This is a genomic window from Acetobacter fabarum (assembly GCF_011516925.1).
GTDB lineage: Bacteria > Pseudomonadota > Alphaproteobacteria > Acetobacterales > Acetobacteraceae > Acetobacter > Acetobacter fabarum.
The window spans coordinates 56,707-114,377 of sequence record NZ_WOTG01000003.1 but is presented as its reverse complement, the minus strand read 5'-3'; the positions used below and the strand labels follow the sequence as shown (position 1 = coordinate 114,377).

Annotated in this window: 50 protein-coding genes and 1 tRNA gene (1 of these 51 running past the window's edge); 32 read left to right on the top strand and 19 right to left on the bottom strand. The window is 58.8% G+C overall.

What is annotated here, in order from left to right; all coding sequences use genetic code 11:
* Nucleotides 1–113: 113 nt before the first annotated feature.
* Nucleotides 114–1,127: a cache domain-containing protein gene (locus GOB83_RS06155; protein WP_086646325.1), complete on the top strand. Its 1,014-nt coding sequence runs from the start codon at nt 114–116 to the stop codon at nt 1,125–1,127.
* Nucleotides 1,128–1,211: 84 nt separating this feature from the next.
* On the opposite strand, the gene GOB83_RS06150 is transcribed toward GOB83_RS06155, so the two are convergent.
* Nucleotides 1,212–2,108, bottom strand: coding sequence for a polyphosphate kinase 2 family protein (locus tag GOB83_RS06150; RefSeq protein WP_086646324.1), 897 nt, complete (start codon nt 2,106–2,108; stop codon nt 1,212–1,214).
* Between the two features lie 109 nt (nt 2,109–2,217).
* Between GOB83_RS06150 and GOB83_RS06145 the strand changes: the two genes are divergently transcribed.
* On the top strand, nt 2,218–2,826 hold the full coding sequence (locus GOB83_RS06145) for a YqgE/AlgH family protein (protein WP_086646323.1): 609 nt from the start codon (nt 2,218–2,220) through the stop codon (nt 2,824–2,826).
* A 54-nt stretch (nt 2,827–2,880) separates the two neighbouring features.
* On the opposite strand, the gene rapZ is transcribed toward GOB83_RS06145, so the two are convergent.
* Nucleotides 2,881–3,852, bottom strand: coding sequence for an RNase adapter RapZ (gene rapZ, locus GOB83_RS06140; RefSeq protein WP_086646322.1), 972 nt, complete (start codon nt 3,850–3,852; stop codon nt 2,881–2,883).
* Between the two features lie 243 nt (nt 3,853–4,095).
* Here rapZ and GOB83_RS06135 point away from each other — a divergent pair, with 243 nt between their 5' ends.
* Nucleotides 4,096–4,494 carry a RidA family protein gene (locus GOB83_RS06135; RefSeq protein WP_086646321.1) on the top strand — a complete coding sequence of 133 codons (399 nt, stop codon included), beginning with the start codon at nt 4,096–4,098 and terminating at the stop codon, nt 4,492–4,494.
* A gap of 28 nt (nt 4,495–4,522) precedes the next feature.
* On the opposite strand, the gene GOB83_RS06130 is transcribed toward GOB83_RS06135, so the two are convergent.
* Nucleotides 4,523–6,304: a stimulus-sensing domain-containing protein gene (locus GOB83_RS06130; protein ID WP_095349639.1), complete on the bottom strand. Its 1,782-nt coding sequence runs from the start codon at nt 6,302–6,304 to the stop codon at nt 4,523–4,525.
* A 9-nt stretch (nt 6,305–6,313) separates the two neighbouring features.
* Nucleotides 6,314–7,030: a response regulator transcription factor gene (locus GOB83_RS06125; RefSeq protein WP_086646319.1), complete on the bottom strand. Its 717-nt coding sequence runs from the start codon at nt 7,028–7,030 to the stop codon at nt 6,314–6,316.
* Nucleotides 7,031–7,223: 193 nt separating this feature from the next.
* Here GOB83_RS06125 and GOB83_RS06120 point away from each other — a divergent pair, with 193 nt between their 5' ends.
* From GOB83_RS06120 to GOB83_RS06080, 9 genes are all read left to right on the top strand, one after another.
* Nucleotides 7,224–7,805: a nucleotide exchange factor GrpE gene (locus tag GOB83_RS06120; protein ID WP_086646318.1), complete on the top strand. Its 582-nt coding sequence runs from the start codon at nt 7,224–7,226 to the stop codon at nt 7,803–7,805.
* Nucleotides 7,806–7,999: 194 nt separating this feature from the next.
* The gene (gene dnaK / locus GOB83_RS06115) at nt 8,000–9,907 is read left to right on the top strand and encodes a molecular chaperone DnaK (protein ID WP_165925545.1); all 1,908 of its coding nucleotides are present in this window, start codon (nt 8,000–8,002) and stop codon (nt 9,905–9,907) included.
* A 154-nt stretch (nt 9,908–10,061) separates the two neighbouring features.
* Nucleotides 10,062–11,198 carry a molecular chaperone DnaJ gene (gene dnaJ / locus GOB83_RS06110; protein WP_165925544.1) on the top strand — a complete coding sequence of 379 codons (1,137 nt, stop codon included), beginning with the start codon at nt 10,062–10,064 and terminating at the stop codon, nt 11,196–11,198.
* A gap of 5 nt (nt 11,199–11,203) precedes the next feature.
* Nucleotides 11,204–11,983 carry a 4-hydroxy-tetrahydrodipicolinate reductase gene (gene dapB, locus GOB83_RS06105; protein WP_165925543.1) on the top strand — a complete coding sequence of 260 codons (780 nt, stop codon included), beginning with the start codon at nt 11,204–11,206 and terminating at the stop codon, nt 11,981–11,983.
* 188 nt (nt 11,984–12,171) lie between these two features.
* The gene (gene metK / locus GOB83_RS06100; protein ID WP_086646314.1) at nt 12,172–13,359 is read left to right on the top strand and encodes a methionine adenosyltransferase; all 1,188 of its coding nucleotides are present in this window, start codon (nt 12,172–12,174) and stop codon (nt 13,357–13,359) included.
* Between the two features lie 18 nt (nt 13,360–13,377).
* Nucleotides 13,378–14,115 (top strand): tRNA (guanine(46)-N(7))-methyltransferase TrmB, encoded by a 738-nt coding sequence (gene trmB / locus GOB83_RS06095; RefSeq protein WP_095349635.1) that lies wholly within the window; start codon nt 13,378–13,380, stop codon nt 14,113–14,115.
* A gap of 95 nt (nt 14,116–14,210) precedes the next feature.
* Nucleotides 14,211–15,788: a bifunctional phosphoribosylaminoimidazolecarboxamide formyltransferase/IMP cyclohydrolase gene (gene purH / locus GOB83_RS06090; protein WP_165925542.1), complete on the top strand. Its 1,578-nt coding sequence runs from the start codon at nt 14,211–14,213 to the stop codon at nt 15,786–15,788.
* 136 nt (nt 15,789–15,924) lie between these two features.
* Nucleotides 15,925–16,665: an OB-fold nucleic acid binding domain-containing protein gene (locus tag GOB83_RS06085; protein WP_242005754.1), complete on the top strand. Its 741-nt coding sequence runs from the start codon at nt 15,925–15,927 to the stop codon at nt 16,663–16,665.
* 122 nt (nt 16,666–16,787) lie between these two features.
* Nucleotides 16,788–16,964, top strand: coding sequence for a DUF1328 domain-containing protein (locus GOB83_RS06080; protein ID WP_086646310.1), 177 nt, complete (start codon nt 16,788–16,790; stop codon nt 16,962–16,964).
* Nucleotides 16,965–17,066: 102 nt separating this feature from the next.
* On the opposite strand, the gene glyS is transcribed toward GOB83_RS06080, so the two are convergent.
* Nucleotides 17,067–19,127 carry a glycine--tRNA ligase subunit beta gene (gene glyS / locus GOB83_RS06075; RefSeq protein WP_165925541.1) on the bottom strand — a complete coding sequence of 687 codons (2,061 nt, stop codon included), beginning with the start codon at nt 19,125–19,127 and terminating at the stop codon, nt 17,067–17,069.
* A 4-nt stretch (nt 19,128–19,131) separates the two neighbouring features.
* Nucleotides 19,132–20,016 (bottom strand): glycine--tRNA ligase subunit alpha, encoded by an 885-nt coding sequence (locus GOB83_RS06070; protein WP_086646404.1) that lies wholly within the window; start codon nt 20,014–20,016, stop codon nt 19,132–19,134.
* A 233-nt stretch (nt 20,017–20,249) separates the two neighbouring features.
* Here GOB83_RS06070 and GOB83_RS06065 point away from each other — a divergent pair, with 233 nt between their 5' ends.
* Nucleotides 20,250–21,008 (top strand): DUF2076 domain-containing protein, encoded by a 759-nt coding sequence (locus tag GOB83_RS06065; RefSeq protein ID WP_086646308.1) that lies wholly within the window; start codon nt 20,250–20,252, stop codon nt 21,006–21,008.
* Between the two features lie 96 nt (nt 21,009–21,104).
* Here the strand turns inward: GOB83_RS06065 and GOB83_RS06060 are convergent, their stop codons facing one another.
* From GOB83_RS06060 to GOB83_RS06045, 4 genes are all read right to left on the bottom strand, one after another.
* The gene (locus GOB83_RS06060; RefSeq protein WP_165925540.1) at nt 21,105–21,617 is read right to left on the bottom strand and encodes a helix-turn-helix domain-containing protein; all 513 of its coding nucleotides are present in this window, start codon (nt 21,615–21,617) and stop codon (nt 21,105–21,107) included.
* 136 nt (nt 21,618–21,753) lie between these two features.
* A complete protein-coding gene (gene lnt, locus GOB83_RS06055) occupies nt 21,754–23,433 on the bottom strand; it encodes an apolipoprotein N-acyltransferase (RefSeq protein WP_242005753.1) in 1,680 nt (559 codons plus the stop codon).
* Between the two features lie 86 nt (nt 23,434–23,519).
* Nucleotides 23,520–24,365 (bottom strand): GNAT family N-acetyltransferase, encoded by an 846-nt coding sequence (locus GOB83_RS06050; RefSeq protein WP_086646305.1) that lies wholly within the window; start codon nt 24,363–24,365, stop codon nt 23,520–23,522.
* Nucleotides 24,362–24,856 carry a Fur family transcriptional regulator gene (locus GOB83_RS06045; RefSeq protein ID WP_086646304.1) on the bottom strand — a complete coding sequence of 165 codons (495 nt, stop codon included), beginning with the start codon at nt 24,854–24,856 and terminating at the stop codon, nt 24,362–24,364. The genes GOB83_RS06050 and GOB83_RS06045 overlap by 4 nt, the downstream gene beginning before the upstream one ends.
* A gap of 161 nt (nt 24,857–25,017) precedes the next feature.
* Here GOB83_RS06045 and GOB83_RS06040 point away from each other — a divergent pair, with 161 nt between their 5' ends.
* Nucleotides 25,018–25,302, top strand: a complete 285-nt coding sequence (locus GOB83_RS06040) for a sulfurtransferase TusA family protein (protein WP_165925538.1) — start codon at nt 25,018–25,020, stop codon at nt 25,300–25,302.
* A gap of 63 nt (nt 25,303–25,365) precedes the next feature.
* Here GOB83_RS06040 and rho read toward each other — a convergent pair whose 3' ends face one another.
* Together rho and GOB83_RS06030 are read right to left on the bottom strand one after the other, a co-directional pair.
* Nucleotides 25,366–26,667 carry a transcription termination factor Rho gene (gene rho, locus GOB83_RS06035; protein WP_086646302.1) on the bottom strand — a complete coding sequence of 434 codons (1,302 nt, stop codon included), beginning with the start codon at nt 26,665–26,667 and terminating at the stop codon, nt 25,366–25,368.
* A 248-nt stretch (nt 26,668–26,915) separates the two neighbouring features.
* Nucleotides 26,916–28,064 (bottom strand): magnesium transporter CorA family protein, encoded by a 1,149-nt coding sequence (locus tag GOB83_RS06030; RefSeq protein ID WP_086646403.1) that lies wholly within the window; start codon nt 28,062–28,064, stop codon nt 26,916–26,918.
* Between the two features lie 267 nt (nt 28,065–28,331).
* Here GOB83_RS06030 and trpB point away from each other — a divergent pair, with 267 nt between their 5' ends.
* From trpB to GOB83_RS05980, 10 genes are all read left to right on the top strand, one after another.
* Nucleotides 28,332–29,576: a tryptophan synthase subunit beta gene (gene trpB, locus GOB83_RS14915; protein WP_095349628.1), complete on the top strand. Its 1,245-nt coding sequence runs from the start codon at nt 28,332–28,334 to the stop codon at nt 29,574–29,576.
* Nucleotides 29,573–30,406 carry a tryptophan synthase subunit alpha gene (gene trpA / locus GOB83_RS06020; protein ID WP_165925537.1) on the top strand — a complete coding sequence of 278 codons (834 nt, stop codon included), beginning with the start codon at nt 29,573–29,575 and terminating at the stop codon, nt 30,404–30,406. The genes trpB and trpA overlap by 4 nt, the downstream gene beginning before the upstream one ends.
* Before the next feature lie 13 nt (nt 30,407–30,419).
* A complete protein-coding gene (locus GOB83_RS06015) occupies nt 30,420–31,685 on the top strand; it encodes a TIGR03862 family flavoprotein (RefSeq protein ID WP_373321581.1) in 1,266 nt (421 codons plus the stop codon).
* The gene (locus GOB83_RS06010; RefSeq protein ID WP_086646298.1) at nt 31,682–33,163 is read left to right on the top strand and encodes an ATP-binding protein; all 1,482 of its coding nucleotides are present in this window, start codon (nt 31,682–31,684) and stop codon (nt 33,161–33,163) included. The genes GOB83_RS06015 and GOB83_RS06010 overlap by 4 nt, the downstream gene beginning before the upstream one ends.
* Nucleotides 33,164–33,214: 51 nt before the next feature.
* Nucleotides 33,215–34,399: an ATP phosphoribosyltransferase regulatory subunit gene (locus GOB83_RS06005; RefSeq protein ID WP_086646297.1), complete on the top strand. Its 1,185-nt coding sequence runs from the start codon at nt 33,215–33,217 to the stop codon at nt 34,397–34,399.
* Between the two features lie 69 nt (nt 34,400–34,468).
* Complete coding sequence (locus GOB83_RS06000) at nt 34,469–35,758, top strand: adenylosuccinate synthase (protein ID WP_165925535.1); 1,290 nt, start codon at nt 34,469–34,471, stop codon at nt 35,756–35,758.
* Between the two features lie 251 nt (nt 35,759–36,009).
* The gene (gene phoB, locus GOB83_RS05995) at nt 36,010–36,705 is read left to right on the top strand and encodes a phosphate regulon transcriptional regulator PhoB (protein WP_086646402.1); all 696 of its coding nucleotides are present in this window, start codon (nt 36,010–36,012) and stop codon (nt 36,703–36,705) included.
* Between the two features lie 30 nt (nt 36,706–36,735).
* Nucleotides 36,736–37,995: a sensor histidine kinase gene (locus tag GOB83_RS05990; protein WP_165925534.1), complete on the top strand. Its 1,260-nt coding sequence runs from the start codon at nt 36,736–36,738 to the stop codon at nt 37,993–37,995.
* A gap of 138 nt (nt 37,996–38,133) precedes the next feature.
* The gene (pstS, locus tag GOB83_RS05985) at nt 38,134–39,159 is read left to right on the top strand and encodes a phosphate ABC transporter substrate-binding protein PstS (RefSeq protein ID WP_086646294.1); all 1,026 of its coding nucleotides are present in this window, start codon (nt 38,134–38,136) and stop codon (nt 39,157–39,159) included.
* 158 nt (nt 39,160–39,317) lie between these two features.
* A complete protein-coding gene (locus GOB83_RS05980; protein ID WP_165925533.1) occupies nt 39,318–41,057 on the top strand; it encodes an OprO/OprP family phosphate-selective porin in 1,740 nt (579 codons plus the stop codon).
* A 202-nt stretch (nt 41,058–41,259) separates the two neighbouring features.
* Here GOB83_RS05980 and GOB83_RS05975 read toward each other — a convergent pair whose 3' ends face one another.
* Nucleotides 41,260–41,703 carry a glycine zipper family protein gene (locus GOB83_RS05975; RefSeq protein ID WP_086646292.1) on the bottom strand — a complete coding sequence of 148 codons (444 nt, stop codon included), beginning with the start codon at nt 41,701–41,703 and terminating at the stop codon, nt 41,260–41,262.
* Between the two features lie 141 nt (nt 41,704–41,844).
* The gene (locus GOB83_RS05970) at nt 41,845–43,167 is read right to left on the bottom strand and encodes a hemolysin family protein (protein ID WP_086646291.1); all 1,323 of its coding nucleotides are present in this window, start codon (nt 43,165–43,167) and stop codon (nt 41,845–41,847) included.
* A 201-nt stretch (nt 43,168–43,368) separates the two neighbouring features.
* Here GOB83_RS05970 and acuI point away from each other — a divergent pair, with 201 nt between their 5' ends.
* From acuI to GOB83_RS05940, 6 genes are all read left to right on the top strand, one after another.
* A complete protein-coding gene (acuI, locus tag GOB83_RS05965) occupies nt 43,369–44,343 on the top strand; it encodes an acrylyl-CoA reductase (NADPH) (protein WP_165925532.1) in 975 nt (324 codons plus the stop codon).
* Between the two features lie 411 nt (nt 44,344–44,754).
* The gene (gene cydD, locus GOB83_RS05960; RefSeq protein ID WP_242005752.1) at nt 44,755–46,452 is read left to right on the top strand and encodes a thiol reductant ABC exporter subunit CydD; all 1,698 of its coding nucleotides are present in this window, start codon (nt 44,755–44,757) and stop codon (nt 46,450–46,452) included.
* Complete coding sequence (cydC, locus tag GOB83_RS05955; protein ID WP_306309877.1) at nt 46,449–48,170, top strand: thiol reductant ABC exporter subunit CydC; 1,722 nt, start codon at nt 46,449–46,451, stop codon at nt 48,168–48,170. Before cydD ends, cydC begins: the two co-directional genes overlap by 4 nt.
* Nucleotides 48,171–48,209: 39 nt before the next feature.
* Nucleotides 48,210–49,802 (top strand): cytochrome ubiquinol oxidase subunit I, encoded by a 1,593-nt coding sequence (locus GOB83_RS05950; protein WP_165925531.1) that lies wholly within the window; start codon nt 48,210–48,212, stop codon nt 49,800–49,802.
* A 15-nt stretch (nt 49,803–49,817) separates the two neighbouring features.
* Nucleotides 49,818–50,954 (top strand): cytochrome d ubiquinol oxidase subunit II, encoded by a 1,137-nt coding sequence (gene cydB, locus GOB83_RS05945; protein ID WP_086646288.1) that lies wholly within the window; start codon nt 49,818–49,820, stop codon nt 50,952–50,954.
* A 14-nt stretch (nt 50,955–50,968) separates the two neighbouring features.
* Nucleotides 50,969–51,166 carry a hypothetical protein gene (locus GOB83_RS05940; RefSeq protein WP_165925530.1) on the top strand — a complete coding sequence of 66 codons (198 nt, stop codon included), beginning with the start codon at nt 50,969–50,971 and terminating at the stop codon, nt 51,164–51,166.
* A gap of 272 nt (nt 51,167–51,438) precedes the next feature.
* On the opposite strand, the gene GOB83_RS05935 is transcribed toward GOB83_RS05940, so the two are convergent.
* Entirely contained in the window at nt 51,439–52,170 is a 732-nt protein-coding gene (locus GOB83_RS05935; protein ID WP_086646287.1) for an SDR family NAD(P)-dependent oxidoreductase, read from the bottom strand.
* Between the two features lie 34 nt (nt 52,171–52,204).
* Nucleotides 52,205–53,125, bottom strand: coding sequence for an N-acetyl-gamma-glutamyl-phosphate reductase (gene argC / locus GOB83_RS05930; protein ID WP_165925529.1), 921 nt, complete (start codon nt 53,123–53,125; stop codon nt 52,205–52,207).
* A 139-nt stretch (nt 53,126–53,264) separates the two neighbouring features.
* Here argC and mazG point away from each other — a divergent pair, with 139 nt between their 5' ends.
* A complete protein-coding gene (mazG, locus tag GOB83_RS05925; protein WP_242005751.1) occupies nt 53,265–54,176 on the top strand; it encodes a nucleoside triphosphate pyrophosphohydrolase in 912 nt (303 codons plus the stop codon).
* Between the two features lie 87 nt (nt 54,177–54,263).
* On the opposite strand, the gene htpG is transcribed toward mazG, so the two are convergent.
* Nucleotides 54,264–56,144, bottom strand: a complete 1,881-nt coding sequence (gene htpG / locus GOB83_RS05920; protein WP_095349621.1) for a molecular chaperone HtpG — start codon at nt 56,142–56,144, stop codon at nt 54,264–54,266.
* A 138-nt stretch (nt 56,145–56,282) separates the two neighbouring features.
* Nucleotides 56,283–57,227, bottom strand: coding sequence for an N-formylglutamate amidohydrolase (locus GOB83_RS05915; protein WP_086646283.1), 945 nt, complete (start codon nt 57,225–57,227; stop codon nt 56,283–56,285).
* Between the two features lie 66 nt (nt 57,228–57,293).
* Here GOB83_RS05915 and GOB83_RS05910 point away from each other — a divergent pair.
* Nucleotides 57,294–57,368 (top strand) — tRNA-Val (locus GOB83_RS05910).
* A 300-nt stretch (nt 57,369–57,668) separates the two neighbouring features.
* On the opposite strand, the gene GOB83_RS05905 is transcribed toward GOB83_RS05910, so the two are convergent.
* Nucleotides 57,669–57,671 carry the 3' portion of an MFS transporter gene (locus GOB83_RS05905; RefSeq protein ID WP_165925527.1) on the bottom strand. It continues 1,359 nt past the right edge of the window, so only the last 3 of its 1,362 coding nucleotides appear in the window; its start codon lies beyond the right edge, outside the window; it ends in the stop codon at nt 57,669–57,671.

Below are 57,671 nucleotides of genomic sequence, written 5' to 3'. Positions count from 1 at the left end.
ATAATTTCGGCAAAACAGGGGGATACAGTATATTCTGCTGTTGTTTTGGCGAAAATGGTTGTGTGTCCCATGCGCCACATTGTTTCGATACCGGATTGAAAGACATATCCCGCATGCAAGACGATATTCTAAAACTTGCTTACGAAGTCTCTCAGATGACGCGGGAAAAAATTCATCTGATTGCTTCAGTCATGAACGAAGCCAAGTTTCTTGCCATCAACACACGCATTGAAGCCGCGCGGGTAGGGCAGGCCGGTGCGGCCTTTGGCCTGCTGGCAGACGAAATGGGGCGTATTTCCACCCGTATTGTTGGCATTGCCTCCGAACTGCGCAGTGCAACGGACAGCAGCACCGAGCGTCTGCTACAGGCCGGGAACGATCTGCTTTTGCGCGGCAAGGGGGAACGTATGACCGACCTGGCCCTGAATGTTGTGGATCTGATTGACCGTAATCTGTACGAACGCTCGTGCGACGTAAGGTGGTGGGCAACCGATAGTGCCGTTGTGCAGGCGCTGGAAAGTGCAACCCCCCAAGCGTACCAGTATGCTGCAGAGCGTCTGGCAACAATTTTAAAATCCTATACTGTTTATCTTGACCTTTTTATTGTTGACCCCAGAGGTAAGGTGGTGGCCTGTGGCCGCCCGCAGACACACCGTTCTCTGGAAGGGAGCGATATGTCGGGCGAGGCATGGTTCGCAAAAGCCATGCGCACGCAAAGTGGAGAGGAATACGCGGTAGCAGACGTTAACCGTGTGCAGGCACTCAATAACGAACAGGCCGCCATTTACAGCACCGCCATCCGCGCGGGTGGGGATGCGCGCGGGCAGGTTCTGGGTGTGCTCGGCATTGCGTTTGACTGGGCACCGCAGGCCGAGGCCATTGTAAACGGTGTGCGCCTGTCTGATGTGGAACGGGGGCAGACGCGCGTTATGCTGGTAGATGCCCACAAGCGTATTATTGCATCGTCTAACGGTAGTGGTGTGTCGGGCGATTATTACAAGTTCACACCGCAGGCGGAGCGTGGCTACTACGTAAGCGGGGATAAGCTGATTGCTTATGCCCACACGCCGGGGTATGAAACCTATAAAGGCCTTGGCTGGTATGGGGTTTTGGAAACCAGCCTGTAAAACAAAAGCTATTTAAGCAGGGTTTGCCTGTTCTCCAGAGGGGCTTCCCCCCATTGCAGCGTGTGCCGCAATGGGGGAGGTGTTTCAGGGTTTTTCCTGCAACAGGCGTGTGCGGTAGTCATCAAGCTGGCGCATGACGTCGGGGTTGGGCTGTGGGGTAACCTGCCGCAGATTGTGCAAGGCCCGGATAATGGTGCCAATAACCACAAGACGTGCATACCATTTGTGGTTGGCAGGCACGATAATCCACGGGGCATGTGCGCGCGCGGTCTGGGCAATGGCATCCTGGTAAGCGGTTGCGTAATCATCCCAGTACTCGCGCTCATGCAGGTCCGAGGGAGAGAATTTCCAGCGTTTTTCAGGAATATCCAGCCGGGCCAGCAAGCGTTCGCGCTGTTCCTCGCGTGAGATGTTTAGGAAGAATTTGAGCACAATTGTGCCCTGCCTGCTCAGGTAGTGTTCAAGATGGCGGATGTCGCTGTAGCGGCCATCCCAGAATTCGGGGGTGTTGAGTGCCCCGGGAACATGCCCGTTTTTAAGCAGGTCAGGATGGACGCGGCTGACCAGAACATCCTCATACTGGCTGCGATTAAAAATAACGATGCGCCCTGCCTGCGGTGCAGCAGCATGGATACGCCACAAAAAACCATGCAGCAGATCGGTCGGGCCGGGCTGCTTGAAGGAGGTTACGGCAACGCCTTGCGGGTTCACGCCGGACATGACGTGCTTGATCGTGCCATCCTTGCCAGCGGCATCCATGCCTTGCAGAATGATCAGGAGCGAGTGGGTCTGGTTGGCGTACAGAAGTTCCTGAAGGTCCTGTAGCAGACCCTTGACCTGCCTGAGCAGCTTTTTGCCCGTGTCCTTGTCCAGTCCCAGATGCCCATCATCATCGGGGTTGTGGTCGCCCAGCCGGAACTGGCTGCCGTCCGTGACCTTGTAGCTGTCGAGTGCATTCAAAAAACGGGAGAGGGTGTTCATGGACAGGTGTCCTGAAAATTGAGCAATATGTGTCGGATGCATAGAATTACAGACAACAGTTGTGCTGGCAATCTTGCCAAAAAAGGAAGTGTTTCTCATATCTTGGGGGATGGTATTCGCAAACACGCCCCAACTCGCCCCTGCTGTTATGGATAACGGCCTTTCGCTGGCAGGTATGCTGCTGGTGGCAACGCCTATGCTTGGGGGGACCGCGTTCGGGCAATCCCTTATCTACATGTGCAGCCATACGCCAGATGGAGGGGCCATGGGGCTTGTTATCAACAAGCGCCTGCCCCGCCCCGATTTTGATGATCTGCTGGAGCAGTTGCACATTACCCCTGTTCCCCCGGTGCGCAGGATTGGCCTGTGCGCTGGCGGCCCGGTGGAAGAGGGGCATGGCCTTGTTCTGCATTCTGGGGAGTGGAGTGGTCAGGACAGCCTGCGTATTACCGAGAATGTGACACTCACCTCCAGCATGGATGTGCTGCAGGACATAGCTCAGGGGGGAGGCCCGCAGGATGCCCTGCTGGCCATGGGGCATGCGGGCTGGTCAGCAGGGCAGCTTGAGCAGGAGATTTTTCAGCACGATGCATGGATGGTGGTGCCCGCCACGCGTGAACTGATTTTTGGCATGGACCATACCGTTAAATGGCGGCGGGCTCTGGCGTCCATCAACATTGACCCAGCCCGTTTGAGCGGGCAGGCGGGCCATGCCTGAGCGCACGCGCTCAACACCCATATCCAGATTACGGTGTGGCGGTAGGCGGATTGCTCAGTAAGGATCGACCCGTGTGGTTTCAGTCGGTTTTCTGGCCCAGCGCCAGGCACTTATGCCTTGCCGGGCCAGTTCGCGGTGCATGATCATGATCGGCCATTGGCCAGACCCCTTGTAATGGCCCATGCCATCGGGGGCGGACAGGCGTTTGGCCAGTGCTTCCACCAGTGTAACCGAGCGGTGCCGGCCGCCTGAGCAGCCAATGGCGATGGTGGCGTATTTTTTGCCTTCCTGCACAAAGCGCGGCAGCACAAGCTGGAGCATGGCGTGGATCTGGTTCAGAAAAGGCAGGTAGTCCGGGTCGTGGGTTACGTAGGCTGCAACATCCCCATCCAGTCCGGTTTTGGGGGCCAGTTCGGCTACGTAATGCGGGTTCCGCAGAAAGCGGGCATCAAACACAATATCCGCCTCCCGTGGCAGGCCCGCAGGGTAGGCGAAGGACATCAGGGTAACAGTCAGCCCCTCGCTTGCACCACCAACCCACGGGCTAAACCGGCTTTCCACAAACTGCCGCAGGTCTGGTGGGGGCATATCGGTGGTGTCGATCACCAGATCGGCTGCGGCGCGCAGGGGAGCGGTCAGGGCGACTTCGGCCTCTATACCTTCCTTTATGCTGCTATGGGGGGCTAGCGGGTGCCGCCGCCGGGTGGCGGTATAGCGGCGGAGGAGCACACTTTCGTCCGCTGTAGCGTAAATCAGCTCCACGCGCAGGTGGGGGTTAACCCGCAGGCGGGCCAGAGCCGCCAGCACGGCGGACGCATCAAACCCTCTTGTGCGGGAATCGACCCCTATGGCCACAGGCCGTTCTGCGCGGGCTACAATATCGTCCAGCATGCCAAGTGGCGGGTTGTCGATCACCTCGTGGTCGAGGTCTTCCAGAATCCGCAGGATGGAAGACTTGCCCGCCCCGGACAGACCAGACACCAGCAGAATGCGGCGCGGAACCGACGTATCATCCGCCATGTGCATGGCCGGCTCTTCCTTTTTATTGTCCGAACAGAGGCATGCTCCCACCGGGCCGTTGGTGGCCTCTGGCGCGCAATTCGGATGCGGCGCGAGTTTAAAGCAGTTTTATGCGGAAAGAGAAGGCATTCTGCTCAGACCAGCTATACCGGATGTTAAGGAATGAGGCCAACCGACCCAAGGTGGTGCATTTGTTACGAAAGGGAAAATTGCGGTTCCCGCGCGGCTGCCTTACATCATCATTCCGTGATGAAAGATAAAACCCTGACACGGACCCCACGTTCCGTCGCCAGTCGTCCGCGTGTCGTGCAAACGGCGGGTGGCTTTGAGCTTGCCGGGCTGCATGCCCCCCAGTTCCGGGGGGTGGACCTTGCCGACCAGTGCCGGGCAGCCTTTGAAGAAGCCGTAACCTTGCTGGAGCCGCATGATCTGACATTGCGCGACGTTAGCCGCATTGTCTGCCATATTGCGGATGCGGATGAGTTTCCTGCCAGTTTTCCGGTTTTTCGCCAGTTTTTTCCTACCACATCACCGGGCATGACCATGATGTGGCTTAAGGATGCTCCCTCTTCGGTGCCAAAAATCACGGTTGATCTGATCATCAACGTGCCGGAAGAGGAAGATATGGACGTGGCAGCAGGGTTCTGACGCCCCACAACGCCATACCTCGCCACGTCTAGCGTGGCGGCAGGCTCAGCACGCGGGGCAGTTCGATAATGAACTGGGCTCCGCTTATGCCCCCCTTGTGGTCATGCAGGTTTTCCACAGCAATGCTGCCGTGTAGGGCCTCTATGATCTGGCGGCTGATGGACAGGCCAAGGCCGGAATGCTGGCCAAAGTTCTCGCTTTTGGGGCGTTCTGAATAAAAGCGGTCAAAAATGGAATCCAGCTTGGCCTGGGGAATCCCCGGCCCCTGATCCGAGACGGAAATCCGGACCATTTTACCATTGGCTGCGGCATGCAGGGTAATCTGCCCATTGGGCGGAGAAAACGATATGGCATTGCCGATCAGGTTGCGCAGCACCTGCACCAGACGGTCTTCTACGGCCAGAGCAGTCAGCGGGTGCTCGGGGGTGTCATCCTGCACATCGGTCACCATAACCGGCTGCCCGTCCTGACGTGTGGCCTGATGAATTTCCGTTAGAACAGCCAGCAGCGGGCCAACCGCTACGGGGCGGGCCTTGGCGCGCGACATTTCCGCATCCAGTCGGCTGGCGTCGGAAATGTCGGTAATCAGCCGGTCCAGCCTGCGCACGTCATCATTGATAATGGTCAGCAGGCGGCGCTGCTGGTTGAGGTCCTCTATGCGCAGCAGGGTTTCGATCGCGGAGCGGATGGAGGTCAGCGGGTTTTTGATCTCGTGGCTGACATCGGCAGCAAAGCGTTCAATGGCGTCCATGCGCTTCCACAACGCCTGTGCGCTGGCCTGCAGGGCGCGGGCGACATCACCAATTTCGTCCCGTCGGGCCAGCAGGCGTGCGGGCACCGTGCCTGTGCGCCCCGTGGTGTCCCGCATGACCTGTGCCGAGGCCGCCAGCCGCAGCAAGGGCCGCGCAATGGTGAGCGAAAGATACCATGACAGCAGGACCGTCAGCACCAGTGCCAGAAAAAAGAGCGAGAGAATGGTCGAACGGATGGCAAACAGCGAGCGGTCAACCTGCGAGGCCACGCGGGTCAGCTGGATTACGCCCACCGTCCAGCCATCGCGCATAACGGGCTCGGCCACCGTAATAATCAGCCTGCCACGGGATGTGCGGCGAATATAGGGCGGGGCTTCTGGCGGTGGGTGGTCTGTACCGTCAAGGCGCTGTGGGCGGTCCGGGCGGTCGGGAATATCTTCCTCATCGGTATTGAGGGTGACAATGCCCGGATTATGGCCAGACCACAGCCACGTTAAAAACCGCTCGTAAATGCCCGGCTGGTACGCGGGGGGGAAGGGAATGGTATGGGAGCGGAAGTGGTGCGGCTCCGGTGGTGTGTCCAGCGTGTCGGCCACATCAATCAGGTTATCGGCGACCAGCCGGCCATCGGGGCCAAACAGGCGGGCATGGGCGTTGGGGCTGGGTTCGGTCAGGCGCTGGAGGAGAGGGCGGGCCAGTGCGGCTTCCAGCTCGTACCCACGGTCCTGTAGCTGGGCGGCGTGGGGGTGGGCGGCGCGTACGGCACTCTGCCCCAGTGCTCCGGCGTAAATGCGGGCCTGCTCGCGCAGGGCTGTTACCTCGGTTGCCAGCAGGCTGTTGCGGAACTGGTTAAGGAACAGCACCGTAAGCCCCAGCAAGGCTAGCGGCAGGATATTCACCAGCAGCACACGGCGCATGAGGGGGGAGATCAGCCGGGTGCGCGATGCCTGATAGGCTGCCGTGGCCTCCACCCCACCATTATGCGGGCGCTGGCCGGGTATGCGCAGGCTGCGCGCCTGTGCAAACAGGTGCGCCAGCAGGGGGGGGCGGTTGGTCATGCCCTTGGGTCAGTCTTCCTTGTAGCGGTAGCCAATGCCGTACAGGGTTTCGATCTGGTTGAAATCATCATCCACCTGCCGGAATTTTTTGCGGACCCGCTTGATGTGGCTGTCAATGGTGCGGTCGTCCACATACACGGTGTCTCCGTAGGCCGCATCAATCAGCTGATCGCGGGATTTGACCAGACCGGGGCGCTGCGCAAGGGTTTTGACCAGCAGGAACTCGGTTACGGTCAGGGGGACATCCTCCCCTTTCCATGTGCATTTGTGGCGTAGTTCATCAAGCGAGAGATTGCCGCGTGTGAGCGCACCCCCACCTGTAGGGGCGCCGTTGGCTTCCGCCCGGCTGACCTCGTTGCGGCGCAGCAGGGCGCGAATACGCTCCAGCAGCAGACGTTGGGAGAAGGGCTTGGTAATATAGTCATCCGCCCCCAGCCGCAGTCCCATAAGCTGGTCCACTTCCTCATTTTTGGAGGACAGGAAAATAACGGGCAGGTTGGAGCGCGTGCGCAGGCGCTGCAACAGTTCCATGCCATCCATACGGGGCATTTTAATGTCCAGAATAGCCAGATCGACCGGGTAGGCCGTCAGCCCCTGCAATGCCGATTCGCCATCCGTATAGGTCCGGACGTTAAAACCCTCTGCTTCCAGGGTCATCTGAACCGATGTCAGAATATTGCGATCATCATCAACCAGCGCAATTGTCTGCTTGGTGCGCTCTGTCATCGTTTGTGTGTTCCTTTATCCCTTGCCATCAGCGCAAGCTGTTTAGCTTAGGCGCCGCAGGCTTCCAATGCCAAGAGGGGGAATGGCGTGATGCACGCTTTTTTCCGGCCAATGGCTGCCGTGCATAAAATCCTGCATTGCAGGGGGTCAACGGGTCTTGTCGGCTGGGGCGGTGTTGCCTACTTCTTGCTACATGACCCAAGATACAGAACCCACACAGGTCGAGACCCCGGTAGATCCGGCTCCGGCCGAACAGGCAGCCCCCCAGCAGGCAGGTGCTGCCGAGAATGCCGCCGATGCACACGTGCAGGACCTTGAACGCTCGGTTACGGAGTTCAAGGAAAAATGGCTGCGTGCTGAAGCCGAAAACCAGAACCTGATGGCCCGCGCCAAGCGCGACGTGGAAGATGCCCGCCAGTACGCGGTGCAAAAATTCGCGCGTGATGTGGTGGAAGCCGCCGAAAACCTGCGCCGCGCGCTGGACAGCCTGCCTGCCCAGACCGAGGGTGAGGACACGGTTGTGACCAAAATGCGCGAGGGGATTGAAAGTACGGAACGTTCCTTCCTGTCCATTCTGGAACGGCACGGGATCAAGAGCGACAACCCCGCTGGCAAGGCGTTTGACGCCAATCTGCATCAGGCCATGGCTGAACAGCCCAGCGCCGAGCATACCCCCGGTACGGTCATGCAGGCATGGACACCAACATGGACGCTGCATGGTCGTCTGCTCAAGCCCGCCATGGTGGTTGTGGCCAAGGCTGGTGACGCCCAGTAACACTGCGTGGGAGGGAAGATAAAAAACCTTCCCGCAGAGTGGTTTTTCCTTCTTGAAAAAGGGAAAACCGCACCATACATCAGGTTGGTCATTCTGATTGCGCCCCGACTTTGGTCCGGGCTCAGTCGGTTACGATAAAAAAGGGCTTTGTCTGATGCTTCGGGTCGGATGAAGTCGCTAAAAGGAGCACGAAATTGAGCAAAGTCATTGGTATCGACCTCGGCACCACCAACTCCTGCGTGGCCGTGCGCGAAGGTAACGAAACAAAAGTCATCGAAAACAGCGAAGGCGCACGCACGACGCCGTCCATGGTCGCTTTCACCGAAGGTGGTGAAATGCTGGTCGGGCAGGCCGCCAAGCGTCAGGCTGTTACCAACCCCACCAACACCCTGTATGCCGTAAAGCGCCTGATCGGCCGCCGCTTTGATGATGCGACCGTCCAGAAGGACAAGGGCATGGTCCCTTACAGCATTGTCAAAGGTGACAATGGTGACGCATGGGTTGAAGCACGCGGCACAAACTACGCACCGTCCCAGATTTCTGCCTTCATTCTGGGCAAGATGAAGGAAACGGCGGAAGCATATCTGGGCGAAAAAGTGTCGCAGGCCGTTATTACGGTTCCCGCGTACTTTAACGATGCCCAGCGTCAGGCAACCAAGGACGCAGGCCGTATTGCCGGTCTGGAAGTGCTGCGCATCATCAACGAACCCACCGCAGCAGCTCTGGCTTACGGGCTGGAAAAGAAGAGCGGCGGCACCGTGGCTGTGTATGACCTTGGTGGCGGCACGTTCGACGTTTCCGTGCTGGAAATTTCTGATGGCGTGATCGAAGTGAAATCCACCAACGGGGACACGTTCCTGGGTGGGGAAGACTTTGATAACCGTATCATCGGGTTTCTGGCCGACGAGTTCAAGCGCGAACAGGGCATCGACCTGCGCTCCGACAAGCTGGCCCTGCAGCGCCTGAAGGAAGCAGCAGAAAAAGCCAAGATCGAGCTGTCCTCCTCCAAGGAAACCGAAATCAACCTGCCGTTCATCACGGCCGATGCATCTGGCCCCAAGCATCTTGTGGTCAAGCTGACCCGCGCCAAGCTGGAAAGCCTTGTGGATGACCTGATCAGCCGCACGCTTGAACCCTGCAAAGCCGCGCTGAAGGATGCCGGTCTGTCTGCTTCGGGGATTGATGAAGTCATTCTGGTCGGCGGTATGACCCGCATGCCCAAGGTGATCGAAACGGTTAAGGAATTCTTTGGTAAGGACCCTGCCCGCAACGTGAACCCCGATGAAGTGGTTGCCATTGGTGCCGCCATTCAGGGTGCAGTGCTCAAGGGTGACGTCAAGGACGTTCTGCTGCTCGACGTAACCCCGCTGTCTCTGGGGATTGAAACGCTGGGTGGTGTGTTCACCCGCCTGATCGACCGCAACACGACCATCCCGACCAAAAAGAGCCAGGTGTTCTCCACGGCGGAAGACAATCAGGGCGCTGTGACCATTAAGGTCTATCAGGGCGAACGTGAAATGGCGGCTGACAACAAGCTGCTTGGCAACTTCGACCTGACCGGTATTCCCGCAGCACCGCGTGGCGTGCCCCAGATTGAAGTGACCTTTGACATTGACGCCAACGGCATTGTGTCCGTTTCCGCCAAGGACAAGGCCACGGGTAAGGAACAGCAGATCAAGATCCAGGCATCTGGTGGTCTGTCTGACAATGACATCGAAAAGATGGTCAAGGACGCAGAAGCCAACGCAGCAGCCGACAAGGCCAAGCGCGAGCAGGTGGAAGCCCGCAACAGTGCGGAATCCCTTGTGCATCAGGTCGAAAAGTCCCTGTCTGAAGTGGGTGACAAGGTTCCTGCTGCGGACAAGACCGAAGCCGAAGGTGCCATTGCTGCCGTTAAGTCCGCTCTGGAAGGCACGGATGTTGAAGCCCTTAAGAGTGCAACGGAACGCCTGACACAGGCTGCCATGAAGGTGGGTGAAGCCGCCTACAAGGCAGGTCAGGAAGCCGAGGGCGCTGAAGCCGGTGCCGCTGGTGCCAAGGCAGACGAAAAAGACATCGTTGACGCCGACTTTGAAGACGTGAACGAAAACAAGAAGTCCTGATCGGACGCATGCAGCCCGTGAGGCCATGTGACAAGCATGGCCTCAATGCATTATCTTTCCGGCGTCCGTGCTTTTATAAGGCGGACGCCGTTTTACATTTTACATTCTGGACAGATGCTGTGCTCATGCAAGAGGCAGCCCCAAGAGGACTTTCATGGCTACTCAGCTTGATTACTACGAAATTCTTGAGGTAACCCGCACGGCCTCTGCCGAGGAAATTAAAAAATCCTACCGCAAGATGGCCATGAAGTTTCATCCCGACCGGAACCCGGGGGATGATGCAGCGGAAGCCAAGTTCAAGGAAATCAATCAGGCTTACGATGTGCTCAAGGACGAGCAGAAGCGCGCCGCCTACGACCGCTTCGGCCATGCAGCGTTTGAAGGGGGTGGGGCTGGCCCCGGCGGGTTCGACTTTAACGGATTTGGCGGCGGCGGTCTGGGCGATATTTTTGAGCAGATGTTCGGGGACATGATGGGCCGCCGTGGTGGGCAGGCCCGGAGTGGGAACGACATCCAGACCCATGTTGAAATCACGCTCGAAGAAGCATTTGCAGGCGTTGAAAAGGACGTGCGGGTTATTACCCGTGTTGCCTGTGATACCTGCCATGGCACGGGTTCCAACAGTGGTGCCTCCGGGGTGGAAACCTGTCCAAGCTGCCACGGGGCGGGTAAGGTGCGTGCCCAGCAGGGCTTTTTTGTGGTGGAACGGGCCTGCCCGACCTGCCATGGCGCGGGCCGCGTGGTCAAGGACCCCTGCAAAGCCTGCCGTGGGGAAGGAACTGTGGAGCAGGAACGCACCATCAAGGTGCAGATCCCCGCAGGTGTTGAGGACGGAACCCGCATCCGCCTGACAGGCGAGGGAGAAGCCGGTGGCAATGGCGTGCCGCCGGGTGACCTGTATGTGCATGTTTCCGTTTCCGAGCACTCCATCTTCCAGCGCGATGGTGCCAACGTGTATTGCCGCGTGCCCCTGCGTATGGCGCAGGCTGCTCTGGGGACCGAAATAGAAGTGCCGGTTATTGATGGTAGCCGCACCATTGTTAAAATCCCGGCAGGCACACAGACCGGCGCGCATTTCCGCCTGCGGGGCAAGGGCTTCTCGGTCCTGCGGTCCAGTGCGCGGGGGGATATGTATATTCAGGTCACGGTGGAAACACCGCAGGTGCTGACCAAGCGCCAGCGTGAACTGCTTGAAGAATTTGAGAAAGAAGCGGGCGAGGACATCAAACACAGCCCCGAGCACACAGGCTTCTTCCGCCGCGTGCGTGATTTTTTTGAAGGATCGGAATAACACACATGCGCATTGGTATTGCAGGGATTACAGGCCGCGTAGGGCGTTTGTTGGTTGAGGAAGTGCTGGCAGCCGGGGCGACCGTAGCCGGTGGCACCACCCGTTCGCCCGAGCAGGCCGCGGGCCTGCCTGCGGGTATTCCGCTGTTTACAACCATGTCCGCACTGGCAAAGGAATGCGAGGTTGTGATCGACTTCACGCATGCCGATACGGTTGCGTCGAGTGCGCAGGCGCTGGTTGGTACTGGGGTGGCGTGGGTGCTGGGCACAACGGGCCTTTCCGCACAGCAGAACCAGGCGCTGCGGGATGCCGCGGGTGACATCACCATTGTGCATGCTGCCAACTTTTCCCCCGGTGTCACGTTGGTGCGCCGCCTTGCCCAGATGATGGGGCAGGCCTTGCCAGCAGACTCCTACGATGCGGAAATTGTGGAAATGCATCACAGGCAGAAGGTGGATGCGCCTTCGGGCACAGCACTTGCCATTGGTCAGGCTGTGGCTCTTGGCCGTGGTGTGGCGCTGGAAGACGTGCGTGAAAGCGGGCGTGATGGCCTGACAGGCCCCCGCAAACCCGGTGCCATTGGCTTTGCCGCCCTGCGTGGTGGGCAGATTGTGGGGGAACATGACGTTCTTTTCACATCTGCGGATGAACAGATTACCCTGTCGCACCGGGCTTTTGACCGGCGTATTTTTGCCACGGGTGCAGTACGCGCCGCATTGTGGGCAAAAGGGCGGGAAGCAGGGCTTTACAGCATGGAAGACGTACTGGGCCTGCCCCCGTTGTAAGGGCCAAAGCAGGTGGTATGGGGCGTGCCCCGCGTCTGGCGCAGGGCTGAAAACAGGGGCTTGTCTTTTGCGCTGGTGGCGTATGGCTCTTGACCATTACTTTCTATGCCGCCATAGGATGCCGTCCCCTTTTTTGGGGATGGTTACCTGTTTTCTTTTTTCACTGGCGTGGGGCGAACGGCACCATCATGCGTAAAGACGGCGATTTTCTGTTTACTTCGGAATCAGTTTCCGAAGGTCATCCCGATAAAGTTGCTGACCGGATCAGCGATACCGTTCTGGACGCGTATCTGGCGGCAGACCCCGAAGCGCGCGTAGCGTGTGAAACGCTGGTAACGACCAACCGTATCGTTCTGGCTGGTGAAGTGCGTGGCCCCGAGTCCGTAACCTCCGAGCAGCTGATCCATCTGGCTCGTGAAGCTGTTAAGGATATTGGGTACGATCAGGCCGGCTTCTCCTGGCGTCATGCCGAAGCTTCCAACTACCTGCATGCTCAGTCCGCTGACATTGCCGTTGGTGTGGACAGCACATCGGACAAGGACGAAGGTGCAGGCGATCAGGGCATCATGTTCGGTTATGCCTCTAACGAGACAGACACCCTCATGCCTGCGCCGCTGTATTATGCGCACCGCATCCTGCACACCATCCGTGACCTGCGTCGCGCTGGTGATGAGCGCGTTGCAGGCCTCCAGCCCGATGCCAAAAGCCAGGTGACCCTGCGTTACGTCAATGGTCGTCCGGTTGGTGCCACTTCTGTTGTGATCTCCACACAGCATGATGAAGGTGCGGACCAGAAAATTCTGCGCGATCGTCTGCTGGACGTAACCCGCAGCGTGCTGCCCGAAGGCTGGATGCCGCCTGAAAGCGAATTCTACGCCAACCCGACCGGCGTGTTCGTTATCGGTGGCCCCGATGGGGACTGCGGCCTGACGGGTCGCAAGATCATTGTGGACACCTACGGCGGTGCAGCCCCCCATGGTGGTGGTGCATTCTCCGGTAAAGACCCGACCAAGGTTGACCGTTCCGCAGCTTATGCCTGCCGTTACCTTGCCAAGAACGTTGTGGCTGCTGGTCTGGCAGACCGCTGCACCATCCAGCTTTCCTACGCTATTGGCGTGTCTCATCCGCTGTCCGTTTACGTGGACCTGGATGAAAGCGGCAAGGATGTGGATGAAGCCCGTCTGGGTGAAATCCTGCGTGAAGTCATGGACCTGACGCCGCGCGGTATTCGCAAGCACCTGCGCCTGAACCGTCCGATCTATGCGACCACATCTGCTTATGGTCACTTTGGCCGTACGCCGGATGACAAGCTGGATACCTTTACATGGGAACGCACCGATCTGGTGGATGCCCTGCGCAGCGCCCTGAAGCGCTGATATAAAGGTAGCGAGTTTATGACGGAGGCAAAAGGTCAGGCCATTGCTGGCCAGCCCGAAGCAGTGGATGTAAAACCCCCGCCGGAAAGGCTGTATGGCCGCCAGCGTGGGCATCCGCTCCGCCCCCGTCAGGAACGCCTGCTGGACGAAACGCTGCCACGCCTGCGGTTTCCGCTGGATAAGGCAGCGAACCCAGCTTCTGTTTTTGGCCATGCGCCACAACAGATCTGGTTCGAGGTCGGCTTTGGTGGGGGCGAGCATGTGCTGGCCCAGACCAAAGCACACCCCGAAGTTGGCTATATAGCCTCCGAAGTTTTTCATAACGGTCTGTGTTCGCTGCTGAACAAGCTTGTGCCTGTTGAGCAGGAAGCCACCGCCCCGCTGCCGGATATGCTCCGCCTGTGGGATGATGATGCGCGTCTGGTGCTGCGGGCCCTGCCCGATGCCAGTCTGGACCGGCTGTTCCTGATGTTCCCTGACCCGTGGCCCAAGGCCCGGCATGCCAAACGCCGGTTTGTGCATCCGCAGAATGTGGAACTCTGTGCCCGTGTGCTCAAACCCGGTGCTGTCTGGCGCGTTGCCAGTGACGACCCGACCTACCAGGCCTGGGTGCAGGAGGTCATGTCCGCACAGCCGTATTTTGAGGCACCACCCCCGGCGACCATCCGCCCCGATGGCTGGTTCCCCACCCGGTATGAGGCCAAGGCCATAGCCGCAGGCCGTCAGCCACTTTACTGGACGTTTACCCGCCGTTAGGCGGTGTCCATCTTCTTTGTCCCGGCTGGTTGCCTCTGCGCGGCATGTTGGCTAATCAGCCGCATTACGTTTTTTGCCGTGCGAAAGGTCCACCCATGAGCCAGACGACGCTTCCTATCCGTCGCGCCCTTATTTCCGTATCCGACAAAGCCGGTCTGCTTGATCTGGCCCGGGCCCTTGTGGCGCAGGGGGCGGAAATCCTGTCCACGGGCGGTTCCGCCAAAGCCCTGCGTGATGCTGGCGTGCCTGTTACGGAAGTGTCGGATTATACGGGGTTTCCCGAAATTCTGGATGGCCGCGTTAAAACGCTGGTACCCAAAATTCATGGGGGTATCCTTGGCCGCCGTGACTTGCCCGCGCATGTCGAGCAGATGAAAGAACACGGCATTGGCTCGATTGATCTGGTTGCCGTGAACCTCTACCCGTTTGAAAAAACGGTTGCATCTGGCGCCGATGCCGAAACCTGCATTGAAAATATTGATATTGGTGGCCCGGCCCTTATCCGTGCAGCTGCCAAAAACCACGCGCATGTGGTGGTGCTGACCGATCCGGCCCAGTACGAAGGGCTGATTGATGCGCTGGGTGATGGTGGCACCACGCTGGACATGCGCCGCTTTTATGCTGGTGCAGCCTATGCCCGCACGGCTGCGTATGATGCGGCTATTGCGGCATGGTTTGCCGCGCAGGCGCAGGACGCGTTCCCCGAACGGTTTGCTCTGGCTGGCCAGCGGGCTGAAATCCTCCGTTATGGTGAAAACCCCCACCAGCAGGCAGCCTTTTACCGCGATGGCAGCACCCGCCCCGGTGTGGCCACGGCCGTACAGGTGCAGGGCAAGGCGCTGTCTTACAACAACATCAACGATACAGATGCCGCGTTTGAGGCTGTTGCCGAGTTTGATGCCCCGGCTGTGGTCATTGTCAAACACGCCAATCCCTGCGGTGTTGCCGTTGCAGACACGCTGACCTCGGCGTGGGATCAGGCCCTGCGGTGTGACCCGGTTTCTGCCTTTGGGGGTATTGTCGCCCTTAACCGTCCGCTGGATGCGGTCACGGCGGAAAAGATTTCCACCATCTTTACCGAAGTCATTGTGGCCCCCGATGCTGCGGACGATGCAAAGGCCCTGCTGGCACGCAAAAAGAACCTGCGTCTGCTGCTGACCGGTGGCCTGCCTGACCCCACGGCTGCTGGTACGGTTGTGCGCTCGGTTGCCGGGGGCTTTCTGGCCCAGACGCGCGATAACGGACGGATTGCTCCCGAAGCGCTGAAGGTTGTCACCAAGCGTGTTCCCACGGAACAGGAAATGCAGGACCTGATCTTTGCCTTCCGGGTGGCAAAGCATGTCAAGTCCAATGCCATTGTGTACGCCAAGGATTGCGCCACGGTGGGCATTGGTGCCGGGCAGATGAGCCGCGTGGACTCCGCTCGCATTGCTGCCAGCAAAAGTGGGGAAGCCGCCAAGGCTGCTGGCCAGTCCACCCCTCTGACGCAGGGTTCCGTTGCTGCCTCCGATGCGTTCTTCCCCTTTGCGGATGGGCTGGAAACCATTGTGGCTGCAGGGGCGACAGCCGTTATACAGCCCGGCGGGTCCATCCGTGATGATGAGGTGATTGCCGCCGCCGATGCCGCAGGCATTGCCATGGTGTTTACTGGTATGCGTCATTTCCGCCACTGACGCGCTATTCCCGCTCTTGCGGGAATGGGCCTTCATGGCAGAGTATGCATACGAGTCTCACGCATTGCCGCGTTCTGCCCCGGTGGGGCAGGGCGCGCCTGTCCTTAGTGGTTGTTTCATGCGCTCTTTGCTTAGTTTGTCTGGTTTGATTCTGGCGTCTTCTGTTGCGGTGGCAGCCCCTGCACATAAGGAGGCGTCCCCCCACGGCACCACCTTTGCCTCCAGGCAGACCGCAACGGAAAAGCAGGCCACAGGCGTATATGACCTGTCCGTGCTGCCGGTGTTTACGGGGAGCGTGGTGCAGTTTCTGCCAGCCCCCCACGGCGGCATTGTCGGTTTTGTGCTTGATGATGGCACGCAGGTTTTTGTCTCCCCCGAACAGGCCCATACCTTTGCAGGCCTGATCAAGGTTGGGGACAAGGTGGACATTCGCGGCATCAAGGGGCAGGTCCTGCCGATTATCCGTGCCTTTAGCGTGGCAAGCCCGCGTGGGCGCACGGTGCAGGACAGCTTTATTGAAATGCCGTTACACTCCCCCGAAATGATAGCCGGGCCAGACCTTGTTCTGCATGGTGAGGTCTGGATGCCGCTGTATGATGCAGGCGGCCATCTGACGGGTGCCGTGCTCAAGGATCATTCGGTTATCTATCTGTCTCCGCGTGAGGCCGCGCGGGTTTCTGGCCTGCTTAAGGCCGGGCAGACGCTCTATGCTGTGGGTGGTGGCAGTAGTGGTGATCTGGGCATTGCCATTGACGCGCGTGAAATTGGACCTGCAGCGGATAAGCTGATCGGCATTGCCGTGGGCAATGTACCCCCGCCCGGCCCTGCTCCGGGGTCTCCGGGTTATGATCTTATTCCCGGGGCGGATGAGCACTAAGCCCTCGAACACAAAGTGTCATGCCAGAATGGCGACCACAGAACCGTGGTCGCCATTTTGCGTTAAGCCCCTATGGAAGCATGGAACATGCATGGCATGGACATGGACGAAGGGAGGCCAGAATGGCGTTGATACGGTGGATTATTGTTTTTCTTATTTTTGCTCTGCTGGCATCCCTGTTCGGATTTAATGGTGCGGCCTCGGGGTTCTCGGAAATTGCCAAGGTTCTGTTGTTCGTCTTTGTGGTGCTGCTGATCATCAGCCTGTTTTTTGGTGGTCGTTCGCGCTCGGGGCCGTAAAAACAGACAGGGCCTGCGCGATCTGGTCGTGCAGGCCCTGCAAAAGGCGGAATACCTGTTTGTGTATGCCCCCACCTTCCGGCATGGAAGGTGGGGTGTTTTTTAGCCTTCGATCTGGCTGAAGTCGGCAATCAGGCGCATCATACGCACAAGGCGGGACAGGAGTTTAAGCCTGTTCAGGCGGAGTGCGGCATCTGGCGCGTTAACGGTGACATCTTCAAAAAAACGATCAAGGGGCTGGCGCAGGCTGGCTGCGGCCCGCATGGCATCGGCAAAGTGCTCGGCAGCAAAAGCCTGTTCCACGGCGGGTTCAACCGTTTGTAGCGTTGCATAAAGGGCGCGTTCCTCGTCCTGCTCAAACAGGGCGGGGTCGGGCATACCTTCATGCGGGCCGTCTTTTTTGTCCTCAATCCGCAGGATATTGGCGGCACGGCGGGTGGCGGCCAGCAGGTTCTGGCCGTCCTCGGTTTCCAGCATGGTCTGCAATGCCTGTGCGCGGGCGAGCAGACGCACGATGTCCGTGTCTTCATTATCGACCGAAATCGCGGCAAGGCAATCATGCCGTGCTCCTTCGGTGCGGACCTGTACGCGCAGGCGCTCGGCAATAAACTGGGGCAGCAGGGCCAGATCCGGTGCATTGCGCAGGGGTTCGGGCAGGGCTTCTGCCGCCAGCGTGAACAGCTTAACCAGATCCAGTCGCAACCCGTTTTCACGGATCAGGCGGATAATGCCAAGGGCTGCGCGGCGCAGGCCAAACGGATCACCCGAGCCGGATGGCTTTTCGCCAGCGGCAAAAAAGGCCGTCAGCATGTCAAACCGGTCCGCCAGACCCAGCACGACGGAAACCGGGGCTACCGGCACCTCGTCCCCCGGGCCACGCGGTGTGTAATGCTCGCTAATGGCCTGTGCCACTTCGGGCTGTTCGCCATCATGGCGGGCATAATAACCACCCATGACGCCCTGAAGCTCGGGGAACTCCCCAACCATGCCGGTTGTCAGATCGGTTTTGCTCAACTCGGCTGCGCGTTCACACAACGCGGCAGGGGCGCCAACCATGTCTGCCAGAATGGCCGCAAGGCGTACCATACGGCGGGTACGTTCCCCCTGCGAGCCCAGCTTGGCATGGAAGGTGATGGTGTTCAGCCCTTCCACGCGGGAGGCAAGGCTTTGCTTGCGGTCAAGGTTCCAGAAGTGCCGGGCATCGGCAAAGCGGGCGCGCAGCACGCGCTCATTCCCGCTGACAACCAGAGAGCCATCATCTGTGGGAATGATGTTGGCGACAAAGGCAAAGCGCGGTGCCGCCGAACCATCGCTGTTGCGTAGGGCAAAATAGCGCTGGTTGACGCGCATGGACACCTGCATGACCTCGGGCGGGAGGTCCATGAAGATCGGGTCGATCTGCCCTAGGAAGGGAACAGGCCATTCGACCAGCCCGGAGACTTCATCCACCAGCCCGGCATCGGGCACAATGCTCAGCCCTTCGGCCTGTGCCAGTGCATTCAGCCCCGTGGTAATGGCCTCACGGCGTTCGGCGGCATGCACCATCACATGGCGTTCATGCAGGCCCTGCTGCCATTGTGCGGCACTGGTCACGTCCATAACACCGGGGTTGAGGAAGCGATGCCCCTCGGTCTGGTTGGAAGCGCTCAGGTTGTGGCCGTTATCGTCTGCCGTAGCCATGGAAAATGGTACGATCTGGCCGTCCAGCAGGCAGACAATCCGCCGCAGGGGGCGGACCCATGTCATGGTGCTGCCAGCACCCCAGCGCATGGATTTGGGCCAGGGGAAGCGGCGCAGCAGGTCGGGCATAATGGCGGCAATATGCGCAGCGGCCCCAATAGGAGCTTCCTCACGCTCGAGCACCCAGAACCCGTTTTGTAGGGTCAGGGCGTCCTTGCTCACGCCATGTTTGCGGGTAAAGCCTTCCAGAGCCTTTTCTGGTGCGTTCTCACGCGGGCCACGTTCAGAAACGGTGCGGCCGGGCACCATGGCATCCAGGTTGAGGGAGGCGGCAATCCGGCGGGGGCCGGTATAGCTTCTGGCATCCACAGGGTTGAGCGGGGCCAGAGCCTCGCCCAGCAGGCGGAGCAGGTTCTCGCCGGCCTGCTGCTGCATGCGGGCGGGGATTTCTTCTGAAAAAAGTTCAATCAGCAATTCGGGCATGGTCTTATTTGTCCTCGCCTGCCAGCCAGGTTTCGCAACACAGTTTTGCCAGTGTGCGCACCCGGCCAATATAGGCCGCGCGTTCGCTTACGCTGATGACGCCGCGGGCATCAAGCAGGTTGAACAGATGGCTGGCCTTAAGGCACTGGTCATAAGCAGGCTGGGCAACGCCTGCCTCGGCCAGTGCAACACTTTCCTTTTCCGCATCGCTAAAGTGCTGGAAAAGACGCTCCGTGTTGGCCAGTTCAAAATTATGGCGTGAGTAATCCTGCTCGGCCCGCAGGAACACATCGCCGTAGGTCAGGCCTGCGCCGTTGTAGTCGAGGTCGTACACGTTTTCCACGCCCTGCACATACATGGCCAGACGTTCCAGCCCGTATGTCAGCTCCGTGGAGGGCAGGGTTACGGGAATACCGCCAACCTGCTGGAAATAGGTGAACTGCGTGACCTCCATGCCATCGCACCATACTTCCCAGCCTAGGCCCCATGCGCCAATGGTCGGGTTTTCCCAGTCATCTTCCACAAAGCGGATATCGTGCTTGTCGGGGTCAATCCCGATGGCACGGTAGCTGTCCAGCAGCAGTTTCTGGCTTTCTTCAGGAGTGGGTTTAAGCAGGACCTGATACTGGTAGTAATGCTGGAGGCGGTTGGGGTTTTCCCCGTACCGTCCATCGGACGGGCGGCGGCAGGGCTGCACGTAGGCGGCCTTCCAGGGCTTGCTCCCCAAAGCCCGCAGCGTTGTGTGGGGGGAGAGAGTGCCTGCACCTATTTCCTGATCATAGGGCTGGAGAATGGCGCACCCCTGTTTTGACCAGAACTGGTGCAGGGTCAGGATAAGGTCCTGAAAGGAGAGGGGCCGCTCTGTGGGGCGGGGAGACGCCGGGTCCATGGTATGGATGAAACTCCGCAATATGACGGTCAGGTTGAATGTGCGCAGGGCACGCGTGGCCACACCATACAGCCCCACGCGCCAGACCGGAAGAGAAGGCAGGCCTTATGGCAGGGTTTCCTTTGTGGGGGTCTCTCTTGTAACAGGCTTGTGGGCGCGCCACATCTTGGCCAGAGTGTTCTGGCACAAAGCTCTGGTGCTGTAATTGGCCCGGCAGGGCGGGAAGGTATGGAATGACAAACGAAGAACGCGACCTTATTGAAAAATTCATGGCCCGTGTTGGTGGAGCCGCCCAGAACGGTTTTGGCAGCGTACCCGCAAGCCAGCCCAACCTGCCCGCGATTGACCCACAGGCAGACCAGTTTATCGCGCAGGAATTCCAGAAATACCCAGAAGCCCGTTACCGCGTGACCCAGATGGCCGTGGTGCAGGAAGCCGCACTGGTGCAGGCACAGAATCGGATCCAGCAGCTTCAGTTCCAGCTTCAGCAGGCGCAGCAGGCCCTGCAGGCGGCACAGCAGCAGAGCAATGCCGGGCAGCAGAAGTCTGGCGGGTTTTTTGGTGGCCTGTTTGGTGGCGGGCAGTCTGCCCAGCCGCAGTCCGCACCGCCTCCGGGCTGGGGTGGGCGTCCGGCTATGCCGCCGCAGTATCAGCCCCAGCCTATGCCTTATGGCATGCAGCCTTCTGCGTTCTCGGGCGGGTCAGGCTTTTTGGGCAGCGCGCTGACAACAGCCACAGGTGTTGCCGGGGGCATGCTGGCAGCCAATGCACTGACCAGCCTGTTTAGCGGCCACCATGATGGCGGCATGGGCGATGGTGGCATGGGTGGCGCAACCACCAACGAAACCATTGTGAACAATTACGGCGATACAGGCGCAGACCCCTTTGCAGGCGCTGGCGTGCAGGCCGATCAGGGCTTTGATGCCGGTGGTGGCGATTGGGGCGGAGATGCTGGCGGGGACTGGGGCGGTGGTGACGATCAGAGCTTCTGATCCCCGGTTTTTCTAACCACACAAACCAGACAGGGGGCGGTGCGCAGGCATCGCCCCTTTTTTGTGTGCGTGCGGAGCTGCCGGTAAGCTCCGCGGTTAACCCGCAGTGCTGGGCCGGGCCATGGACTGGATGAGGTCCAGCATTTTCTGCCGCAAGGCTTTGTCGGGGATCTGGTAATAGGCCCGTACCAGATCGAGAGTTTCTTTTCTGGCCAGCAGGTCCTGCTCGTCCGCCATGGCCTGTGTTGTGGGGCCAGGCGGAACGGGGGCAGATGGGGGAGGGGGCGCACCAAAAGGCTTGCGTGTTTCGGCAAATCCTGTGGTGGTTATGCCGGTGGCCGGGTTGAGCATATCATCAAAAAAGAAGCTGATCGGCACGTCCAGCGCAGTTGCAATATCGTACAGCCGGGAAGCCCCAACCCTGTTGGTGCCCCGTTCGTATTTTTGGATCTGCTGGAAAGTAACCCCAAGTGCTTCGCCCAGCTTTTCCTGCGATAGCCCCAGTAATGTCCTGCGTAGCCGAATACGTTTGCCAACATGGGCATCTATTGTTTCGGCATGCGTGGATATCGTGGAGGCTGGATCCGTCAAAGGCTCGGTTTTGCTCACGACTGGATTTTTTCCCGCGGCTGTAAAGGCTGGAACAAGATGACGGATAACATGTAATCTTAACGTTTCATAAAGGAAAATTGGGAACGTTCGAGAAAAGCATGAAATACTGCCGCCATAACAATGCCTGCCTGTTTTAAAGCTGTGTTTTACTGTTGGGAGGACTGGTCGCGTGCTGGTGATCGCGGCGGGGCAGGCAGGCCAATACTAGCACCATAACACATAGGCCCAGCGGAATGGACTGTCCCATCCTGCCAAACAAGGTTGGCGGAAGTGAGGCAGGGAGTGCCACAGTCAGCACGCCCGCCTTGCCCCATTCCAGATGGTCCAGCATATGGCCCATACCGTCATAGGCGGTGGAAATACCGGTATTGGCAGCGCGGGCCACAGGAAGCCCTTCCTCCACAGCCCGTAAACGCACGGAGGACAGGTGCTGGCGTGGGCCTGCACTATTACCAAACCAGGCATCGTTCGTTACGTTTGCCAGCCACCGGGGGCGGTCATGCACATTGACCACATCGCCCGAAAAAATAACCTCGTAGCATACAAGGGGGCCAACTGCGGGAATATCGGGCAGGTGCCATGTCTGTGGGCCGGGGCCTGCGGCCATACCGCCCTGAGGCACAATCTGCAGGGGAATGAAGGGGGGCTGGTATTCACCAAACGGCACAAGCCGGGCTTTGTCATAAACGGCTTCTATGCTGCCATCTGGCGCGAGCGCCATAACCGAGTTGCGGTAATGCCCTGCATCATCCATGCGGAGCGCACCAATAATGCCCGCATCGGCACCGACCGCCCATTCCATAATGGCCTGCCGCGCACGGGGGCTGTCCTGTAGCAGGTCATAACCGGGGAAAGCGGTTTCGGGCCAGAGGAACACAATGGGGCGGAACCGCTCACCCGGTTTGCGCTGTGTTGTCTGCAAGGCTTGTGCAGCCTGCACGCCCTGTGCGGTCAGATGCAGGTAGCGGGTAAAAATATCACGCGGGCTCTGCCTGCCTATTTTTTCGGATTCAGGGACATTGCCCTGCACAATGACGGCAATGGGACCGGGCTCGCTGGTGGGGTGCACGGTATAAAGCCGTAGAGTACCCGCTATGCACCACAGCAGCATAGCAGCAATGGAGCCTGCAAAAACACGCCTGCGTATGGCAGACGGCAGGGGGGCAGGGGCATTATGGGTGCCAAGCAGCCGATCTGTCCAGCGGGCGAGCGGTGTCTGGTCCAGAAGGGCTGTCCCGCAGAGCAGGGCGAGCAGAACCAGCGCAAGGGTCAGGCCATCTTCCCCCATCCACGCGGCAGGCTGGATCAGCAGCGTGCCTACAGGGCCGGGTATGGCAAGGCAGCTCCCCAAAGCGTTCCATGTAAAACCACTGAAGATGAAGGTGCGCCCCATATCAAACAGGGTCCACAGGGCGGCAAAGGCGCTCAGGCGGCGCAGGCCGGGGGGTAGTCGCGTGCATAATGCAGCAGGGACCGCCACAGTAGGGGCCAGAATGAGCGCGCAGCCAAGGGAGGGGAACGGTACAAACCACCAGAACTCATCTGCCCTGATCAGCACCGCATTGACCAGCCAGTACAGACCGGCGGCATAAAAACCAAACCCGAACAGGGCACCTGTCCAGGCGGCATGCCGCCAGTTCCGGGTCGTGTTGAGCCTTTGCCCAAGCAGCCCAAAGCCAAGGAGGAGGATTGGCAGAATATGGAGCGGCGGCAGTGCCAGCGTGGATATGCCACCAAGCCCCAGCATAAAGACGACAAAATAAAGAGTTTCCCGTTTTGGACAAAAGCGGGACAACACGTTTTTTGAGGGCATGAGGGTGCTCATGGCACAGGCGGGCTGCCCGCCGGCCTGATGAATCCGTTAAAGATCAGGATGACGGGCAACTTGCCGTAAGTGGCTTAGTCCAGCGCATCGCGCAGGCGGCGTTCGTAATGACGGTAATATTTATCCGCCAGCAGTTCGCTCTTTACTAGAATGGCCACATCGGTGGTGTTGAACTGCGGGTCAATAACCGCGCCGTCCCCCACGTAGCCACCAAGGCGCAGATACCCTTTGATAAGGGGCGGAAGCCCCACAAGGCAGCGGCGTACATTCAGCGTATGCGGGTCCGTGCGCAGCATTTCCACGCGGCGGTTTTCCAGCGCACGCACGCGCAGGGCAGGGGGAGCCAGATGGTTGTGGTACAGATAGGTCAGCTCATCTGCAATCTGGTCCGGGTCCGTGCAGGGCAGGCTGGCGCAGCCAAACAGCAGGTCTATGCGGTGCAGGAAGATGTAGGAGGCAATACCCCGCCACAAAAGCTGCATGGCCGCCCGGCCACGGTAGTTCTTGTCCACGCATGAACGCCCGACTTCCAGCAGGCGACCGGGAAATTCCTTGAGCGGGGTAATGTCGTATTCGTTGGAGGAATAGAAGCGCCCGATCTTCTGGGCGGCATCCCCCTGAACAAGGCGGTAGGTCCCCACAACACCGCGTGCATCCGAGGCAATGGCATTGTCAATGACCAGAAGATGGTCGGCAACGCTGTCAAACTCGTCAATATCACGCTTCAGGCGCAGGGTTTCCGGGCTGGGGTGAGCGCCCATTTCCTCATAAAAAACGCGGTAGCGCAGGGCTTGTGCAGCATCGCGTTCATCATCGGTTTCAGCAATGCGGACACTCAGGCTGCCACCATGCAGTTCGGGAAAGCGTGAGCGATCCAGATCAAGCGTAGAAAGCCCGCCTGTGGTTTGTGTGGAACTCATGTCTGCTCTCCCTTGCGGCGTGAGCGGGGCGTTGTTTTGCCCGCGGAAGCACTGGCTGCGGACTGGCGTTTTTTACCAAACAGCTCCAGCCGCATGGAGACAAACTCGAATCCAAGCCGGTCTGCCACCTTCATCATGAAGGCCTCATGTTCGGGGTCTTCAAACTCGATCACTTTCCCGTTATCCACGTCGATCAGGTGATAATGGTGCCGACCATGTTCCGTTGCTTCGTACCGAGCACGTCCGCCGCCAAAGTCCCGGCGTTCCAGAATGCCTTTTTCCTCAAGCAGGCGCACCGTGCGATACACGGTTGCCACCGAAATGCGGGAGTCCAGCACAGCCGCGCGGCGGTACAGTTCTTCCACATCCGGGTGGTCGTCTGCTTCGGAAAGAACACGGGCGATAACGCGCCGTTGTCCGGTCATTTTCAGGCCGTGTTCGATACACAGCTGCTCAATCCGTGATTCTGCCGCTTGTACCTTCAAGGTCACAAACCCTGCCTAATGTTATCATCTCTGCGTTCGTCATTCAGGTAGCCGAAGTCAGAGGTGTTTGTCCAATTTTACACGATCATACAGTTTTTTTATGGTGTGTATGCCTGCCTGTATGATGCTGGCGTGTCATTTTTTCCCTCTGAAGGAGGAAAATCCGCATGAATGAGACCCTGATCCCGGGACAGGACGAGCCTGCCAACACGGCGGTTCTGGATATTACGGGGGAAAAATGCCCCATGACCTTCGTGCGCACCCGGCTGGCGCTGGATGTTCTGCCCCCCGGTGGTCTGCTGGCGGTGCGGCTGATGGGGGAGGAACCACACCGTAATGTCAGCCGCTCCGCGCGAGCACTCGGGCACGTTGTTCTGGCAGACGCCCCCCAGCCGGATGGGAGTGTGGTGCTGACAATCCGCAAAAAAGAAGCCGCATCCGCTTCAGTCTGAAAAAAACAGACACTCAGCAGATGCGGCCCGCCTGATACCGCTGGGCTTGGCCCTGTGGCTGGCCTAGTTGTTCATGGCTTCAAAGAAGTCATTGTTGGTTTTGCTGTATTTCAGCTTGTCGAGCAGGAAGTCCATGGCATCCATGGTGCCCATGGGCGCCAGAATCCGGCGCAGCACCCACATTTTGGACAGGGTTGCCCGGTCAACCAGCAGTTCTTCCTTACGTGTGCCGCTCTTGGTGATGTCAATGGCGGGGAAGGTGCGCTTGTCGGCCAGCTTGCGGTCAAGGACAAGTTCGGAGTTACCCGTGCCCTTGAACTCTTCAAAGATCACTTCGTCCATGCGGCTGCCGGTATCAATCAGGGCGGTGGCGATAATGGTCAGGGAGCCACCTTCCTCAATATTACGGGCCGCACCAAAGAAGCGCTTGGGCCGCTGCAGGGCGTTGGCGTCCACACCACCGGTCAGTACCTTGCCCGATGAGGGCACAACCGTGTTGTAGGCGCGGGCCAGACGGGTAATGGAATCGAGCAGGATCACCACATCGCGCTTGTGTTCCACAAGGCGTTTGGCTTTTTCCAGCACCATTTCGGTTACCTGCACATGGCGGTGGGCGGGTTCGTCAAAGGTAGAGGCAATGACTTCGCCGCGCACGGAGCGGGCCATGTCGGTCACTTCCTCGGGCCGTTCGTCAATGAGCAGCACAATCAGGAACACTTCGGGGTGGTTGGCCGAAATGGAAGAGGCAATGCTCTGGAGCATGACCGTTTTGCCCGAGCGTGGGGGCGCTACGATCAGGGCGCGCTGGCCCATGCCAATGGGGGATACCAGATCGATCACCCGCGGGGTGAAGTCCTTCTGGGAGCCCTTTTTGTTGTTTTTGTCGCCCTTGGGTTCAGGGGCAGTGGCCTGACTTTCCACTTCCATCTGCAGGCGGCGCTCGGGGTAGAGCGGGGTCAGGTTGTCAAAGTTGATCCGGTGGCGGACGGCATCGGGGGACTCAAAATTGATCGTGTTGATCTTGAGCATGGAGAAGTAGCGTTCGCCATCACGCGGGGCGCGAATCTGCCCTTCAACCGTGTCACCCGTGCGCAGGCCAAAACGGCGGACCTGTGTGGGGGAGATGTAAATATCATCCGGGCCGGGAAGGTAGTTGGATTCGGGCGCACGCAGGTATCCAAACCCGTCATGCATGATCTCAAGCGTGCCCTCGCCATAAATGGCCTGATCATTATCCGCCAGCGTTTTGAGGATGGCGAACATCATGTCCTGCTTGCGCAGGGAGGACGCGTTTTCGATATTCAGGTCTTCAGCGCAGGCCAGAAGGTCGGCTGGGGACTTGGCCTTGAGTTCCGCAAGATGCATCTAATAAATGCCCTGACTGGCAAGAGAAGTTCAAAAGGGGAAGGTCCGGATCGTTCCATGCTACGGCAGAGCCGGTCGGGGAGACCGGAAGCAGGCATGCCTGATAAGGCAAGGCCGAGCCAGAAGGAACCTGACGGGAAGGAATACCGCTGGGCAGGTGAAGTCAGCCAGCGTCTGGGGCCGGATACTACTCGGGGTGGAATTGCGCGTCAACACAGGAATGGGGCGGGCGCACCAGCGGCCAGAGGCTACTTGATGCCGCCCAGCCAGCCTTTTTTCCAGAACCACAGCAGCGGCAGCACAATGGTGGTTGCCATGAGCCCGAGCGAGTACCAGTAGCCAAAAGACCAGTTCAGTTCCGGTATGTCTTTGAAGTTCATACCGTAAATGCCAGCGATCAGGGTGGGGGCAACCCCAATGAAGCTGACAACGGTCAGTACCTTCATCACCCCGTTCTGTTCGATGTTGATGAACCCAAGGGTGGCATCAAGCAGGAATTCAACCTTGTCCTGTGACTGGGAGACATACGCATCGAGCGAGGAGAGGTCGTGGCTGACCGATGTAATGCGCGCGCGCAGAATGCCCGACAGCGCATAGGCGGCCGTTGTTTTGCCGTCCTCCTCCGGTGCTGCCGTGGCAAGGGGTGTCGGGGGGGCAGTGCGGGGGGTGCACAGGGCAAACCCTGTGACCGGAATGGCAGAAGCGGTTTTACGGCTTTCCCCAAGGAACAGGGCAATGCGCTCCATGCCCAGCAGTGTGTCCCGCATGCGTGAGCACAGGTTCCCTGCCTCGCCAACCCGCTGGAGCAGGTTGCGCTGCCACACGGCCACGTTGCGGATGGGGGTCTGCTGCGTGCGGGCGCGAAAAATATCGTGTGAGAGTGTGTCCAGCAGGTTGCCCATGCTTTCCAGAATATCGGCCAGCCGGTCCACAATGGCTTCAATCAGGGCGACCAGTATCTCGCCCGAATGGAGTAAGGTGTCGTGCTGGGGCGGGATCTCGGTTGGCGGGGGCTGTGCGCTCTGGCGCTCCGGTGCGGTGTGTGGTGGAGGCATGGCGGAGGTCACGCAGTCCGCCACAAGCTGGGCTACGGTCTCGAACGCCAGATAGAACTGGAAGCGGATGGTAAAAAGCCGCTTTTCGGTCAGGATAAAACCCACCGGCATGGTCTGGAAATCCGACCCGCTTTTGCGCAGCAGGGGGGAAGACAGAAAAGCAGCACCGTTGCGCACACTGATACGTGATGAACTTTCGATCGCGCTCAGGTCTTCCAGGGAGGGAATGGGCTGGCCGCAGAGTTTTTCCGCCAGAGCCAGTTCCTGGGGGGTAGGGTTGAGAAGATCCAGCCAGACAGCATTTTTGGCATCGTCTTCCGTTTCAACGGCGCGAGCAGGCATACCGGGCCTGTGGGCCAGAAACATGCGATTCTCCCAGTTTGTGCCCTGTGGGCCTGTACAGCTGTATTTTCCGGTTCTGGCGGCAGCCAGCCGGAGCCCATGTATGCCCCAAGTATGACGCCTTTGTTGGGTTTATGGCAAGATGACCACGCGGGACCGTGCAATGCGGCGGCGCATCTGGTAAGCCATTTTGCCAGTTGAAAAGAACAAAACATGTGGCACCCCAGCAGGGCGCGCCATGGGGTTAAAGGAGCGGCAGAACGACTAATGGCGAACCCGATCGAACACGGCGGCGCAGCGGCGCAGAGCAATTCCTTCAGGCAGCAGCCTGATGAGCACGGTCATTTTGGTGGCCGGTACGGTGGCCGCTTTGTGGCCGAAACGCTCATGCCGCTTATTCTGGAACTGAATGAGGCGTACGAGGCCGCAAAGGCCGACCCCGCTTTTCATAAGGAACTGGTATATTACCAGACCGATTATATCGGTCGGCCCAGCCCGCTATGGTTCGCCCGCCGCATGACCGAAGCGTTTGGGGGGGCAAAAATCTACCTCAAGCGTGAAGAGCTCAATCATACCGGTTCGCACAAGCTCAATAACGTCATGGGGCAGATCCTGCTTGCCCGCCGCATGGGCCGCACCCGCATTGTGGCAGAAACCGGGGCCGGCCAGCACGGTGTGGCCACCGCAACCGTATGCGCTCTGTTTGGCATGAAATGCGTGATCTACATGGGTGCTACCGATGTGGAGCGGCAGAAGCCAAACGTGTTCCGCATGCGCCTGCTTGGGGCGGAGGTTGTGCCCGTAACCGCTGGGGCCGGTACGCTCAAGGACGCCATGAACGAAGCCATGCGGGACTGGGTGGCCAATGTGGCCGACACCTACATGCTGATCGGCACCGTGGCTGGCCCGCACCCGTACCCCGCCATGGTGCGTGATTTCCAGAGCGTGATCGGGGAGGAAACCAAAGCGCAGATGCAGGCCGCCGAAGGCCGTCTGCCCGATGTGGTGGTGGCCGCCATTGGGGGTGGCTCCAACGCCATGGGGATTTTTTACCCGTTCCTTGATGATGTGTCCGTGCGCCTGATTGGCGTGGAAGCCGCAGGCCACGGGCTGGATAGTGGCAAAACCGCTGCCTCCATCGAGCGTGGCCGCCCCGGTGTGCTGCACGGCAACCGCACCTACCTGCTGCAAAACGCGGATGGCCAGATTGACGAGGCCCATTCCATCAGCGCCGGGCTGGACTACCCCGGTGTCGGTCCCGAACATTCCTGGCTGAACGATATAGGGCGCGCGGAATACGTGGGTGCGACCGATACCGAGGCGCTGGAAGCCTTCCAGCTCTGCACAAAGCTGGAAGGGATTATTCCCGCGCTCGAATCGGCGCACGCCATTGCCTATGCGGCCAAGATTGCCCCCACCTTGTCCAAGGACACACTGCTGGTGGTGAACCTGTCCGGCCGGGGGGACAAGGACATCTTTACTGTTGCCGAACATCTGGGAGTCTCGCTGTGAGCCGTATTGCCGCCCGTTTTAAAGCCCTTGCTGCCCAAGGCCGTGGTGCGCTCATCCCCTATCTGGAGGCGTATGACCCAGACCGGGAGACTTCTCTGGAGCTGTTCCGTGCCATGCCAGCGGCTGGTGCCGACCTGATCGAAGTTGGCATGCCTTTTTCCGACCCGTCGGCCGATGGTCCGGTTATTCAGGCTGCCGCCCTGCGCGGGCTCAAGGCCGGTGCCACGCTGGTTGGCGTGCTGGATATGGTGGCCGAATTCCGTAAAGGGGATGATGAAACCCCGGTGATTCTGATGGGGTATGTCAACCCGGTTGAATCCTACGGTTACGAGCGCTTCTGCAAGGATGCCGCCGCCGCAGGGGTGGATGGGCTTATTCTGGTTGACCTCCCCCCCGAGGAAGGCGCGGTTATCGCCGCTCCCGCACAGGCTGCGGGGCTGGATATTATTCGTCTGGTTGCCCCCACCACGCCGGATGCCCGTCTGGAGTATGTGCTGGGGCATGCGTCGGGCTTTGTGTATTATGTGAGCATTGTGGGCATTACGGGTACCCGCTCGGCCAGTGCGCATGACCTTGCTGGCGCTATTCCCCGCATACGTGCCGCCACAGACCTGCCTATAGCCATTGGTTTTGGCGTTCGCACGCCCGAGCAGGCCGCGCAGGCTGCCAGCATTGCCGATGGGGCCGTTGTGGCCTCGGCCCTGCTGGCGACACTGGCGCAAACGCTGGATGAACAGGGGCGAGCCACATCCCAGACCCTGCCGCGTGTGCTGGAGCAGATCCGTGGTCTGGCACAGGCAGTCCGTGCTGCGGGCCAGCAGCCGGAATGACATGTGGCCGTGACTGCCCATGACCAATAAGCAGCGTATTGTTGTTGTGGGCGGTGGCCCGGCCGGGCTTGCCGCAGCCGAATACCTGGCCGACTGTGGGTTTGGTGTGCAGGTTATGGAGCGCATGCCAAGCCTTGGCCGCAAGTTTCTGATGGCTGGGCGGGGTGGGCTGAACATTGCCCATTCCGAAGCGCATGGGACGGTGCTGGAGCGCTATGGCCCAGCCAGCTCCTGGCTGCGGCCCGCGCTGGACGCGTGGACCATGCAGAACATCCGGGACTGGATGGCAGGGCTGGGGCAGGAGAGTTTTATTGGCTCCTCTGGCAGGGTCTTTCCCGTGGGGATGAAGGCATCCCCCCTGCTGCGGGCATGGCTTGCCCGCCTGAATGCCGCTGGCGTGACCTTCCAGACCCGTGCGGACTGGCTGGGGTGGGGGGCGCATGAACAGCTCATGTTTAACCTGCAACAGGCAGGGGAGGGAGCATCCCACAAGGCTGAACTGGCGGCAGATGCCGTAGTGCTGGCCCTTGGTGGGGCAAGCTGGCCACGGCTGGGCAGTTCCGGTGGCTGGGTACCCCTGCTGCAACAGCGTGGGGTGGATGTGGCCCCATTAGAGCCTGCCAATTGCGGGTTCTGCACCCCATGGTCCACCTTTTTTGCTGAGCGTTTTGCCGGCACCCCCCTAAAACCTGTAGCCCTGACATTTGAAGGCAGGCGTGTGCGGGGTGAAATTGTGCTGACCCGCACAGGCATGGAAGGGGGCGCGCTCTATGCGCTCTCCCGCACCGTGCGGCAGGCCATCACCGCGCAGGGGCAGGCAACCGTGCTGTGCGACCTGCGCCCCGACCTGAGCGAACAGGACCTGCTGGACAGGCTGCGCGCCACCCGAATGCGGGAGAGCCTGAGCAACCGCTTGCGCAAGGCCATAAAGCTGGCCCCCGCAGCCGTAGCACTGCTGCGGGAGGCGCAGGACGTGCTGCCAGCAGACCCGCGTGCCTTGGCAGCCCTGATCAAGGCCGTACCCGTTACTTTTTACGCGCCAGAGCCGCTGGCCCGCGCCATTTCCACCGCCGGAGGGATCACGCAGGCAGCGTGTGACGAATCTTTTATGCTCAGGGCGCTCCCCGGTGTGTTTGTTGCGGGCGAGATGCTGGACTGGGAGGCCCCGACCGGGGGCTACCTGCTCCATGCCTGCCTTGCCACCGGCCGTGCGGCGGCAAAGGGGGCAGAGGCATGGTTGCGCAAGGGTGGGGCAAGGCGGTATCCCCTCCAACCATGAACAGCATGATTACAATGGGGGAGGTGCCGGGGGGCGGTCCGGCACAGATGGACCTTGGCGAACTTCTGGCTACGCGTCTGCTGGTTCAGGGGAACTCCGGGTCGGGCAAGTCGCATCTTCTGCGGCGGTTGCTGGAGCAGTCTGCCCGTATGGTGCAGCAGGCCATTATTGACCCCGAAGGCGATTTTGTCAGTCTGGCTGAAAAATTCGGCCATCTGGTCATAGATGGTGCCGATCATTCAGAAATGGCCCTGCACGCCGCAGGGGAGCGCATGCGCATGCACCGCGCGTCCGTTGTGCTGAACCTGGAAGGGCTGGATGCAGACCAGCAGATGCGCTGGGCGGCGGCTTTTCTGGGCGGTATGTTCGAGGTGCCGCGCCAGCACTGGTACCCTGTGCTGGTGGTGGTGGACGAGGCCCAGCTGTTTGCACCCGCCGCAGCGGGCGAAGTATCGGATGAGGCCCGCCGGGCTTCCCTTGGCGCCATGACCAACCTGATGTGCCGTGGGCGCAAACGTGGCCTTGCCGGTATTATTGCAACGCAGCGTCTGGCCAAGCTGGCCAAGAACGTGGCGGCGGAAGCCTCCAACTTTCTGATGGGCCGCACGTTTCTGGATATTGACATGGCGCGTGCTGCCGACCTGCTGGGCATGGAGCGCAGGCAGGCCGAAGCGTTCCGGGACCTCGCACGTGGCACGTTTGTCGCCCTTGGTCCGGCCCTGAGCCGCAGGCCGCTTTCGGTCCGTATTGGCGCGGTGGAAACCGAAAGCCGCTCGGCCGGGCCGGTGCTTGCCCCCTTTGAGCCGCCAACCGCGCCGGTGCACGAGCTTATTCTGGCTCCCGTGCCGGTGCATGACCTGCCCGCCCGCCAGCGCAAGGCCCCCGCTCCTTCCGCCCCCGACCTGCTGACGCAGCTTGCTGCCCACGGGGAGGCACAGGCCAGTGTGCAGGCCGAGCAGGAGCAGGAGGAAGATACGGCGGAAACCCAGGCCGAGCGCGAAGCCCGCATGACCGCCATCCTGCGTGACATGATGGAGGATGAGGATTCGTCCTTCAGGCCCGTGCCCGTTCTGTATCAGGACTTTCTGGTGCGTTGCCGTATTGCCGGGCTGGGGCGCAATGCGCTGGACCTGCGGCGCTTCAACCGCGCGCTGGCCACAGCACGCAGCGGAGTGAGCGAAGATACCTCCTCCTCCACGCAGTGGCAGGAGGCCGAAAGCCGCGCATCATCCCTGCCGGAAGATTTGCAGGCGGTCTTTCTGTTCCTGGCCCGCGCGGCCATTGAGCGTACGCCATGCCCGTCCGACGCCCAGATTGCCAAGGTATATGGCACGGTTTCCACCGGGCGTGCCCGCCGCCTGCTGGCATGGCTGGAGGACCAGAATCTGCTCGTATTGCGGGCCGATGGTATGGGGCGGCGGGTGCTGACCTTTATAGGAACAGGGTGGGAAACACTGCCCGGTATGGCCGATAGCTGACCAGTCCGCCCGTTTTGTGGGCAAAAGGCGCAAAAGAACACGCCCGCGGGCATGACGGGCGGAGCGGGGAGTGCTATAGCCCGAGGCATGACGGACGACCCGCCCTTTAGCCCGGCCCTGCTGCCTGCTGGCTTTGTAGATCTGCTCACCCCCGATGCCCGAACGGAAGCGCGGGGTGTGGCCACTCTTATGGATGTGTTTGCCTCCCACGGCTACGACAGCGTCCGCCCGCCTCTTATGGAGTTTGAGGAGACCTACCTTGCTGGTGCAGGGGTGGCTCTGGCGGAGCAGTGCTTCCGGGTCATGGACCCTGATACGCGGCGCATGATGGTCCTGCGCCCAGACATTACCCCCCAGATCGCCCGTATGGCCGCGACTCGCGTTGCCGGGTCGCCGCGCCCGCTCCGTGTCTCTTACGCCGGGCCGTGTGTTGTGGTGGCCCCTGTGGCAGCGGAGGAAAGCAGCCGCCAGATCATGCAGACCGGCATAGAGCTGATCGGCCCGGATTCCCCCGAAGCAGATGCCGAGGTCATGTCCATCGGGGCAGAAGCGCTTATGCGCCTGGGTGTGAAGGATGTCTCCTTTGACCTGACCATGCCGCCCTTTATTCCCGCCCTGCTGGAAGAGGCCGGTGTGCCCGCCGCCCAGCGCCCGGCGCTTATGCGCGCGCTTGACCGCAAGGATGCCGCAGCCGTGGCCCAGCATGGGGGTGCATTGGCCGCCACGCTTATTGCCCTGCTGGATGCCACCGGGGCTGCCGAACATACTGTGGCGCAACTGGCAGAACTGACCCTGCCCCCCAAGGCCCGCATTGTTCTGGACCGGCTGATTGATACGGTTGCAGCCGTGCGCGAAATCTGCCCGGACCTGCGTATGACCGTGGACCCGGTGGAGTTCCGGGGCTGGAAGTACCATACCGGCGTATGCGTAACCCTGTTTGCCGTCGGCCGCTCGGAAGAGCTGGGGCGTGGCGGGCGTTATCTTTGCAATGATAACGAACCGGCCTGTGGGTTAACCCTGCGCCCCGATGTGCTGTTCCGCATGATCCCCCCCACACCAGCCCGCGCACGCGTGTATCTGGCAGCAGATGCCAGCAGGCAGGAAGCAGCAGCTTTGCGTTCGCAGGGATACGCCACGGTGCGGGGCTTTGCAGCCGGAGCACAGGCCGAGGCCGAGGCGCGGCATTTGGGCTGTGGCATCATTCTTTCAGGCACTCAGCGGGTGGATCTGGCCTGAGGGCTTGCCCTTGGGTGCGATTTTTTTCTTTTTGACCAGCAGGCAGTTTTTTTCAGGAGCAGACCGTCTATGTCCAACGTAACCGTGATCGGCGCCCAGTGGGGCGATGAAGGCAAAGGCAAAATTGTTGACTGGCTCGCCAGCCGGGCCGACGTGGTGGTGCGTTTTCAGGGTGGTCACAATGCCGGCCATACGCTGGTGGTTGGCAATCAGGTTTACAAGCTGTCGCTCCTGCCTTCAGGCGTTGTGAGCGGTAAGCTGGGCATTATCGGCAATGGCGTTGTGGTGGACCCGCAGGCTCTGCTGGCTGAAATTGCCCGCATTGGCGAACAGGGGCTGAAGGTTACGCCCGAAACCCTGAAAATTGCTGAAAACGTGCCCCTGATCCTGCCCGTGCATGGTGCGCTTGACCGTGCGCGTGAGGCAGCCCGTGGCGACCGCAAGATCGGCACCACAGGCCGTGGCATTGGCCCTGCGTATGAAGACAAGGTGGCCCGCCGAGCCATCCGCCTGTGCGATCTGGCCGAGCCTGAAACGCTGGACTGGAAGCTGGACGAACTGCTCCTGCACCACAACACCCTGTTGGCAGGCCTTGGTGCGGAGACCTTTTCCAAGGAAGACCTGCTTGCCTTCCTGAACGATGTTGCCCCCAAGGTGCTGCCCTACATGGCTGCAACATGGGACATTCTGGACGATGCCCGCCGCAATGGTCGCCGTATCCTGTTTGAAGGTGCGCAGGCCGTTATGCTGGACGTGGACCACGGGACGTACCCGTTTGTGACCAGTTCCAACACTGTTGCCTCCAATGCGGGCACGGGGGCTGGCATGGGGCCGTCTGCTGCGGGGTTTGTGCTGGGTATTGCTAAGGCATACTGCACCCGCGTGGGTGAGGGGCCGTTCCCGACCGAACTGCATGACGGCATTGGCCGCCGCCTTGGTGAGCGCGGGCATGAATTTGGTACGGTTACGGGGCGTCCGCGCCGCTGTGGCTGGTTCGATGCGGTTCTGGTCCGTCACGCTGTGCGGGTGGGTGGCATTAACGGGCTGGCCCTGACCAAGCTGGACGTGCTGGATGGTCTGGACGAGATCAACATCTGCGTCGGTTACGAGCTGGATGGCCAGAAGATAGAGCGCTTCCCGTCCGGTTCAGCCGCACAGCAGCGTGTGCGCCCGGTGTATGAGACGATTGAAGGCTGGAAAGAAACCACACAGGGTGCCCGCCGCTGGGCAGACCTGCCCGCGCAGGCCATCAAGTATGTCCGCCGTGTGGAAGAACTGGTGGGGGCACCTGTAACCCTGCTGTCCACCAGCCCGGACCGGGATGACACCATTCTGGTGCGTGACCCGTTTGAAGACTGATTTATGACGGCTTTATGACAAGCTCTTTAAAGCCCCGGCCTATGCGCCGGGGCTTTTTTGTTGGGGGGCTGCTGTTTTTAAGGGTGGGTCATAAAACATTCATAAAGCGGTTTTTCCTGTGTGAATGGCGGCTTTTATGGGGGTGCGGCGAGGGATAATGCGGCCTGCGTGGGGTTTGGGGCAGACGGGCGGTTGTTTTTTGTCATCTGCGCGTCATATCCTAGGTGCAGGTTTTTAAAAGGCATTCTGGTATGCATAAGGCAGATCTTCTGGTTGTTGAGGATGACCCGGCACTCGCCCGGCTTGTTAGCTACAATCTGGAAAAACAGGGTTACATGGTTCGCCACGCGGCGGACGGAGAGGCAGCCCTGGAGTATGTCCGGCAACGTCGGCCGGACCTGATCCTGCTGGACTGGATGCTGCCGGGTATTTCCGGGCTGGAAGTTTGCCGCCGCTTGCGCGAGCAGGCCAGAACGGCAGCCTTGCCCATTATCATGTTCAGTGCCCGTGGCGAGGAAGCCGACGCCATTCGTGGGCTGGATACAGGGGCGGATGATTATCTGGTCAAGCCCTTTAGCATGGATGCCCTGTTTGCCCGGGTCAAAGCCATTTTGCGCCGGGCTCCCCCGGCCGATAAAACCCTGCGGTTTGATACGTTGGTCATGGACCGGGTGAGCCACAAGGTTGAGCGTGATGGCCGCCTGCTGTCTCTGGGGCCAACGGAATACCGGCTTTTAGAGTTCCTGATGCTGCACCCGGCACAGGTTTTCTCGCGCGAGGAGCTGCTTAAACACGCATGGGAGCGCAGTTCCTTTGTTGAGCTGCGCACAGTGGATGTGCATATCCGCCGCCTGCGGCAAACCCTGAACGAAGGGGGCGGGGTGGATTTGATCCGCACCGTGCGGGCCCGTGGCTATGCGCTGGATAAAGTGCAGGACCCGGACTAAGCAACACACCGCAAAAAGGGGCGGCTGATCATGCACGCTTGGCTGGCAGCACTCTGCGGTATGGCAGGGGGCGGCGCGTTGGCGGCTTTGCCGCTGTTTATCGCCCGCTCGGGCCATTTTGAACCTTTGCCGGATGATACGGAACGGCAGAAAACCCGGATTGGGCGTGACACTGCCTCCGCAGTAACACTGGACGAGGTTATGGCCTCCCTGCCAGCGGCAACGCTGGTGCTGAACGACACACGCCTGCCCTGTGTGATTTCTCCCGAGGCTAAGCGGCAGTTCACAAACAGCCTTGGCAGCATTATCCGCCATCCGGCTTTTCAAAGTTCGGTGGACAGACTTCTGGCGCAAAAAAAGGAAGACCAGCAACCGGCTGAAGCGCTGATTGTGCTGGATATTCCCCATTACCGCGTTGTGCGGGCATGGTTGCAGAAGAAAACCGTGCCCGATGCCTTTCTGCCCGAAGGGTACCGTAAGGGTGGGGGAGCGTTTTCGTCCCGGACAACGCTGGTCTTTGTTGCTTTGCATGATGAGACCGAGGCCGTTCTGGCTGAGCGGCAGCATACGGACTTTGTGGCCTTTGCCAGCCATGAGCTGCGCACGCCACTGGCCTCCCTGCTGGGGTTCATAGAAACCCTGCAAGGCCCTGCGGCGGATGATCCGGTTATTCAAAAAGAGTTTCTGGGTATTATGTCCGAGCAGGCCAAGCGCATGCAGCGTTTGCTTGACGGGCTGCTTTACCTGTCCAGAGTGCAGATGCAGGAGCACCACAGGCCCAAGGAAACAATAGGCATTGCCGAACTGCTCAAGCGTTTGTCGGATGAAGCCGCAGGGTTGATCGCGGGTAAGCCTGTTCGTTTTCAGGTGCAGGCGGATGATGCGCAGGAACTCTGCGTGCAGGGGGATGAGGCCCAGCTTTTGCAGGTGCTGATGAACCTTGTGGAAAATGCGCTCAAATACGGGCTGTTTGATCGGGGTAAACGTAATGGGGAGCCGCTGGGCATTACGGTTTCCTGTGCGCGGGCTGCCAAAAATGCCGGTTGGCCTGCCGAGCCGGGGCTGGTGCTGAGCGTTACGGATACGGGGCCGGGTATTCCCGCGCGGCACCTGAACCGTTTGACCGAACGGTTCTACCGCGTGGCCAAAACTGCTGCCAGTGTGCAGGGTAGCGGGCTGGGCCTGGCTATTGTGCAGCAGATTCTGGTCCGCCATGATGGGCGTTTTGTTGTGGAAAGCACGGTGGGCGAAGGTACCGCCTGCCGGATATGGCTGCCGCTGCTCAGCTAGGTCCGTAGTGTCATAAAACCGTCATTCAATTGTCCTGAAAGCATAACACCATTCTGTTCTGATTTACTTTAACCCGGAACAGCACGGCACGTTTTTGTGGCCGTAAGCTTTTGCAATTGGCTCAGGGAAAAAACCAACATGCGTTTTTCAGTCAGGTCTGGAATGTGTCTGGCCGTCATGACCACCTTCCTTACGGCACTTCCAGCAGCATCTCGGGCCGAGAGCGTGACCGGTGCAGGTTCCAGCTTTGCCGCTCCGATCTATGAGGCATGGGGCGCGGTTGCAAAGTCCGCTACGGGCGTGACCGTTAACTACCAGAGCGTTGGCTCCAGCGCAGGCCAGAACCAGATCGTGGCTGGCACGGTTGATTTTGGCGCATCCGATGCGCCGATGGATGCCCAGAAGCTTGAAACCAACCACCTCTTCCAGTTCCCCACGGTTATGGGTGGCATTGTTCCGGTTGTGAACATCCCCGGCGGGATCAAGCCCGACACGATCACGCTGAGCGGTGATGTGCTGGCCGAAATCTATGCAGGCACCATTACCTCCTGGAACGATCCCAAGATCGTTGCGCTGAACCCCGGTGTTAAGCTGCCAGACGTGGCCATTGCACCTGTTCATCGTGCAGATGGTTCGGGCACAACCTTTGTGTTCACGTCCTACCTTGCTGGTTCTTCTTCCTCCTGGAAGGAAAACTACGGTGCAAGCACATCCATCAGCTGGCCCGGTGGTCTGGGTGCACGTGGGAATGACGGCGTTGCCGCAACCGTGCAGAACACCGAAGGTGGCATTGGTTATGTGGAATATGCCTATGCAAGCCGCAACCACCTGACCACTGTTCGCCTGCGCAACCATGCAGGTGCCAGCGTTGCAGCAGGCATGAACAGCTTCTCCCACGCCGCGCAGGCAGCAGACTGGAGCCACGCTTCCCACTTTGCTGTGAACCTGCTGGACACGGATGGTCAGGAAGCCTGGCCGATCATGTCTGCAACCTACGTGCTGGTTCCCGTACCTGCCCGTAATGCTGACCGTGATCAGGCTGTGCAGAAGTTCTTTGGCTGGAGCTTCAATAACGGTGATAGCGTTGCCACCAAGCTGGATTACGTCCCGCTGCCCAAAACCGTTAAGGACAGCATTATGTCCGCATGGAAAAGCGGCAAATAATCAGCCGTTTATAATTTTCACTGCGTATTTGAGCTTATTGGAAAGCGGCCCCGAAACGGGCCGCTTTTTTTCATAATTCCGTAACGAAACCATCACCGAAGCATCACGCACAAAAAAGTTATGGCGGGTTATTCACTCCTCATCGTTCTTATCATGGAATGGCCACAATGCGCTGTAACTCGCTTTTTTCTTCTGTTGCTCTAACGTCTTTTATGTTGGCTGGAATCGCTCCTGTGGCCGAGGCGGCTTCCACTGAGGATTCCGAAATCCGTTTGCTGCGTGCGGAAATGTCCCAGATGCGTCGGGATATGCAGCAGCAGATCGTCACCCTCAAGCATCAGCTGGCTAAAAGCGATGCAACCACAACCAAAGGCCGCATGGGTCAGGCAGCTGGCCACGGCCGCCACACCACGCATGTTGCCGATGGGAACTACGACCCGAACGTGCAGTTCGGCGAGCAGGAACCCATGAAAAAGGTTGCACCCCTGTCTGGCGTGGGCACACCCCCGTCTGACCGTGGTGACACCATGTCCTGGAAAGATTTCAAGGCTGCCACGGCTTCTGATGAAGAAGTACGCGTTGGCGGCATGATTGTCGGCTTCCCCAAAGGTCGCTTTACGGTTTCATCTGAAGATGGTGCGTATGGCTTCTCGGTTGGCCTGGCATTCCATGAAGACTTTGGTGGCTTCCTCGGCGGTGGTCCGCGTCGTGGGGAAACAAATGGCGATTTCAACAGTTTTACCGAAAACGCCCGCCGTATCCGTATCCCCTTCACCTTCCGTTACAAAGACTGGGTTGCTAACGTAACGCCAGACTTTGGTGCCGGTGGTGCAGACGGTGCGAGCACTGACCAGACCCTGTATGAAGCAAACCTGAACTACACGGGGCTGCACAACACGATCCTGACAGTCGGTTACTTCCAGCCGCGCGTGACGGAAGAAGATTCCGAAAGCTCGAACGACTTCGAAATGATGGAACGTCCCGCCATTACCGATGCCGTGCGTAAGATTGCGGCAGGGGATGCGCGCTTCAGCTTTGGTGGTCTGCATTACGAAAAACGCTGGTGGATTGCTGCTTACTTTACGGGCCAGAGCTTTGGCCAACGTAGCGGCAATGCAAGTGCCAGCACCAATAATTATGGTTACAACGGGATTGTTAACAGCCAGACGGGCGGCACTTTCCGTGCGGCGGGCCGTCCCTACATGTCCAAAGATATTGATGTGCATGTTGGTATTTCCGCCATTAGCGCGTTCAAGGTGGCAGAAGTCTGCAAAGCGGGCTCTGCTTCGTGCAGCAAGTCTTATGGTCCCAGCCAGTCGCCTGAAGTTAACCTGACCAGCACCAACCTGATTGGCGCGACAATCAACAACGCATCATCTGTCTGGTCTGCCGGTCCGGAACTGGGCTTCCGCTGGAAGAAAATGGTGCTCAAGGGCGAATACTATAATATTGGCGTCAACCGCAGCAACCAGCCGATTACGGGTGTGACGGAAGCGATGTCGCAGAAAACCGTTCACCTTCAGGGTTATTATGGTTCTGCCAACTATACCCTGTTTGGCAAAGGTCGTGAATATAACATCAAGGAAGGTGCATTCGGCGCACCGGGTGTTGAACACGAATTCGATCCCTCACGCGGTTACTGGGGCGCGCTCGAAATTACGGGCCGTTACAGTGTCACCGACTTCAGCGATGTTTCGGCTGATATTCGTGGTGGCCGTCAAACCGTGTGGTCCGGTGGTATCAACTGGTATCCCAACCGCCACTTCCGCTTCATGCTCGACTTCAACCACTTCATTGTTTCCCGCACGGCTACGGGTGGTGGCATGAGCGCTTCTAGCTGGAACAATGCAGGCCGCGATGGCAACTCCTTCGCTGCACGTGTGCAGGCTGCGTTCTAAAGTTTCTGCCTCTGGCCTGTGTCAGATATTCAGTGTGGAAAAGGGCCATTCTTTCGAATGGCCCTTTTTTTATGCGCAGGTATGAAAGTATTTTTTAACCCGCCCGCAAGGGTGGGTCTTTCAGTAACACCGCGCGTATGGAGTAAGCGGTTTACCAACACACGGCTTCTGCCGGATGTATCCCCGGCAGAAGCCGTGTGTTTTAGCGAACGTAGCCGTAAGCGGGCTGGGGAGCGGGCAGGACATTTTTGTAGGCAATCATGCAGGCCACATACGCATTGTTATACTGCGTTTGAATGCCCCCCTGCTGGTTGTTGGAATAGAGGCTCCCGCCCAGACCGCCACCCATGGCCCCTGCGGCAGCCCCAATGCCTGCACCGGCCCCACCGCCAGCGGCAGCCCCAAGCCCGGCACCCAGAGCGGTTGCCGCCAGACCACCGTAAATGGCTTTATGGTTCTGGCGTTCGGCCTGCCCCTGTACAGCGGCGGCAGCCTGAGAGCGGCAGAAGTTCTGTTCCTGCAGGAATTGCCCGTATTCCTTGCCCGGACCGGGGAGGACCTGCGTGGTTGGGCCCATTGGGGTTTCCGCACAGCCAGCCAGTAAAAGAACAGGCAAAAAAGCAATGGGGAGTGCTGTAAACTTCATCTCACTTTACTCCAAGTTGTATTGGATGATGTTAACGTGAGAGAAGTATGTCATTTTTTTGGTAGTATAGGAATAATAGAAAAAGGGGGAACAAGACCGCCAGAACTGGCAGGCCTTGTTCCCCCTTTTCAGGCGCAGGTTTTAGAGTGCGGTATTAAGCCGCGTGACCAGGAGCTGGTTGATGCGGAAGCCTTCCACGTCAACCACTTCAAACCGGAAGCCCGCTGCATCCACCCTGTCGGTCTTGCGGGCCATACGGCGCAGGCGGTGCATGATAAAGCCGCTGATTGTATCAAACTGCTCATGGTCGGGCAGGTTTGCAATGTCGAGTTCACGCATGACTTCCCCAATGGGGGCAGCGCCGTCCACCAGCCAGGAGTTGGCATCGCGCTGGACAATGGCCTGTTCCTCAAACGGGCTGGCCAGTCCGTCCATAAGCACGCCCATGATGTCCTTGAAGGTGATCAGCCCTACAACCAGTCCGTATTCGTTGACCACCAGCGCAAAGCCTACGCCCGATGTGTCAAACTGGGCCAGTGTGTCCCACAGGTTCAGCGTTTCCGGCACGGAGGGTACGTCCCGTCGCATGCGGGCAATGGGGTTGGAGTGTGGGCGACCGGAGGGGGCAGTGGAGGGGTCCACGACCGAGGCCAGAACGTCTTCCGCACGGATGGAGCCAATAACCTTATCCAGCCCGCCATTGCACAGCGGGTAGCGCGAATAAGGCTCCATGCGCACTTTTTCATGGTTGTGTTCAGGCGTGTCCTGAATATCGAGAAAAATGATCTCGTCCCGTGGGGTCATGGCGGATGTAACGGAACGGTCCTGTAGACCCAGCACGTTCTCGATCATCTGGTGTTCCTGCTGGAGCAGGGCGCCGGAGGCCGTGCCCGCCGCCAGAATGGCGTGCAGGTCTTCAGGCGTTACGGGTTCGACTGCCGAGGCAGCCGGGATTTTGAGCGCTTTGAGCACCACATCGGAAATTTTGGAAAAAATCCAGACAACCGGGTAGAGAATCCGCAAGGCCAGCCGTGGGAACCAGCCTACGGCAAGGGCTACCTTGTCCGGGTTGTTCATGGCGACCCGTTTTGGCAGCAGGTCGGCAAACAGCACGAACATGCCGGTGACAAAAATAAAGCTGAGGGTGGAGGCCAGATTTTGCGCCCACCAATCGGAGAGATTCCACTGGGTGAAAAAATCAGCCAGTGGGGGGGACAGCATTTCCGAGCTGACAATACCGCCCATAATCCCCACGCCGTTCAGGCAGATCTGGATAACGGTTATGACCTGCCCGCTATTACGGCGGAGTGCCAGAAAAGCCTGGGCACGCGGATCTCCTGCTTCTGCGCGGCTGCGGAGCCTGACTTCCCGGGCGGCGGCAAAGGAGATTTCGGAAAGCGCGATCAGGATGCTGATCACGATAAGCAGAACAAGGGTCAGCAGACCCATTATGAACAGGAGCAAGAGAACGTCCGCTATACTGTTAGGATGCCACAGTATGAACAAAAAGTGAGTCGCTGACCAGCGTGATTCCAATTGTATTTTTTATGTCACGTATGATGTGCGCGGAACTTCAAAACTCTGTCAGTGCGGGACCGAAGGGCTTTGCGGGCGTTGGTTAAAGGCTAGTGTGCCGTGTTGTTCTCTTTGGCCGGATAAAAACAGATGTTTGATGCGCTCTACCTTGAAGAAGCAGGCCAGCCGGCTGCTCTGCGGAAACTGCCCGAAAATGCCTTGCCGGACGAGGAGGTGACAGTCCGTGTTCACTGGTCGGGCCTGAATTACAAGGACGCGCTGGCCATTACCGGGCGTGGTCCTGTGGTGCGGGCATGGCCAATGGTGCCGGGGATTGATTTTGCAGGCGTGGTCGAGCGCTCCTCCAGCCCCGATTTTACAGTCGGGCAGCAGGTTATGCTGAATGGCTGGGGTGTGGGCGAAAAGCACTGGGGTGGCCTTGCGCAAAAAGCCAGTGTTCGCGCCGCGTGGTTGCTGCCTTTGCCGCAGGGGTTAAATGCCCAGCAGGTTCTGGCGCTGGGCACGGCGGGCTTTACGGCCATGCTATGCGTGCAGGCACTGGTGCGTGAAGGGGTGGAACCCGGTTCCGGCCCGGTGCTGGTGACGGGTGCTACGGGTGGGGTCGGCAGTGTGGCGGTTATGCTTCTGGCCCGGCTGGGGTATGAGGTTGTGGCGGTAACCGGCCGGCTGGAAGAGCAACCCTACCTGCAAAAATTGGGTGCTTCCGAGGTGCTGGCGCGCTCACATTTTGAAATGCCTTCCCGCCCGCTGGAAAAAGCCCGCTGGGCAGGGGCGGTGGATGTGGTAGGCGGGCAGGTTCTGGCCTCTGTCTGCGCCGCAATGAAACCGCAGGGCGTGGTAACAGCCTGCGGTCTGGCGGGGGGGATGGAGTTCCCCGCCACTGTCGCTCCCTTTATTCTGCGTGGCGTAACGCTGGTGGGGATAGATAGCGTGATGTGCCCCAAAACGGTCCGGCAGGATATGTGGGAGCGTCTGGCCCTGTTGGTCAATAAGGACCTGCTGGCGGAAATGACTCGAGTTATCCCCCTGTCAGACGCCATAACTGCGGCCACAGACCTGCTTGAGGGCAAAATAAAAGGTCGTCTTGTGGTTGAGGTGCCCTGAGTCGCGGCTTTTTGGAAGGCAGTTCTGGCGGTTAGAGCTGCCTTTTTAAGTGTGTAATAATTTATTGTTTTGTGTAACTGTTCCGGATTTTTGCACGGATGTGCAAGGGTTTGGAATAGTTAATTCGGTGCAAAATAATAGGAAAATCAATAAAATGATGGTTTGTTTGTAATAATAAAACCATAACCATATTAATTTAAAATATACCCCCATATTTATTTTTGTTTATGGGAGATTTTAATTATATTTAAATTCTATCATGGAAAATATTCAAAAATATTTCTCATCGTTGAGAAAAGAGTATTTCCTTTAAGGAGTTGAGAAAATTCTCAACTTCATGGCGCTCTTGACGAAAGTTACAGATAAATGTAACTAACAAAACTGTTAAGTAAATTATGTAAGTATTGAGCCATGGATGCCACACCCGCCCGAGCACACGGCGCAGATATGACCAAGGGACTGGCCCGTCAGGTGCGCGGCTGGTTGCTTGGTTCTGTTGTGGTTGGGGGTGTGTCGGCTGTTCTACTGGTGTGCCAGTTTATTCTTCTGGCCCATCTTGTGGACGATCTGGCGTTCCATGACCGTGGGCTGGATACGGAATTTTCTGTGTTTGGGCTTATCCTCGCCTGTCTTGTGGGGCAGGTTGGGGCACGTTTTGTATCCGACATTCTGGGAACGCAGGCAGGTCTGCGGGTGGCGGGCCATGTTCGGGGCAAGCTGCTGGCACATCTGTTTGCAGCCGGGCCAGTGGTTTGCGCAGGTGTACCTGCAGGGGAGGTCGTAACCACCTTTACGGAGGGTGCCCGTGCGCTGGTGCCCTATTTTGCCCGGTATGTGCCGTCTGCGGCCATGATGGTGGTTCTGCCGCTGCTTATTCTGGCGGTGGTAGCGGGGGTGGATGGGTGGAGCTTTCTGGTGCTTGCCTGCACTGGCCCGCTTGTGCCGGTTTTTATGGTGTTTGTAGGCTATGGCGCGCAAACCATTATGGACCGGCGGTGGCGGGAACTATCCCTGCTTGGCGGAAGTTTTCTGGATGCGTTGCGGGGGTTAAAAACCCTGCGCCTGTTTGGCCGCACGCAGGATAGTCTGGACCGTATTGCCAGGCTGGCGGATGCGCATGGGCGCACCACCTTGTCTGTCATGAAGGTGGCATTCCTCACATCGGCTGCACTGGAGTTTTTCTCCAGTCTGTCCATTGCACTGGTTGCCGTTGTTTTTGGCACGCGCCTGTTGGCTGGCACGGCGGATTTCCGGTCTGCATTTCTGGTTTTGTTGCTGGCTCCAGAGTATTTTATGCCGCTGCGCACATTTTCTGCCAGCTATCATGCGCGGCAGAATGCTCAGGCTGCCATGGAGCATATGGGTAAACTGTTTGCCCTGCCTGCACAGGCAGAGCGTTACACACTGCCAGCCCTCCTGCCCGCAGGGGGCGTTGGCACTTTGGTCTGCTCCGGGCTTGAGGTGCATACCCCCGATGGCGCACCTGTTTTGCAGCACGTGACCTGCCACTTTGCCCGGAACCAGTTGACGGTTTTAACTGGTGCCAGTGGTGCGGGTAAAACCACTTTGCTGAATACTCTGCTGGGTTTTTTACAACCTGTTGCCGGGAGCTTGGGCGCCTACGATACCTCGGGGCAGTCCATGCCGCTGCATGGCGTACGTATGGCGTGCGTGCCGCAGTACCCGCTTATGGTTTTTGGCACTGTGGCCGATAATCTGCGTCTGGGTGTACCGGGGGCGGATATGCAGCAGCTGCGGCAAGCCGCCACCTTGGCAGATGCGCTGGGGTTCATAGAAGCCCTGCCTGAAGGGTTTGAAACGCATATAGGCGAACGGGGTAGCCGCCTGTCTGGCGGGCAGGTCCGCCGTCTGGCTCTGGCGCGGGCCTTGCTGCAAAACCCGGATGTTCTGGTGCTGGACGAACCCACAGCAGGGTTGGATGCAGTGAGCGCACTGCATGTGGCCAACGCCCTGCGCCGGTGTGTGGCTGGGCGCATTGTTGTGGTTGCAACCCACAGGCAGGCACTGGCTGACCGGGCCGATGCGCTGCTGCACGTGGCTGGCGGCACGGTAGAGAGTGTTCCCGTACAAAAGGAGACTGTTGCATGAGCATGCCACAAGATTCTTTGGCCGGTGGTGCACAGGGTTTTTTCCGTCTTTCGGTGGGGCTGCGCTGGCGTCTTGCTCTTGGGGTGGGGTTTGCCTGTGCTGCGGCACTGGCCAGCTTTGGGCTGCTTTTTCTGTCAGGCTGGCTGCTGGCGGGGGCTGCGGTTGCGGGGCTGGGTGGGCAAGCCGTTGCGCGGGCCTTCAATATCGTGCTGCCAGCAACGGGTGTGCGGTTTTTTGCCATGGTCCGCATTATAGCCCGCTATCTGGAGCGGGTTGTGGCGCATGATGGTGCACTCCGTCTGGGCGGGCATTTGCGCGCATGGGTTTATGCACGCCTTGCTCCGCTTGCCCCCGCCGGGCTGATGGGCCAGCAGGGAGGAGACCTGCTGGGGCGCTTTGTCTCGGATACGGACAAAGTGGCGGCATATTATACAGATGTCGCACTCCCCTTTTTGCGCGCATTGTTGTGTGGTGTGGTGTTTGTGGGTGTGTTCGCCTGCTTTATGCTCCCCGCGGCAGCGCTTCTGGCTGCAGGGTTGTTGCTGGGCGGTGTTCTGGTGCCGCTGCTGGTTGGCCCCGCCATGGACCGACTGGTACGGAGGGAGGCGGAAAGACAGAGCCACATTCAGGCGGAGCTGGCGCAAACACTCCAGAATATGGGGGAATATCTGCTTTTGGATGCCGCCAGTAGCCGGGCAGGGCAGTGGCAGGCGCAGCAGGCCGAAATGGATAGGGCATGCTGGAAGCTGGATGTACTGGAAAGTGCTGCCCGCGGCCTGATAACCCTTATCACGTTTGCCACGGCTCTGGGGGTTCTGGTTCTGGCGGTTAGCGCCTGCCGGGCAGGGCAGTTGAGTATTGCGGAAGTGCCCATGCTGGTGCTGGGGGTTCTGGCAGCTTTTGATGTGGCAGCCCCCTTGCCTCTGGCGCGGCAGGCTGCGGCACAGGCAAAACTTGCGACCATCCGGCTGGATGCAGCCTGCCCCCCCAGTACGCCGCGGCCTGTGGTGCAGGGGGCAGACCTTCCACACGCACCGTATGATCTGGTGGTGCGTGACCTGAGCTTTGCATACCCGAAAACTGTAAGCCCTGTTTTGCAGAATGCTAACCTGATTATCCGTCAGGGGGAGCATGTAGGGCTGGTCGGGCCATCCGGTATTGGCAAAAGCAGCCTGATCAACCTGCTTTTTGGTTTTTATGCGCCCGATAGCGGCAGCATAAGCTTTGGCGGTGTGGATGTTGGTACACTGCGTGCGGAAGATATGGCCGCTTTTGTGAGTGTTGCCGCACAGGACTTTCACCTGTTTGCGGGTACATTAAGGGACAACCTTCTGCTGGCAGCCCCCCACGCTACGGAGCAGGAGCTTGCAGATGTGCTGGAAACGGCACAGCTCACACAATTCATTCAGTCTTTACCACAGGGTTTGCAAACCTGGGTTGGTAATGATGGCCTGCGCCTTTCCGGTGGGCAAGCGCGCAGGGTGGCGGTGGCTCAGGCCCTGCTACGCGGCACTCCATGGCTTGTTCTGGACGAACCAACCGAAGGGCTGGATGCCGCTCTGGAGCAGGGCCTCATGGCCGCGCTGGTGCAGCGGTGTGAGCAGACAACCATTGTATGCATGACCCACCGGCAGGCGGTGCTTCCGTTCATGCACAGGGTTATCAGGGTGGAGGACGCGTGTTTTCGCCCCGGAGGAGGGAGCGACATGAAGAGCTGAAAGTGAAAAACGCTTCTATTCTGTAATAAGGTTAAAAAAATGGACTTAATTAATCCTACGGTCGTTGACCTTTCGCGTTTTCAGTTTGCGTTAACGGCCCTTTATCACTTCATGTTCGTCCCCCTGACATTGGGACTGACCTTTATGCTCGCGGCCATGGAGACGGTGTACGTCGTAACCGGCAAGCAGGTGTACAAGGACATGACCCTGTTCTGGGGCAAGCTGTTTGGCATCAACTTTGCTCTGGGTGTGGCAACCGGCCTGACCATGGAGTTTGAGTTCGGCACCAACTGGTCCATGTATTCCCGCTTTTTCGGGGATATGTTTGGCACACCTCTGGCCATTGAAGGGCTGATGGCCTTTTTTATGGAATCCACCTTTGTCGGGCTGATGTTTTTTGGCTGGGACCGTCTGAGTAAACCTGCGCATCTGGCCATTACCTATCTGGTAGCACTGGGTTCCAACCTGTCTGCATTGTGGATTCTGGTGGCCAATGCCAGCATGAACATGCCCAACGGCGCACATTTTGACCCCGAAACCCTGCGTATGACATTTGACAGCTTTGTCGGCGTTGTCTTCAACCCCGATGCGCAGGCCAAGTTCGTGCATACTTCGGTTGCGGGTTATGTGGCGGCATCTCTGTTTGTCATGGGGATCAGTGCGTTCTACCTGCTGCGCCAGCAGCACCGGGAATTTGCTGCGCGCTCTTTCCGGATGGCAGCGCTGTTTGGTATTTTTTCCACCGTTGCCGTCATTACGCTGGGGGATGTGCTGGGCCGTCTGGATTACGAACACCAGCCAACCAAGATCGCAGCCATAGAAGGGCTGTGGCACACCAGCAAGCCGCCGTATGAACCCTGGATTATTGCGGCTCTGCCTAATGATGAAAAGCAGGAAAGCTCGTTTGAAATCGGGGTGCCTTTTGTGCTCACGCCCCTGATCACGCACAGCTTTAACACGCCCATTACCGGCATGATCGAACTTGAAGATGCCGCCGCTCCGCGCATTGCCTCTGGCATTACAGCCGTAAGTGCCCTGCGCCGGTATGAGGAAAACCATCAGGCGGCCGATCTGGAGGAGTTCCGTGCTCACCAGAACGACATGGGGTATGGCCTGCTTGCTACCCGCCATGCACCGGGGCAGGACGTAACCGCTATTGCACCCGAGCAGCTCCAGAGTGTTATCGAGCAGACAAAGCCTGATATTCTGCCCAATGTTTTTGTAACCTTCTGGTCTTTCCGCCTGATGGTGTTTTTGGGCGTGTTCTTTTTCGTGCTGTTTGCCATGGCGTCTTACCTGAGCCTGAAAAACCAGCTGGAGCGTAACCCGCTGTTTCTCAAACTGTGCATGTGGTCCATTCCCCTGCCGGTTCTGGCAACCGAGTTTGGCTGGATTACGGCTGAGGCCGGCCGCCAGCCCTGGACCGTGTTTGACCGCCTGCCAACCTTTATGTCCGCTTCCACGCATAGCGTGTCTTACATGCTGTTCTCACTGGCCGGGTTTACTGTGCTTTACAGCATATTCATCGCGGTTGAGCTTTACCTGATGTTCAAGTTCGCCCGGCTGGGGCCAGAGGCGCATGGTCCGCATGAAGATGCAGACCCCGCACACCTGTCCGTTGTGGCGCATTAAGGAAGGTCCTGCATCATGGATATTTATGTTGTTCTCAAGCTTATATGGGCTGGCCTTTTATGCGTGCTGCTGATCGGGCTTGGCCTGATGGTGGGCATGGACATGGGGGTAGGCACCCTGTTGCGCTTTGTCGGGCGCACGGATGGGGAGCGCCGCACTGCGCTCAACATCATTGGCCCGCACTGGGATGGTAATCAGGTCTGGTTCATTCTGGGCGGTGGCGCCATTTTTGCGGCGTTTCCCACGCTATATGCCACGTCTTTTTCGGTGTTTTATGTGGTTATGATCCTGCTGCTGTTCAGCATGATCTTACGGCCCGTAGCTTTTGAATACCGCTCCAAGGTGGATGCCCGCCTGTGGCGTGCAAGCTGGGACTGGGTTTTTCTGGTTTCGGGCTTCCTGCCCATGTTTGTTTACGGCGCAGCTTTTGGCAATATTCTGCAAGGTGTGGGGTACCACTTTAACTGGACCGGGCAGTATTTTCAGGATGGGTCTTTCCTGGCTTATCTGCTTAACCCCTTTGCCATTCTGTGCGGCCTTATGGCGGTCTGCCTGAGTGTTATGCAAGGCGGTGTCATGCTGATGATCCGCTCTGAGAACCCCATTCACGACCGGGCGCGGCGCTATGCCAGCCGTGCAGGGCTTGCCGCAGTTGCTCTGTTCCTTGCCGGTGGCGTATGGATTCGCGGCATGCCGGGTTTTGTGCTTGAGCAAGGGAACCCTGCCATGCCAGCAAACCCCATGCAGGGGCAGCAGGTAAGTGTGCAGGTAGGGGCTTGGCTGCACAACTATGCAGCACACCCCGTTTTGTGGCTGCTGCCTGTGCTCGGTGTGGTGAGCATGCTGGCCGGTGTCATGCTTGTGCTGGCTAACCGCTCCCATGTGGCCTGGTGGATGGGCCTTGGCTCCTGGGTGGGTACAATTGGTACGGTTGCGGCCGCCATGTTCCCGTTCTTCATGCCGTCCACCACACGCCCGGACCAGAGCCTGACAATCTGGAACAGTTCAGCCAGCCAGTACGGCCTGACCTGCATGCTGGCCGTGGCCCTGATCTTTGTGCCGCTGATCCTGTGTTACACATCCTGGTGCTATTACGTTATGCGCGGGAAAGTTCACACGGCGGATATCATCAAAGATACGCATAGTTACTGAAAAGGAGAGGGCGCATGATCACATTGCTGCGTTTTGCGGGGCTGGGTCTGGCTCTGGTAGTGGCTCTTCTGTTTGCCGTTTTTGTGGGTGACCAGGGGCCTTGGTATTTTGCATGGGCGGTTGGCACGGTCATGATTATTCTGGTCGCAGCCGCCGGTGGCGTCCTGTTTGATGCGCAGGCAGATGCGTCTGTCTCGGAAGGGGAGTTCTGACGATGATGGGAGATCTGGAGGCTATTATATTTTTTGTGCCTTTTTTGTATTTATCGTTTTATATAATAGCATTTTCTGTTATAAGAAGGATGTTTCCCTAGCCTGTAATTCGAGCATCAGGGAAGTCTCACAAAGGAATAGCCTGCATACCTCTGGTATGCAGGCTGTTTTGTTTTATGGGTACGTAAAAAACCCACCTCCATGCGTAGGGCATAGAGGTGGGTTATAAAATCCATTATTCCTTATGGAGGTTTAAGGAATAACGGGTTTGATCAGGCTTCCAGTCCGCCATCAACCGGCAGGGCGGCACCTGTAATGTAGGATGCCTTGGGGCTTGCTAGAAAAGCAGCCATGGCGGCAATGTCATCCACCTTGCCGTAAGCACCGGTTGCAACAAAACTGCTTATCAGGGCAGCACCTTCCCCATCTTCTGGGTTCATGTCGGTGTGGATCGGGCCGGGTTCGATCACGTTGGCCGTAATGCCACGGCTCCCCAGGTCGCGTGCTACGCCTTTGGCAAAACCGCGCAGGGCCGCCTTTGTGGCAGCATAAAGCGAAATGCCGGGGAAAGGCGCGCGTGCACCAAAAGCGGAGCCGATGTAAATAATCCGCCCGCCTTCCTTCATGTGTTTTACGGCTTCCATGGTTTCCACCATAACGGCACGCACATTCAGGTTCAGAATATTTTCAATCTGTGCGACCGTCATTTCATCAATCGGGCCGTAGGGGTATGTGCCCGCATTGCATACAAGTGCGTCAATGCGGCCAAAGGCAATAATGGTTTCGGCAATGACCTCACGGTTGCCTTCAACTGTCGTGCTGTTGGCTTTAATGGTCAGCGCCTTGCGGCCCATGGCGCGGATTTTTTCCGCTACCTTTTCAGCAGCACCCGAACTGCTGGAATAGGAAATGGCAATATCGTACCCATCTTTTGCCAGAGCTTCTGCAATGGCGGCTCCAATGCCCCGGCTACCACCGGTTACAATAGCAACTCGATTGCTCATGATCGTTAAAACCTTTCAAAATTCATGCCTGTTTTCAGGCGTCGTTCAAACCCAGCATCAGGCTGATGTTCTGTAATGCAGCGCCAGATGCACCTTTGCCCAGATTATCCAGCCGAGCCGTTAGCAGGGCCTGCCTGTTCTGGGTGCTGGCATGCACACGCAGTTCCATGTTGTCGCTCCCAGCCAAAGCTTCGGCCGAGAGTTTGGGTTCGTGCGGCATAACCCGCACATGGGCCTGTCCGGCATAGTGTTCGTGCAGAATGGTGTGCAGATCACTCCCGGTTATATGGCCTTTCAGGTCATCCAGGTGCAAGGGGATGGAAACAATCATTCCCCGCGCAAAATGTCCGACCGAAGGCACAAAAACCGGACGCCGCGTAAGGTTGGCGTGCTGGTGGATTTCGGGCACATGCTTGTGTTCCAGACTGAGCCCATACAGCTCAAATGCTGGCCCGCCTTCATGCTCGTGCGCCTCAATCATGCTGCGGCCACCCCCGGAGTATCCACTAACCGCGTTAATGCATACCGGGTAGCGGGCATCCAGCACCCCGGCATCTACCAGTGGGCGGAGCAGGGCAATGGCCCCCGTGGGGTAGCAGCCGGGGTTGGACACACGCAGTGCGCTGGCAATGGCCCGGTCCTGACCTTTTGCCAGTTCGGGAAAGCCGTAAATCCATGCCGGGTCCGTGCGGTAAGCGGTGCTGGCATCCAGCAGGCGGGGGGCGGCATCACCCAGAGTTGCTGCCATATGCACGGCCTCGCGCGAGGCATCGTCTGGCAGGCACAGAACAACCAGATCGGCTGCGGCCATGGCGTCCTTGCGGGCAGCCGGGTCCTTACGCCGGGCGGGGTCGATTGAAAACAGCGTAACAGGCAGGGCCGAGAGGCGCTCGCGTATTTCCAGCCCTGTGGTGCCTGCTTCGCCATCAATGAAGATAACGGGTTTCTGTGTCATGCCTTCCTCTTCTGATTCTGGCGGTAGGTTAGGCTTTCTGCCTGCAAGCGCATAGACGCGGCACAGGATTATGGCACAATGTTTAACACATAAAGTCCCGCGCTGCCCGCGCGGCAGGCCACCAGAACAGGCAGAGAGCATGACCAGCAGAGCACAAACCCCCGCAACCTCCCCTGTGGATGCCGTGCAGAACCGGCACAAGGCCGCGCAGAATATTGAGCGGCTGCTTGCTCTTATGGCGCGCCTGCGCGACCCGGAGGAAGGCTGCCCGTGGGACCGCGAGCAGACACATCAGACCATAGCCCCCTATGCCATTGAAGAGGCCTATGAGGTGCTCGATGCTATTCAGCGGCAGGACTGGCAGGCTTTCCCCGATGAACTGGGGGATCTTCTGTTGCAGGTGGTCTATCAGGCGCAACTGGCGGAAGAGGAAGGGAAATTCGCTTTTGCCGATGTGGCGGAAATTGTTACGGAAAAAATGATCCGTCGGCACCCGCACGTTACCTTTGGCAAGGACGTGCTGGGGAATGCCGCTCAACCCCAGCCCGTAGCGGCTGAACTGTCCGCACGTGCCATGCCGGGGCAGTGGGAGGCAATCAAGGAGCAGGAGCGCAAACGTCTGGCCCAATCCGGGGGGCAGGCAGCGCAGCGCCCCGGTGCGCTGGCGGGTGTGCCGCCTGTTCTGCCCGCTCTGCTGCGGGCTTCCAAACTGGCATCCCGCGCGGCCCGTGTCGGGTTTGACTGGCCCGATGTCTCCGGTGTGCTGGACAAGGTGCATGAGGAAATAAACGAGTTTGCGGTGGAAATGCAGAAGAATGACCGGGAAAAAATGCAGGATGAACTGGGTGATGTCCTATTTTCTGTCGCCAGTCTTGCACGCCGCCTGAAGCTGGACCCGGAAGCCTGCCTGCGGCAGGCCTGTGACAAGTTTACCCGCCGGTTCGAGGCGGTGGAAGCCCGTCTGGCGCAGGATGGCCTGAGCATGCAGGACCAGAGCGTGGAGAAGCTGGACGCCGTGTGGAATGCGGTGAAGCAAACTGAAAAGCCCTGAAAACCAGAACGGCTGGAGCCTTTGCTCCAGCCGTTCTGGTTTGTGGGCGTAAGGGAGCGCGCTCCCTTACGGTTGGTCAGCGTGACGTTACTGTGCGTTGGCGTCCTGCGTGCCACCGGCCAGATAATCCATGATCCGGCGGGAAAAGGCGTTAACATCCTTTGGTGTTTCACCATTCTGGATGCTGGCAACATCAAGCAGGATATGGGCCAGCGTATCAATGTTATCCCCGGCCTGCACCTTTTGGGCCAGAGAGTGGATAATGGGGTGTGCAGGGTTAAGCTCCAGCACAGGGGTTACGTCCGGAATGTCCTGCCCGCTCCGCTGCATGAGCTTGCGCAGTTGCAGGTCCGGCCCGCCTTCTGGCGCACTCAGCACCATGGCGCTGGAAACCAGACGATCCGTTGCCCGGATGTCGGATACAGCATCCGCCAGAGCGGTTTTCAGGGCTGGCAGCAGGGTGTCCATATCCGCTTTTTCGGCGGTGCTGGCTTCAGGGGCCCCAAATTTTTCAAGGTCATTCAGGCCCTGTGCCACATTGCGCAGGCTTTTGCCTTCATATGTGCCAAGCCGTTCCGGCCAGAAGGAATCCACCGGGTCGGACAGCAGCAGCACTTCCACCCCACGGGCCTTGAAGCCTTCAATCTGGGGGGAGGCATTCAGCACGTCTGCATTGTCGCCTGTTACGTAGTAAATGGCGTCCTGCTCGGGCTTCATACGGCTTATGTAATCGTCCAGCGAGGTCAGGGTATCCACGGCACTGGAGCGGAAGCGGCTAAGGGCTGCCACATCGGTTTTATAGGTGGGGTCGTCCCACATACCTTCCTTGAGCACGGGGCCAAAGTTGTCCCAGAACGTTGCATAGGCCTGCGCGTCCTTGGCGCGGGTTTTCAGCTCGTTCACAACCTTCGTGGTCACGGCCTTGCGGATACGGGCCAGAACGGGGGTTGCCTGCAACATCTCGCGTGAGACATTGAGCGGCAGGTCCTCCGTATCCACCACACCATGCACAAAGCGCAGCCATGGGGGCAGGATTTCAGCATCATCGGTAATGAACATCCGGCGCACATGCAGGCGCACCTTGCTCTCACGCGTCTGCTCGCCAAACTCGAACGGGCGGGAGGAGGGGATGAACAGCAGGGCGGAAAATTCCATCATGCCCTCTGCACGCCAGTGCAGCGTATCCCACGGTTTATCAAAGTTGTGGGAAATATGGCGGTAGAACTCTTCCAGCTGTTCTTCCGTCACATCATTGCGGGACTTGCGCCACAGGGCCGTGCCTTCGTTGGCGGCTTCTTCCTTGCCATCACGCATGATGGTCACGGGCCATGCAATATGGTCCGACCATTTGCGAATAATGGCCTGCAGGCGCCATGGGTCCAGAAATTCATCCGCATCGGATTTAATGTGGAGTGTAATGTCTGTTCCCGCTTTTTCGCGTGTTGCGGGTTCAAGCGTGTAGGCCCCTTTACCATCGGACGACCAGCGCCATGCCTCATCCGACCCGGCCCGGCGGGAGACAACATCCACCTTGTCCGCCACCATGAAGGCCGCGTAAAAACCAACGCCAAACTGGCCAATCAGGCTTGGGCGGTCTTCAGGTTTGGCGGTTTCAAGCTTCTGGCCAAAAGCACGGGTGCCGGAGCGGGCAATGGTGCCAAGGTTGGCAACCAGTTCATCCCGGCTCATGCCTGATCCGTCATCGCTGATCGTCAGCAGGCGGGCGTCCTTGTCGGGGTTGATGCTGATCTTGGCATTTTCGGGCAGGGCCTGTGCGGCATCGGTCAGGGCTTCAAAGCGGCGGCGATCGGTGGCGTCCGCTGAGTTGGCGACCAGTTCACGCAGGAAGATTTCGCGCTCGGAATACAGTGAGTGCACAACCAGGTCGAGCAGCCGCCCTACTTCGGCGCTGAACTCGCGTGTTTCACTTCCCTGATGTGCCGTGGCGTTGGAGGTTGTTTCTGTCATGCTACTGGCCCTGTTGCTTCTTATAAACTCTGCACATGGGCAGTGTATGCCACACCTGATGGGGGCGTGCATCCCTGCCTGTTCTGGTTGCACAGATGTGGTGGAGTGGGCCTGTTTTCAATATCTGGCGGGGGCATGTCAGCCAGAATTATGGGCTGGTTTTTCCTGCGCTGGAAAATGCGCCAGCACCTGAGCGACCAGAATGGTCAGGGCTTCGGCCAAGGTGGCAAAGCCATCATGCGGTGTGTGTGTGGCTTCATCCATATACAGGCCGCGCCGCATTTCTATTTGCAGGGCGTGCATGTTCTGGGTGGGGCGGCCGTAATGGCGCGTAATATACCCGCCTGCGTATGGCGCGTTCCGGGCGGTTTTAAACCCCAGCCCCTGCAAGGTCTGCTCTGCCAGATCTGTCAGGCGTTGCGTGCAGGATGTGCCATAGCGATCCCCCAGCACAAAGTCGGGCGAGCCAGCTTGTGGCGCATCGGGCATGGAATGCAGGTCCAGCAACAGGCAGAAGCCATGCCGTGTATGAGCGGCCTGTAGCAGGTCTGCCAGGGCAGCGTGGTAGGGCATCCAGTAATGACGGATGCGTAAGGCGGCCTCCATAAAGGGGATGCGTTGCCGGTAAATGGGGCGGCGGTCTGCAACAATACGGGGTATGGAACCCAGCCCCGCCAACCCCCGCTCAGAGGGTGCGACAAAGGATGGAATGGCACCATGGAACATCCGGCTGTCCAGGTCCCATGCTGCGCGGTTTACATCGCAAAACACACGGGGGAAGGTGGCGCTCAGCAGCGGTGGCCCCAGATTATGGGCACCAAGGGCCAGTTCATCCACAAAGCTGTCTTCACCACTACGCAGGATGTCTAGGGGCTGGCGGGCAATACGTATAAACGCCTCCGGATAAAAATGCCCTGAATGGGGGGAGCCCAGCACCACGGGGCTGGTTGCGGGTGTGCCGCAGACCAGAACCGGATTGGGGGCCGCCTGCCGGTTGGCTGTGTTCTCTTCCTGCATGTCCTGCTGAGGCTGAAACAACCGCTTCAGGCTGGGTGGGAATAAAGAAGACGCAAAATTTTTCATATTCCCACTATTGTGGGCTTGCGCTTGCAAGGCAAGGAGGATAAAAGGCCCACACACATCAGGAATGGGCGCATAGCTCAGCGGTAGAGCACTACCTTGACATGGTAGGGGTCACAGGTTCAATCCCTGTTGCGCCCACCATTCCTGAGCCGCAGTATTCTGCGGTTTAAACCATGTCTCCCACTGAAAAATTACCGTCTCCCAAAGGCAATAACACGGCATAAGCTGCCAGATTGTGTCCAGCAGTGGTTATAAACTGGTTATGGTTTTTCGTAATGTCCGTTGGGTCGATATGGAAACCGAACCGGCAGTGCCGCAGCAGAACTGCGGCAATATTGGGCGTTTTTTATCTGTCCTAACCCGGTATGTGCGAAAGTTATTCTGAACCTCTGTTCTGTAGCCTTGAGTTTGTCAAAACAGGTATTTTGTCGTTTCAGTCTTTTA

Coding starts and splice junctions, on each gene's coding strand:
- GOB83_RS05915 (WP_086646283.1), bottom strand. CDS start 57,227: ATGAAAAATTTTGCGTCTTCTTTATTCCCACCCAGCCTGAAGCGGTTG.
- argC (WP_165925529.1), bottom strand. CDS start 53,125: ATGACACAGAAACCCGTTATCTTCATTGATGGCGAAGCAGGCACCACA.
- GOB83_RS05990 (WP_165925534.1), top strand. CDS start 36,736: ATGCACGCTTGGCTGGCAGCACTCTGCGGTATGGCAGGGGGCGGCGCG.
- pstS (WP_086646294.1), top strand. CDS start 38,134: ATGCGTTTTTCAGTCAGGTCTGGAATGTGTCTGGCCGTCATGACCACC.
- GOB83_RS06125 (WP_086646319.1), bottom strand. CDS start 7,030: ATGACAGAGCGCACCAAGCAGACAATTGCGCTGGTTGATGATGATCGC.
- GOB83_RS06130 (WP_095349639.1), bottom strand. CDS start 6,304: ATGACCAACCGCCCCCCCCTGCTGGCGCACCTGTTTGCACAGGCGCGC.
- GOB83_RS05950 (WP_165925531.1), top strand. CDS start 48,210: ATGGACTTAATTAATCCTACGGTCGTTGACCTTTCGCGTTTTCAGTTT.
- rho (WP_086646302.1), bottom strand. CDS start 26,667: ATGCATCTTGCGGAACTCAAGGCCAAGTCCCCAGCCGACCTTCTGGCC.
- GOB83_RS05935 (WP_086646287.1), bottom strand. CDS start 52,170: ATGAGCAATCGAGTTGCTATTGTAACCGGTGGTAGCCGGGGCATTGGA.
- GOB83_RS06050 (WP_086646305.1), bottom strand. CDS start 24,365: ATGAGTTCCACACAAACCACAGGCGGGCTTTCTACGCTTGATCTGGAT.
- GOB83_RS06000 (WP_165925535.1), top strand. CDS start 34,469: ATGTCCAACGTAACCGTGATCGGCGCCCAGTGGGGCGATGAAGGCAAA.
- phoB (WP_086646402.1), top strand. CDS start 36,010: ATGCATAAGGCAGATCTTCTGGTTGTTGAGGATGACCCGGCACTCGCC.
- GOB83_RS06120 (WP_086646318.1), top strand. CDS start 7,224: ATGACCCAAGATACAGAACCCACACAGGTCGAGACCCCGGTAGATCCG.
- GOB83_RS06135 (WP_086646321.1), top strand. CDS start 4,096: ATGAAAGATAAAACCCTGACACGGACCCCACGTTCCGTCGCCAGTCGT.
- GOB83_RS06010 (WP_086646298.1), top strand. CDS start 31,682: ATGAACAGCATGATTACAATGGGGGAGGTGCCGGGGGGCGGTCCGGCA.
- mazG (WP_242005751.1), top strand. CDS start 53,265: ATGACCAGCAGAGCACAAACCCCCGCAACCTCCCCTGTGGATGCCGTG.
- GOB83_RS05975 (WP_086646292.1), bottom strand. CDS start 41,703: ATGAAGTTTACAGCACTCCCCATTGCTTTTTTGCCTGTTCTTTTACTG.
- lnt (WP_242005753.1), bottom strand. CDS start 23,433: ATGCCCTCAAAAAACGTGTTGTCCCGCTTTTGTCCAAAACGGGAAACT.
- GOB83_RS05940 (WP_165925530.1), top strand. CDS start 50,969: ATGATCACATTGCTGCGTTTTGCGGGGCTGGGTCTGGCTCTGGTAGTG.
- dapB (WP_165925543.1), top strand. CDS start 11,204: ATGCGCATTGGTATTGCAGGGATTACAGGCCGCGTAGGGCGTTTGTTG.
- GOB83_RS06080 (WP_086646310.1), top strand. CDS start 16,788: ATGGCGTTGATACGGTGGATTATTGTTTTTCTTATTTTTGCTCTGCTG.
- GOB83_RS06070 (WP_086646404.1), bottom strand. CDS start 20,016: ATGGACCCGGCGTCTCCCCGCCCCACAGAGCGGCCCCTCTCCTTTCAG.
- GOB83_RS06005 (WP_086646297.1), top strand. CDS start 33,215: ATGACGGGCGGAGCGGGGAGTGCTATAGCCCGAGGCATGACGGACGAC.
- GOB83_RS06150 (WP_086646324.1), bottom strand. CDS start 2,108: ATGAACACCCTCTCCCGTTTTTTGAATGCACTCGACAGCTACAAGGTC.
- cydB (WP_086646288.1), top strand. CDS start 49,818: ATGGATATTTATGTTGTTCTCAAGCTTATATGGGCTGGCCTTTTATGC.
- cydC (WP_306309877.1), top strand. CDS start 46,449: ATGAGCATGCCACAAGATTCTTTGGCCGGTGGTGCACAGGGTTTTTTC.
- trmB (WP_095349635.1), top strand. CDS start 13,378: ATGACGGAGGCAAAAGGTCAGGCCATTGCTGGCCAGCCCGAAGCAGTG.
- GOB83_RS06040 (WP_165925538.1), top strand. CDS start 25,018: ATGAATGAGACCCTGATCCCGGGACAGGACGAGCCTGCCAACACGGCG.
- GOB83_RS06030 (WP_086646403.1), bottom strand. CDS start 28,064: ATGCCTGCTCGCGCCGTTGAAACGGAAGACGATGCCAAAAATGCTGTC.
- glyS (WP_165925541.1), bottom strand. CDS start 19,127: ATGCCCGAATTGCTGATTGAACTTTTTTCAGAAGAAATCCCCGCCCGC.
- dnaJ (WP_165925544.1), top strand. CDS start 10,062: ATGGCTACTCAGCTTGATTACTACGAAATTCTTGAGGTAACCCGCACG.
- trpB (WP_095349628.1), top strand. CDS start 28,332: ATGGCGAACCCGATCGAACACGGCGGCGCAGCGGCGCAGAGCAATTCC.
- GOB83_RS06155 (WP_086646325.1), top strand. CDS start 114: ATGCAAGACGATATTCTAAAACTTGCTTACGAAGTCTCTCAGATGACG.
- GOB83_RS05980 (WP_165925533.1), top strand. CDS start 39,318: ATGGCCACAATGCGCTGTAACTCGCTTTTTTCTTCTGTTGCTCTAACG.
- rapZ (WP_086646322.1), bottom strand. CDS start 3,852: ATGCACATGGCGGATGATACGTCGGTTCCGCGCCGCATTCTGCTGGTG.
- htpG (WP_095349621.1), bottom strand. CDS start 56,144: ATGACAGAAACAACCTCCAACGCCACGGCACATCAGGGAAGTGAAACA.
- cydD (WP_242005752.1), top strand. CDS start 44,755: ATGGATGCCACACCCGCCCGAGCACACGGCGCAGATATGACCAAGGGA.
- GOB83_RS06065 (WP_086646308.1), top strand. CDS start 20,250: ATGACAAACGAAGAACGCGACCTTATTGAAAAATTCATGGCCCGTGTT.
- purH (WP_165925542.1), top strand. CDS start 14,211: ATGAGCCAGACGACGCTTCCTATCCGTCGCGCCCTTATTTCCGTATCC.
- metK (WP_086646314.1), top strand. CDS start 12,172: ATGCGTAAAGACGGCGATTTTCTGTTTACTTCGGAATCAGTTTCCGAA.
- GOB83_RS06145 (WP_086646323.1), top strand. CDS start 2,218: ATGGTATTCGCAAACACGCCCCAACTCGCCCCTGCTGTTATGGATAAC.
- acuI (WP_165925532.1), top strand. CDS start 43,369: ATGTTTGATGCGCTCTACCTTGAAGAAGCAGGCCAGCCGGCTGCTCTG.